At 70.7% G+C, this 52,684-nt stretch carries 51 protein-coding genes and 1 pseudogene; 31 read left to right on the forward strand and 21 right to left on the reverse strand.

Translation table 11 applies throughout. The features are described 5' to 3' along the window. From N2041_RS09100 to N2041_RS09125, 6 genes and pseudogenes are all read right to left on the reverse strand, one after another. Window positions 1-265: pseudogene (locus N2041_RS09100) on the reverse strand (alpha/beta hydrolase); the annotation flags it as partial. Further along, window positions 262-1,188 (reverse strand): alpha/beta hydrolase, encoded by a 927-nt coding sequence (locus tag N2041_RS09105; protein WP_297677997.1) that lies wholly within the window; start codon window positions 1,186-1,188, stop codon window positions 262-264. The pseudogene N2041_RS09100 and the gene N2041_RS09105, both read right to left, overlap by 4 nt. A 131-nt stretch (window positions 1,189-1,319) precedes the next feature. After that, a complete protein-coding gene (locus tag N2041_RS09110; protein WP_297677999.1) occupies window positions 1,320-2,117 on the reverse strand; it encodes an NAD-dependent deacylase in 798 nt (265 codons plus the stop codon). Beyond that, window positions 2,089-3,669, reverse strand: coding sequence for a glycerol-3-phosphate dehydrogenase/oxidase (locus tag N2041_RS09115; protein ID WP_297678001.1), 1,581 nt, complete (start codon window positions 3,667-3,669; stop codon window positions 2,089-2,091). Before N2041_RS09115 ends, N2041_RS09110 begins: the two co-directional genes overlap by 29 nt. Continuing rightward, window positions 3,666-5,162: a glycerol kinase GlpK gene (gene glpK / locus N2041_RS09120; RefSeq protein ID WP_297678003.1), complete on the reverse strand. Its 1,497-nt coding sequence runs from the start codon at window positions 5,160-5,162 to the stop codon at window positions 3,666-3,668. Before glpK ends, N2041_RS09115 begins: the two co-directional genes overlap by 4 nt. A 45-nt stretch (window positions 5,163-5,207) precedes the next feature. After that, window positions 5,208-5,723 (reverse strand): DUF3090 family protein, encoded by a 516-nt coding sequence (locus N2041_RS09125; protein WP_297678005.1) that lies wholly within the window; start codon window positions 5,721-5,723, stop codon window positions 5,208-5,210. A 181-nt stretch (window positions 5,724-5,904) separates the two neighbouring features. Here N2041_RS09125 and N2041_RS09130 point away from each other — a divergent pair, with 181 nt between their 5' ends. The 3 genes from N2041_RS09130 to N2041_RS09140 are packed head-to-tail and all read left to right on the forward strand — an operon-like array spanning window position 5,905 to window position 10,401. Next, window positions 5,905-6,870 (forward strand): YafY family protein, encoded by a 966-nt coding sequence (locus N2041_RS09130; protein ID WP_297678007.1) that lies wholly within the window; start codon window positions 5,905-5,907, stop codon window positions 6,868-6,870. 22 nt (window positions 6,871-6,892) lie between these two features. Then, window positions 6,893-8,278 (forward strand): aminopeptidase P family protein, encoded by a 1,386-nt coding sequence (locus N2041_RS09135; protein WP_297678009.1) that lies wholly within the window; start codon window positions 6,893-6,895, stop codon window positions 8,276-8,278. Further along, window positions 8,275-10,401: a S9 family peptidase gene (locus N2041_RS09140; RefSeq protein ID WP_297678011.1), complete on the forward strand. Its 2,127-nt coding sequence runs from the start codon at window positions 8,275-8,277 to the stop codon at window positions 10,399-10,401. The genes N2041_RS09135 and N2041_RS09140 overlap by 4 nt, the downstream gene beginning before the upstream one ends. Window positions 10,402-10,418: 17 nt before the next feature. Here N2041_RS09140 and N2041_RS09145 read toward each other — a convergent pair whose 3' ends face one another. Beyond that, window positions 10,419-11,333: a methionyl-tRNA formyltransferase gene (locus tag N2041_RS09145; protein WP_297678109.1), complete on the reverse strand. Its 915-nt coding sequence runs from the start codon at window positions 11,331-11,333 to the stop codon at window positions 10,419-10,421. Window positions 11,334-11,560: 227 nt separating this feature from the next. Between N2041_RS09145 and N2041_RS09150 the strand changes: the two genes are divergently transcribed. Together N2041_RS09150 and N2041_RS09155 are read left to right on the forward strand one after the other, a co-directional pair. Beyond that, on the forward strand, window positions 11,561-12,061 hold the full coding sequence (locus N2041_RS09150) for an N-acetyltransferase (protein WP_297678013.1): 501 nt from the start codon (window positions 11,561-11,563) through the stop codon (window positions 12,059-12,061). Beyond that, window positions 12,058-12,651: a hypothetical protein gene (locus tag N2041_RS09155; protein WP_297678015.1), complete on the forward strand. Its 594-nt coding sequence runs from the start codon at window positions 12,058-12,060 to the stop codon at window positions 12,649-12,651. The genes N2041_RS09150 and N2041_RS09155 overlap by 4 nt, the downstream gene beginning before the upstream one ends. Here the strand turns inward: N2041_RS09155 and N2041_RS09160 are convergent. The 9 genes from N2041_RS09160 to rpsB all read right to left on the reverse strand — a co-directional run bounded on the left by N2041_RS09160 (window position 12,648) and on the right by rpsB (window position 19,238). Then, window positions 12,648-13,157: a hypothetical protein gene (locus N2041_RS09160; RefSeq protein WP_297678017.1), complete on the reverse strand. Its 510-nt coding sequence runs from the start codon at window positions 13,155-13,157 to the stop codon at window positions 12,648-12,650. The two genes, N2041_RS09155 and N2041_RS09160, sit on opposite strands and share 4 nt — an antisense overlap. Before the next feature lie 118 nt (window positions 13,158-13,275). Next, a complete protein-coding gene (locus N2041_RS09165) occupies window positions 13,276-14,025 on the reverse strand; it encodes a TVP38/TMEM64 family protein (protein ID WP_297678019.1) in 750 nt (249 codons plus the stop codon). Further along, window positions 14,022-14,879 (reverse strand): alpha/beta hydrolase, encoded by an 858-nt coding sequence (locus N2041_RS09170; RefSeq protein WP_297678021.1) that lies wholly within the window; start codon window positions 14,877-14,879, stop codon window positions 14,022-14,024. Before N2041_RS09170 ends, N2041_RS09165 begins: the two co-directional genes overlap by 4 nt. 43 nt (window positions 14,880-14,922) lie before the next feature. Further along, the gene (locus N2041_RS09175; protein WP_297678023.1) at window positions 14,923-15,729 is read right to left on the reverse strand and encodes a phosphatidate cytidylyltransferase; all 807 of its coding nucleotides are present in this window, start codon (window positions 15,727-15,729) and stop codon (window positions 14,923-14,925) included. Window positions 15,730-15,739: 10 nt separating this feature from the next. Then, the gene (locus N2041_RS09180) at window positions 15,740-16,546 is read right to left on the reverse strand and encodes an isoprenyl transferase (RefSeq protein ID WP_297678025.1); all 807 of its coding nucleotides are present in this window, start codon (window positions 16,544-16,546) and stop codon (window positions 15,740-15,742) included. Continuing rightward, window positions 16,536-17,099 carry a ribosome recycling factor gene (gene frr / locus N2041_RS09185; RefSeq protein ID WP_297678027.1) on the reverse strand — a complete coding sequence of 188 codons (564 nt, stop codon included), beginning with the start codon at window positions 17,097-17,099 and terminating at the stop codon, window positions 16,536-16,538. The genes N2041_RS09180 and frr overlap by 11 nt, the downstream gene beginning before the upstream one ends. A 17-nt stretch (window positions 17,100-17,116) precedes the next feature. Then, window positions 17,117-17,869 (reverse strand): UMP kinase, encoded by a 753-nt coding sequence (gene pyrH / locus N2041_RS09190; protein WP_297678029.1) that lies wholly within the window; start codon window positions 17,867-17,869, stop codon window positions 17,117-17,119. Window positions 17,870-17,875: 6 nt separating this feature from the next. After that, a complete protein-coding gene (locus N2041_RS09195; RefSeq protein WP_367187714.1) occupies window positions 17,876-18,424 on the reverse strand; it encodes an elongation factor Ts in 549 nt (182 codons plus the stop codon). Continuing rightward, a complete protein-coding gene (gene rpsB / locus N2041_RS09200; RefSeq protein WP_297678033.1) occupies window positions 18,393-19,238 on the reverse strand; it encodes a 30S ribosomal protein S2 in 846 nt (281 codons plus the stop codon). Before rpsB ends, N2041_RS09195 begins: the two co-directional genes overlap by 32 nt. 378 nt (window positions 19,239-19,616) lie before the next feature. On the opposite strand from rpsB, the gene N2041_RS09205 reads away from it, so the two are divergent. The 12 genes from N2041_RS09205 to N2041_RS09260 all read left to right on the forward strand — a co-directional run bounded on the left by N2041_RS09205 (window position 19,617) and on the right by N2041_RS09260 (window position 29,953). Next, complete coding sequence (locus tag N2041_RS09205; RefSeq protein WP_297678035.1) at window positions 19,617-20,405, forward strand: biotin--[acetyl-CoA-carboxylase] ligase; 789 nt, start codon at window positions 19,617-19,619, stop codon at window positions 20,403-20,405. A 46-nt stretch (window positions 20,406-20,451) separates the two neighbouring features. Then, window positions 20,452-20,697 (forward strand): phosphoribosyl-ATP diphosphatase, encoded by a 246-nt coding sequence (gene hisE / locus N2041_RS09210; RefSeq protein ID WP_367187715.1) that lies wholly within the window; start codon window positions 20,452-20,454, stop codon window positions 20,695-20,697. After that, window positions 20,694-21,536, forward strand: a complete 843-nt coding sequence (gene hisG / locus N2041_RS09215; RefSeq protein WP_297678039.1) for an ATP phosphoribosyltransferase — start codon at window positions 20,694-20,696, stop codon at window positions 21,534-21,536. Before hisE ends, hisG begins: the two co-directional genes overlap by 4 nt. A gap of 44 nt (window positions 21,537-21,580) precedes the next feature. Continuing rightward, window positions 21,581-22,339: a zinc dependent phospholipase C family protein gene (locus N2041_RS09220; RefSeq protein ID WP_297678041.1), complete on the forward strand. Its 759-nt coding sequence runs from the start codon at window positions 21,581-21,583 to the stop codon at window positions 22,337-22,339. Continuing rightward, window positions 22,330-23,655 (forward strand): histidinol dehydrogenase, encoded by a 1,326-nt coding sequence (hisD, locus tag N2041_RS09225; RefSeq protein WP_297678042.1) that lies wholly within the window; start codon window positions 22,330-22,332, stop codon window positions 23,653-23,655. The genes N2041_RS09220 and hisD overlap by 10 nt, the downstream gene beginning before the upstream one ends. A 1-nt stretch (window position 23,656) precedes the next feature. Continuing rightward, window positions 23,657-24,736 (forward strand): histidinol-phosphate transaminase, encoded by a 1,080-nt coding sequence (gene hisC, locus N2041_RS09230; RefSeq protein ID WP_297678044.1) that lies wholly within the window; start codon window positions 23,657-23,659, stop codon window positions 24,734-24,736. Then, window positions 24,733-25,338: an imidazoleglycerol-phosphate dehydratase HisB gene (gene hisB / locus N2041_RS09235; protein WP_297678046.1), complete on the forward strand. Its 606-nt coding sequence runs from the start codon at window positions 24,733-24,735 to the stop codon at window positions 25,336-25,338. The genes hisC and hisB overlap by 4 nt, the downstream gene beginning before the upstream one ends. A gap of 53 nt (window positions 25,339-25,391) precedes the next feature. Beyond that, window positions 25,392-26,411: a phosphotransferase family protein gene (locus N2041_RS09240; protein ID WP_297678048.1), complete on the forward strand. Its 1,020-nt coding sequence runs from the start codon at window positions 25,392-25,394 to the stop codon at window positions 26,409-26,411. Then, on the forward strand, window positions 26,408-26,851 hold the full coding sequence (locus N2041_RS09245; protein WP_297678050.1) for a hypothetical protein: 444 nt from the start codon (window positions 26,408-26,410) through the stop codon (window positions 26,849-26,851). Before N2041_RS09240 ends, N2041_RS09245 begins: the two co-directional genes overlap by 4 nt. Window positions 26,852-26,856: 5 nt before the next feature. After that, window positions 26,857-27,423 carry a CoA pyrophosphatase gene (locus N2041_RS09250; protein WP_297678052.1) on the forward strand — a complete coding sequence of 189 codons (567 nt, stop codon included), beginning with the start codon at window positions 26,857-26,859 and terminating at the stop codon, window positions 27,421-27,423. A 38-nt stretch (window positions 27,424-27,461) separates the two neighbouring features. Beyond that, complete coding sequence (locus N2041_RS09255) at window positions 27,462-29,009, forward strand: UDP-N-acetylmuramoyl-L-alanyl-D-glutamate--2,6-diaminopimelate ligase (RefSeq protein WP_297678055.1); 1,548 nt, start codon at window positions 27,462-27,464, stop codon at window positions 29,007-29,009. 110 nt (window positions 29,010-29,119) lie between these two features. Continuing rightward, window positions 29,120-29,953: a peptidylprolyl isomerase gene (locus tag N2041_RS09260; protein ID WP_297678057.1), complete on the forward strand. Its 834-nt coding sequence runs from the start codon at window positions 29,120-29,122 to the stop codon at window positions 29,951-29,953. Here the strand turns inward: N2041_RS09260 and N2041_RS09265 are convergent. Both N2041_RS09265 and N2041_RS09270 read right to left on the reverse strand, forming a co-directional pair. Continuing rightward, window positions 29,934-30,578, reverse strand: coding sequence for a hypothetical protein (locus N2041_RS09265; RefSeq protein WP_297678059.1), 645 nt, complete (start codon window positions 30,576-30,578; stop codon window positions 29,934-29,936). The two genes, N2041_RS09260 and N2041_RS09265, sit on opposite strands and share 20 nt — an antisense overlap. Continuing rightward, on the reverse strand, window positions 30,562-30,801 hold the full coding sequence (locus tag N2041_RS09270) for a hypothetical protein (protein ID WP_297678061.1): 240 nt from the start codon (window positions 30,799-30,801) through the stop codon (window positions 30,562-30,564). The genes N2041_RS09265 and N2041_RS09270 overlap by 17 nt, the downstream gene beginning before the upstream one ends. Window positions 30,802-30,902: 101 nt before the next feature. On the opposite strand from N2041_RS09270, the gene N2041_RS09275 reads away from it, so the two are divergent. The 9 genes from N2041_RS09275 to N2041_RS09315 all read left to right on the forward strand — a co-directional run bounded on the left by N2041_RS09275 (window position 30,903) and on the right by N2041_RS09315 (window position 39,819). Continuing rightward, window positions 30,903-32,069 carry a nitronate monooxygenase family protein gene (locus N2041_RS09275; RefSeq protein WP_297678063.1) on the forward strand — a complete coding sequence of 389 codons (1,167 nt, stop codon included), beginning with the start codon at window positions 30,903-30,905 and terminating at the stop codon, window positions 32,067-32,069. Window positions 32,070-32,072: 3 nt separating this feature from the next. Then, complete coding sequence (locus tag N2041_RS09280; RefSeq protein WP_297678065.1) at window positions 32,073-33,305, forward strand: CoA transferase; 1,233 nt, start codon at window positions 32,073-32,075, stop codon at window positions 33,303-33,305. Window positions 33,306-33,315: 10 nt separating this feature from the next. Further along, window positions 33,316-34,572: a CoA transferase gene (locus N2041_RS09285; RefSeq protein ID WP_297678067.1), complete on the forward strand. Its 1,257-nt coding sequence runs from the start codon at window positions 33,316-33,318 to the stop codon at window positions 34,570-34,572. A 95-nt stretch (window positions 34,573-34,667) separates the two neighbouring features. Further along, the gene (locus N2041_RS09290) at window positions 34,668-35,237 is read left to right on the forward strand and encodes a LemA family protein (RefSeq protein ID WP_297678069.1); all 570 of its coding nucleotides are present in this window, start codon (window positions 34,668-34,670) and stop codon (window positions 35,235-35,237) included. Window positions 35,238-35,274: 37 nt separating this feature from the next. After that, on the forward strand, window positions 35,275-36,201 hold the full coding sequence (locus N2041_RS09295) for a M48 family metallopeptidase (RefSeq protein ID WP_297678071.1): 927 nt from the start codon (window positions 35,275-35,277) through the stop codon (window positions 36,199-36,201). 527 nt (window positions 36,202-36,728) lie between these two features. After that, the gene (locus N2041_RS09300) at window positions 36,729-38,168 is read left to right on the forward strand and encodes a 4-hydroxyphenylacetate 3-hydroxylase N-terminal domain-containing protein (protein ID WP_297678073.1); all 1,440 of its coding nucleotides are present in this window, start codon (window positions 36,729-36,731) and stop codon (window positions 38,166-38,168) included. 29 nt (window positions 38,169-38,197) lie between these two features. Next, window positions 38,198-38,671, forward strand: coding sequence for a maleylpyruvate isomerase N-terminal domain-containing protein (locus N2041_RS09305; RefSeq protein ID WP_297678075.1), 474 nt, complete (start codon window positions 38,198-38,200; stop codon window positions 38,669-38,671). Continuing rightward, a complete protein-coding gene (locus N2041_RS09310; RefSeq protein WP_297678077.1) occupies window positions 38,668-39,132 on the forward strand; it encodes a RidA family protein in 465 nt (154 codons plus the stop codon). Before N2041_RS09305 ends, N2041_RS09310 begins: the two co-directional genes overlap by 4 nt. A gap of 33 nt (window positions 39,133-39,165) precedes the next feature. Further along, window positions 39,166-39,819: an LON peptidase substrate-binding domain-containing protein gene (locus tag N2041_RS09315; RefSeq protein WP_297678111.1), complete on the forward strand. Its 654-nt coding sequence runs from the start codon at window positions 39,166-39,168 to the stop codon at window positions 39,817-39,819. A gap of 12 nt (window positions 39,820-39,831) precedes the next feature. Here the strand turns inward: N2041_RS09315 and nadA are convergent, their stop codons facing one another. After that, the gene (gene nadA / locus N2041_RS09320) at window positions 39,832-41,049 is read right to left on the reverse strand and encodes a quinolinate synthase NadA (protein WP_297678079.1); all 1,218 of its coding nucleotides are present in this window, start codon (window positions 41,047-41,049) and stop codon (window positions 39,832-39,834) included. A gap of 217 nt (window positions 41,050-41,266) precedes the next feature. On the opposite strand from nadA, the gene N2041_RS09325 reads away from it, so the two are divergent. Next, entirely contained in the window at window positions 41,267-43,672 is a 2,406-nt protein-coding gene (locus N2041_RS09325; protein WP_297678081.1) for a methyl-accepting chemotaxis protein, read from the forward strand. A 90-nt stretch (window positions 43,673-43,762) separates the two neighbouring features. On the opposite strand, the gene N2041_RS09330 is transcribed toward N2041_RS09325, so the two are convergent. Both N2041_RS09330 and N2041_RS09335 read right to left on the reverse strand, forming a co-directional pair. Then, complete coding sequence (locus N2041_RS09330) at window positions 43,763-44,080, reverse strand: hypothetical protein (RefSeq protein WP_297678083.1); 318 nt, start codon at window positions 44,078-44,080, stop codon at window positions 43,763-43,765. 223 nt (window positions 44,081-44,303) lie between these two features. Further along, complete coding sequence (locus tag N2041_RS09335; protein WP_297678085.1) at window positions 44,304-44,687, reverse strand: hypothetical protein; 384 nt, start codon at window positions 44,685-44,687, stop codon at window positions 44,304-44,306. A 123-nt stretch (window positions 44,688-44,810) separates the two neighbouring features. Here N2041_RS09335 and rnc point away from each other — a divergent pair, with 123 nt between their 5' ends. The 4 genes from rnc to N2041_RS09355 all read left to right on the forward strand — a co-directional run bounded on the left by rnc (window position 44,811) and on the right by N2041_RS09355 (window position 52,676). Further along, window positions 44,811-45,533, forward strand: a complete 723-nt coding sequence (gene rnc / locus N2041_RS09340) for a ribonuclease III (protein WP_297678087.1) — start codon at window positions 44,811-44,813, stop codon at window positions 45,531-45,533. Further along, window positions 45,524-49,168 carry a chromosome segregation protein SMC gene (gene smc, locus N2041_RS09345; protein ID WP_297678089.1) on the forward strand — a complete coding sequence of 1,215 codons (3,645 nt, stop codon included), beginning with the start codon at window positions 45,524-45,526 and terminating at the stop codon, window positions 49,166-49,168. The genes rnc and smc overlap by 10 nt, the downstream gene beginning before the upstream one ends. A 61-nt stretch (window positions 49,169-49,229) precedes the next feature. After that, window positions 49,230-50,240, forward strand: a complete 1,011-nt coding sequence (gene ftsY, locus N2041_RS09350) for a signal recognition particle-docking protein FtsY (protein ID WP_297678091.1) — start codon at window positions 49,230-49,232, stop codon at window positions 50,238-50,240. 6 nt (window positions 50,241-50,246) lie between these two features. Then, window positions 50,247-52,676, forward strand: a complete 2,430-nt coding sequence (locus tag N2041_RS09355) for a DUF2298 domain-containing protein (RefSeq protein WP_297678093.1) — start codon at window positions 50,247-50,249, stop codon at window positions 52,674-52,676. Window positions 52,677-52,684: the final 8 nt, after the last annotated feature.

The following is a 52,684-nucleotide window of genomic DNA, read 5'->3' on the forward strand; positions in this document are numbered from 1 at the left end:
TCGCCGGCCCGATGGCTGCCAGCGCCACGTCCGCGTCGCCCATCAGTACCTCGGCGGTGTACCCGCCCCCCGCCGGCACCGACGACGAGCCGTGCCCGGTGAAATCGAGCGCGTAGACCGCCCCCGGCCACCGCTCGACCTCCCCGCTCAGCCGCTCCGGCGACCGATCGCCGAGTGCGTGGAGCAGGAGGAGCCGCGGCCCCGGCCCTTCCCGGAGCGTGTGGAGCGCCAGCTTCACCCGGTTGTGCTGCAGGAAGACCGTCATCGCAGGAACTCCAGCACCAGCTCCGCCACCCGCTGCGGGTGTTCGATGTGGATGAAGTGCCCCGTGTTCTCGAACGGGATGATCTCCGCCCGCGGCGGCAGGTACGGCAGCAGCGCCCGGTGGTTCGTGCCCCAGCCCATCTCCTCCTCCACCGTCGCCGTCAGCCCGAGCAGCGGCACCTTCAGCTCCTTCAGCCGCTGCAGCGACCACTCCGGGCTCCACGGCCCGAAGCCGCCGAACCGGATCGCCGGGTCCAGCTTCCACCGCCAGCCGTCCGGGTCGCGCCGTGCGCCGATCGTCACGAGGTACCGCAGCCAGTCATCCGAGAGGCGCGGGTTCATCCGCTTCCGCCGCCGCGCCAGCTCTTCCAGCGTCCCCGGCTTCCGCAGGTTGATGTGCGCCGCGCGGCGGTGGTCCAGCCACTCCGCCAGCGTCTTCTGCGTGAATTTCCGGTCCTCGTGGTCCGAAACATCGGGCGCGGGGTCGCGGCTCGGTAGTCCGTCGATGACCACCAGCTTCGAAAGCCGGTACGGCAGCGCCTCCGCCAGCTGCAGCATCATCCCGCCGCCCTTCGAATGCGCTACCACCGGCACCGCGTCCGGCGTCGTCGAATCCAGCACGGAGAGCGCGTCCCGCACATCCGCGTCCCAGCTGTACAGTGCGGCATGGTCCGAATCGCCGTGGCCGCGGTGGTCCCACGAGATGACCCGCCAGCCCGCATCGGCCAACAGCGGCGCGAACACGTCGAACGTGCCGGCGAAATCCGAACCGCCATGCACGAGGAAGAGCGGCGGCCCGTCCGCATCGCCCCATTCGCAGACGTGCAGGCGCACGCCGTACGAATCGACCCAGCGGTGCCGCGCAGGCCGGCGCGCGCCGGGGTAGGTCAGGAAGCGCGGTTCCTCAGCGACCGGCGCCGTCATGCTTCACCTTCCGAAACGTGGGTTCGAACAGCCCGCCCCGGGGTATCGGTGGGGCCGGGGAGCACCTTTCGAGCATCCGGGCCGCCCCGTTGTCGGTCAAGACGCTCGGGCACGCCGGTTCGCAATCGCCGTCAGGGCACGAGCAGCAGGTCCACGAGCGCCGGCAGCGCCACTCCGGCCGGCGCGCGGATCACGACGTCGCTGATTTCGGTGAGCGCCGTCTCCTCCGGGTTGATTTCGATCAGCGGCGCGCCCCGCCGCTTCGCCAGCACCGGAAAGTCCGCCGCGGGGTAGACCACCGCGCTCGTCCCCACCGTGAGGAACAGGTCCGCCGCCAGCGCCTGCCGGTAGCACTCTTCCAGCGCGTCCCGCGGGATCGGCTCGCCGAACATCACGACGTCGTTTTTGTACAGCCCGCCGCAGACCGGGCAGGACGGCGGCAGCCGGTCGAGGTTGACCGTCTCGAGCCGCTCCCGCGCCCCGCATTCGATGCACCGCACCTTGTACCGGTTGCCGTGGATCTCCGTCACCCGCCGCGAACCGGCGACCGCGTGCAGGTTGTCGATATTTTGCGTGATCACGTGCGCCAGCCGCCCCATCTGCTCAAGGTCGGCCATCGCGTAATGCCCCGCGTTCGGCGCGGCGCGCTCGATGGCCTCCGAGAACGGCGAGCCCGACGTCTCGTGGGCGATGGCCTGCCGCCACCACTCCGCCGGGTCGTGGGTGAACAGCTCCCAGCCGTCGATCGTCGGCTCGCCGAACCGTTCGTACACGCCGCCGGCGCCCCGGTAGGTCGGGATGCCGCTCTCCGCGGACAGCCCAGCGCCGACGAGCGCGACTGCGTGCAGGCTGCGCCGCATGAGCGCAGCCGCCTGCCGGAGCGCGTGCTCGACTGCCGGGTCAGCCAGGGCCGGGTGCGTGGCGGTCAATCGTCCCCTCTACCGGTAGATGATACGCCACTTCGGCCGCGTAGGCGGCGGCCTGCCGCTGCCGTTCCGCCGCATTCCAGCCGAGCTCCTCTCCCAACAGCTCCGCCGCCCGCTGGTGGCAGCAGAGCCCGCGGCATTTCGCCCAGCCGATGCCCGTCCGCCGCAGCAGCGCGTCGCCGACCGTTGCCGCCTGCTCGAACCGCGCCGCGAACCGCACCTCGCCCTCGAGCCCCGGCGCGTGGAGACACAGGACGTCGCGCCCCAGATCCGCGGCGCGCGGCGCTTCCGCGCCGTACCGGCGCAGGTGCCGCCGCAGCGGGTGGTCGAACCCCAGTCCGAGCAGCTGCTCCCGCCACCCCGCCGGCGCCGCCGCTTCCCACCGTGCCGCCTTCCGCCCGAGCAGCCGCTCGATGACGTCGTTCGCCAGCGGCCGGAACGTGCTCAGCTTCCCGCCGACCACGCTGTACATGCCGCGCGCGCCGCCCAGCTTCCCGTGGTCGATGACCGCGTGCCGCCGCGTGATCGCCGCCTCCGGCCCACCGGCCACCTTCTGCAGCGGCCGCAGCCCGGCGTACGCGTACCGCACCCGCTCCTTCCGGATGTCGAGCCCCGGCAGCAGGGCCCGCCCTTCTTCCAGCAGGTAGGCGATGTCCTCGGCCGTCGGCTGGACCGCCCCCGGATCGCCGTCGTACCGGTCGTCCGTCGTCCCGATGAGCAGCAGGTCGTCCTGCGGCACCGCGAAGAACACGCGCCCGTCGCTCTTCGCCGTGCTGAAGACGGCGTCGTGGCCCGGCTCGCCGTCCAGCTCGACCACGATGTGCGAGCCGCGGGTCACGCCGAGCAGCTCCGGCGGCGGCAGGTCGCCCAGCCGGTTCACCGCGTCGACCCACGGCCCGGCGGCGTTGACCACCGCCCGCGCCGGCACTCGCACCCGCTGGCCGCTCTGCTCCACGACCACCGCTTCGACGCTGCCGCCCGGCGCCTCGATTGCGACGACCGGGCAATGGTTGAAGCACACAGCGCCGAGCTGCCGCGCCTCGCGCACCAGCTCCCACGTCAGCCGCTCCGGCGCGATGACGCGGGCGTCGAAGAACGAAAACCCGCCGCGCGCCTCGGCCGGCAGGTAGGGCGCGAGCTCCCGCAGCCGCGCGTCGCTCAGCCGGCGATGCCCCGGCACACCCCGGTAGAGCGCGAGGAGGTCGTAGGTCGCCAGCCCCATCCGCAGCTGCCACGCCGGCCTGCGCGTCCACGGCAGCACCGGCAGCAGGAACCGCTGCGGCCGCACGAGGTACGGCCGCGTCGCCAGCAGCCACGCCCGCTCCCGGAGCGATTCGAACACCAGCCCGACGTCGCCGTGCTCGAGGTACCGCAGCCCGCCGTGGATGAGCTTGGTCGACCGCCAGGTCGTCCCGAAGCCGTAGTCCGAGGCCTCGAACAGCGCCGCCCGCAGGCCGTGGGCTGCCGCTGCCCGCGCGATCGCTGCGCCGTTGATCCCTCCGCCGATGACCGCGACGTCGAGCGGCGGCCCGCCCGCCAACTCTGCCGGCGTCAACCCGCCCACCCCAGCGTCCGTTCCACCGCGCGCCGCCAGTCGCGCAGCCACCGGTGCCGCTCCGCGCTCCCGAGCCGCGGTTCGAACACCCGCTCCGGCCGCCACAGCTCCGCCACCTCCTCCGTGCTCGCCCACGCTCCCGCCTCGAGCCCGGCAAGGAACGCCGCGCCGAGCGCTGTCGTCTCGGTCGATTGCGGCCGCAGCACCGGGATGCCGGCGAAATCCGCCTGGAGCTGCATCAGCAGGTCGTTCACCGCCGCACCGCCGTCGACGCGCAGCTCCCGGATCGGCTCCGGCAGCGATGCGTTCATCACCTCGATGAGCTCCGCGCTCGAGAGGGCGATCGCCTCCAGCGCGGCCCGCGCGAGGTGCGCCTTCGTCACCCCCCGCGTGAGCCCGAGGATCGCGCCCCGGGCGTGCGGGTCCCAGTCCGGCGCGCCCAGCCCGGTGAACGCCGGCACGATGGTCACGCCGCCCGCGTCGGGCACGCTCGCGGCCAGTGCCTCGACCTCCGCCGACTCGCGAATCAGTCCCAGTTCGTCCCGCAGCCACTGCACGAGCGCCCCGGCGACGAACACCGAACCCTCGACCACGAACTCCGGCCCCTGCAGCCCCGTCCCGGCGCCGAGGCTGAGCAGCAGCCCTGAATCCGGCACGCTGGCCCGCCGCCCGGCGTTCGAGAGCAGGAAGCAGCCCGTGCCGTAGGTGTTCTTCGCCACGCCGGGCGCGAAGCCGGCCTGTCCGAACAGCGCCGCCTGCTGGTCGCCCGCCACCCCGGTGATCGGCACCCGGCAGCCGAACACCTGCTCGCTCGTGAAGCCGTACTTCGAACGCGACGGCACCGCCACCGGAAGCGCCGCCCGCGGCACCTCGAACAGGTCGAGCAGCCGGTCGTCCCACCGCCCGCGCTTGACGTTGAACAGCAGCGTCCGCGACGCGTTGGTGAAGTCCGTTGCGAAGACCGCGCCGCCGGTCAGCTTCCACGTCAGCCACGTGTCCACCGTGCCGACGCAAATCTCGCCCTGCATCGCGCGGCGGTGGAGCGCCGGGTCGTGCCGGAAGAGCCACGTCAGCTTCGTGGCAGTGAAGTACGGGTCGAGCTTCAGCCCCGTCAGCTGGCGCACCTCGTCCTCGGCGCCGGCCGAACGGAGGTCTTCGCAGATGCCCGCCGTCCGCCGGTCCTGCCAGACGATCGCGCGGTGCACCGGCGCCCCCGTCGCCCGCTCCCACGCGACCGCCGTTTCCCGCTGGTTCGTCAGCCCGATGCAGGCGATATCCCGCAGCGTGAGCCCCGCCTGCGCCAGCGCGACGCCGATTGCGTCGAGCGTCGTCGACCAGATCTCCTCCGGGTCATGCTCGACCCACCCGGGCTGGGGGTAGTGCTGGGTGAGGGGCTGCTGTCCCGTCCCGATGATGGCGCCGCCGGCGTCGACGACGAGCGCGCGCGAGCTGGTCGTTCCCTGGTCGATGGCGAGGATGTACGGGGGCGTCATGTGCGGGAGTATACGAACCCCTGCCGTAGCGGCGCGGTCCCCGGCTTACTCCTCGCGGTGGTGGCCGTTCCGCCGAACGCACATGTGCCCGCCCGGGTCCATCGGCGCGGTGCACAGCGGACAGAGCGGCCGGCCTGCCGCGATCACCGCCGCGATCTGCTGCCGCAGTTCGTAGCCGCGCCGGTAGTCGAACTCCATCGTCAGGCCCGTCGTCTCGTCCGCATCCGCCGGCCCGTCGGCCGCGATGAGCACGATGTGCCGCTCCTCCGCGTTCACGCCCATGCTCAGCTGCGCCAGCCGGATGTCCACGTCGAACGATTCGATGTCCGCGAGCCGTGCGGGCGCATCGTCCGGCGGCAGCGGCACGTACTCATAGCCTTCGTCCGCGAGCACCGTCTCGATGGCGTCGCCGAGCGCGCTCAGCTGCTCCTTCTCGAGCCACATCGAGGCCGCGAAACCGGCCGCGTTCACCGCGCACAGCCGGAAGCGCCGCCGTCCCGGCTCGCCGATCGCCTCCGCCGAAATGTGGAACAGCCGCCCGAGGTCGTGCGTGCGCGCCATCTCCTCCCGATCCTAGGGCAGCAGGTCCCTCCCGTCGCGTGCCGTTCGTCCTTTGCCGCCCCTCCGTCCAGCGCAGAAAATTCACAAATGTCCGCGGAACGAAGGATGTTCGCGACACACGTTGTCGCCTTCGCGACATATCGTGCGGCTTCGCAGCCCAACGACAGGAGGTGAGCGCCCCATGACCGAACAGACGCGCCGCTCGACCCGCCTCATCCGCATCCGCGACATCCTCGTCCGGCGGCCCAACGGCGTCACCACGCTCGAACTCGCCCGCGAGACTGGCTATTCTCAGCGCACCATCCAGCGCGACCTCGTCGCCATCGAGAGCGAGCTCAACGTCCCCCTCGTCTTCGAAAACCGCCGCTGGCGCATCATGGACGGCGCCCAGCCGCTCTTCGGCCCCGTCCGCCTCACGCTGCAGGAAGGTCGCGCCCTCTACTTCGCCATGCGCCTCATGCTCCGGTCCGCCGACGAGCACGACCCAGATGCGCTCACCGCCCTCGAAAAAGTCGCCGAAGCGCTCCCGAAGGGCATGGCCGAGCACATGCAGCGCACCGTCCGCGAATACCGCCAGCTCCCGTTCAACCGCGACGCCACCGAGGTGCTCGCCCGCATCACCGAGGCATGGGCCACCAGCCGCTCGATTATCATCGAATACCGCTCAGCCCATGCCAGCGGCCCCCGCCGCTACGAGGTCGACCCGTACATCCTCGACCACACCGAGAGCGGCACCTACCTGATCGGCTACTCCCACGCCCACGGCGAGGTCCGCGTCTTCAAGGTCGACCGCATCCGCGCCGTCGAGCAAACCGGGCGCGAATTCGAGCCCGTCGACCTCGACCGGCTCGCCGAGACCCTCCGCAACAGCTGGGGCGGCGTCGTCATCGGCGAATCCCGCTACGACGTCGTCATCGATTTCTCCCCCTCCGTCGCCGACCGCATCCGCGAAAGCTACTGGCACGTCTCGCAGGAGCTCGAGATGCTCCCCGAAGGCGGCATCCGCCTGAAGGTCTCGCTCCCCAGCCTGCTCGAAATCACCCCGTGGGTCCTCAGCTGGGGGCCGGAGGCTGTCGTCGTCGCCCCCGATGAACTCCGCGAACGCGTCGCCGGGCTCGTCAAAGCCGCCGCGCAGCGGTACCCCTGAGCCCTCCGCTACACTCCACCGCATGGACTCCTCCGCCGCCGTCGCCGAGCGCCGCAGCCGCATCGCCCGCGGCTGGACGCTCGACCGCGGCGCCGTCCTCGTCGCCAGCGGCCTGCCGCTGCCCATCGCCGGGACCGACCAGTTCCACGAGTTCCACGCCCACCCGGAATTCCGCTACCTCGCCGGCATCGCCGAACCCGCGAGCGTCCTCGCCTTCGACCCCGGCGAAGGCTGGGCGCTCTTCGTCGCGCTCCCGGCGTTCGAAGACCGCATCTGGACCGGCGACGGCCCTGACATCGACCGGCTCGAAGCGGCTGCCGGCCTCCCGGTCCAGCCCATCGAGCGCCTCGCGGGCTGGCTCGAAGCCCGCCGCGGCGAGCCGCTCGCCATCCTCGGCAACCGCGACCTCGCCGACCGCCCCGCCGGCTACCGCCTGCCCCCGCTCGACCGCTTCGAAGCCGTGTTCGATGACGACCTCGCCGCCCGCCTCTCCTGGCACGTCAGCGAAGCCCGCCGCGCTAAGGACCCAGCCGAGCTCGACGCCATGCGCCGCGCCGCCGAAGCGAGCCGGGCCGGCCATCTCCTCGCCCTCCGCACCGCCCGTCCCGGTATGACCGAGCGCGGCCTCCAGGTCGAACTCGAGGCCGAATTCTTCCGGCACGGCGCCGACCGCACCGCCTACGGCTCTATCGTCGGTACCGGCCCCAACGGCGCCATCCTGCATTTCTCCCCGACCCGCCGCGAGCTCCGCGAGGGCGACCTCGTCCTCATCGACGCCGGCGCCGAGGTCGATGGCTACGCCAGCGACGTCACCCGCACCTTCCCGGCCGGCCCCCGCTTCGAAGGCATCCAGCGCGACCTCTACCAGCTCGTCCATGTCGTCCAGCGCGCCGCTATCGAAGAAGCGCGCCCCGGCGTGGAGTACCGCGACCTCCACCTCCGCGCCTGCGAGCGCATCGCGGCCGGCCTCGTCGACCTCGGCATCCTCCGCGGCGCGCCCGCCGACCTCGTCGAGGCCGACGCCCACGCGCTCTTCTTCCCCCACGGCCTCGGCCACCTCCTCGGCCTCGCCACCCACGACGCCGGCGGCTGCCTCCAGGGCCGCACGCCAAGCGACCGCTTTGGGCTCAAGTGGCTCCGCGCCGACCTCCCGCTCCAGCCCGGCTACGTCGTCACCATCGAGCCCGGCATCTACGTGATCCCGGCCATCCTCGACGACCCCGCCCGCCGCGAACGGTACCATGACGCCGTCGACTGGGAGCGGGTCGACGCTCTCCGCGGCTTCGGCGGCATCCGCATCGAAGACGACATCCTCGTGACCGAAGGAGCCCCCGAGGTGCTGACCGCTGCCCTGCCCTCCGACATCGCCTCCATCGAAGCCCTCCGCAGCGAGGCCATCGCCCGGTGACCTCGCCCCGCCGCCTCACCATCGCCGACCTCGCCCGCTTCCCCCGCCCCGGCCTGAACGTCCCCGGCGGCCTGGGCTTCACCCCCGACGGCCGCGCGGTCACCTACCTCCACTCGGCCGAGGGCAACCTCGTCCGCAGCCTCTGGCAGCTCGACCTCGAAACGGGCGAACGCCGCGTCATCGCCGGGCCGCCGCCCGCCACGACCTCCGAGCAGCAGCTCTCGCGGGAAGAGGAACTCCGCCGCGAGCGCGCCCGCCTCCGCGAACTCGGCGTCACCAGCTACGAGTTCGCCGTGCGCGCCCCCGTCCCGACGCTGCTCGTCCCGGGCGGCGGCCGGCTCTGGCTCCGCGTCGGCGACGGCGGCCTCGAACCGGTGCCCGGGTCGGAGGGTGCCATCGACCCGCACCTCTCGCCGGCCGGCGACCGTATCGCCTTCGTCCGCGACGGCGACCTCTACGTCCTGCCGGCCGCCGGCGGCGAACCGCGCCGCCTGACCCACGACGCCGAGGACGGGCTCACGAACGGCCTCGCCGAGTTCATCGCCCAGGAGGAGCTCGAGCGCGACCGCGGCTTCTGGTGGAGCCCCGATGGCGACCGCATCGCCTTCATCCGCGCCGACTCGCGCCACATCCCCGAATACCCCATCGTCCACCAGGGCAAGGCGGACATCGATATCGAGCGCCACCGCTACCCGTTCGCCGGCCAGCCGAACGCCATCCTCGACCTCGGCATCGTCCGCCTCGACGACGGCCGCGTCGAATGGCTCGACCTCGGCCCCGACCGCGACCTCTACATCGCGCACGTCGGCTGGCGGCCGGATGGCGCGCTCGCCGTCCAGGTCCTCTCCCGCGACCAGCGCACCCTCCGGATCGTCGTGTTCGAGCCTGGCCGCCCCGGCCGCGTCCTCCTCGAGGAGCACCAGGAGCCCTGGATCAACCTCGCCGGCGAAACCATCTTCCTCGCCGACGGCCGCATCCTCTGGTCCAGCGAACGCTCCGGCTTCCGCCACCTCTACCTCCTCAGCCCGGACGGCGCCCTCGAGCGGCAGCTCACCTCCGGCGAGTGGATGGTCACCTCGGTGCTCGGCGTCGACGAGGCCCGCGGGCTGGCGTATTTCGCGGCCACCCGCGAGTCACCGCTCGAGCGCCACCTCTACCGTGTCCCGCTCGCCGGCGGCGAACCCGAGCGCCTCACCCCCGAGCACGGCTGGCACGCGGGCGTCCTCGCGCCCGGCGGCGCCTGGCTGCTCGATAGCTGGAGCTCGCGCGAGCATCCACCCTGCGTCGTCGCCCGGGACCTCCTCGATGGCCGCGTCGTCCCGGTCCACGAACCCGAGCCCGTGGACGCCCCGTCGCTCGGCCTCGCCATCCCCGAGTTCCACGAAGTCGCCGCACCCGACGGCACCCTGCTCTACGGCGCGCTCTATCGCCCCGCCCCCTCGGACCGCCCGGCGCCGGTCGTCGTCTCCGTCTACGGCGGCCCCCACGTCCAGCGCGTCGTCGACGACTGGACCCTCACGGTCGATCTCCGCGCCCAGTACCTCGCGCAGCAGGGCATCGCCGTCTTCAAGCTCGACAACCGCGGCAGCAGCGGCCGGGGCCTCGCCTTCGAAGCCCACATCGCCCGCCGCATGGGCACCGTCGAGGTCGAAGACCAGGTCGGGGGCGTCCGCTACCTCGCCGGCCTGCCGGGCCTCGATACCTCCCGCGTCGGCATCTACGGCTGGAGCTACGGCGGCTACATGACCCTCATGTGCCTGCTCAAGGCCCAAGAGGTCTTCCGCGTGGGCGTGGCCGGCGCCCCCGTCACCGACTGGGACGGCTACGACACCGGCTACACCGAGCGGTACATGGGCACGCCCGCCGAAAACCCCGACGGCTACCGCGAAGCCTCCGCCCTGGTCCATGCGCACCGGCTCGAGGGCCGCCTGCTCCTCGTCCACGGGATGACCGACGAAAACGTGCACTTCCGCCACACCGCCCGCTTCATCGTCGCGCTCACGGAAGCCGGCAAGCCGTACGACCTCCTCATCTTCCCCGAGGAGCGCCACATGCCGCGCGACCAGCGCGGCCTCGAATACCAGGAGGAGCGCGTCATCCGCTTCCTGCTCGATAACCTCTGAACTGCTGAACCGCGAGCTCAGCGGAAGCGGTAGCCGGCCGCCAGTCCTGCCTCCCGCGCCCACTCGCCGGCGCCGACCTTCTTCCCGCCCTCCGGCTGCACCCGGAGGACGCGCAGCACGCCGCCGTTCAGCCGCACGTCGAAGCTCCCCTCCTCGACCCGGAGTACCCGGCCGGGCATGCCGGGCTCCTCGTCGCCTGTCAGCCGGCAGTCGAAGATGCGCAGCCGCTGGCCCTCGAACGTCGTCCAGGCCCCCGGCTGCGGGTTGCACCCGCGGATGAGCGCGTACAGCCGGTCCGCCGGCTCGTGCCAGCGGATCCCCGCGTGCTCATCCCGGCAGGGCGGCTCGTAGGTCGCTTTCGCGTGGTCCTGCGGGATGCGGGGCGTCTTCCCGTCGCGCACCAGCGCCGCCGCCTCGGCCATCGCATCGACCCCCATTGGGAACAGCCGCTCGAAGTATACCGACCCGACCGTGTCGTCCGGCCCGATCGGGCAGCTCCGCTGCAGGAGGATCGGCCCCGTATCGATGCCGCGGTCCGGCCAGAAAATCGTCAGCCCCGTCTCCGTCCGGCCGAAGATGATCGCCCAGTTGATCGCCGAGGAGCCCCGGTGCAGCGGCAGCAGGCTCGGGTGGTACTGGATGCTTCCCAGCCGCGGCAGCTCGAGCACCTCGTGCGGGATGATCTCCGTCACGAACGCCATCACGCAGAGGTCCGGCCGCAGCGCCGCCCACGCCTCCTGCCCCTCCGCCTCCTTCAGCCGCCGCGTCTCGATGACCGGCACGCCCGCAGCCGATGCCGCCGCCCAGAGGGGATCCTCCCGTCCGCCGGCCGGCGCTGGCGCGCTGACGCCCGCCACGTCGAACCCGTCCTCTCGCAGCCGCCGGAAGACGGCCTCGCCGAACGCAGCCTGTCCCATCACGACGACACGCATCGCAGTCACCCCGCCGGATACCCCGGCCGCCTCAGCCTACCGCGCGCCCGCGCCGCGCTCTACCGCCCCTCGCCCCTGCGGCTCCCGCTCGCGTACACTGCTCCCATGCCACCGCTCCAGCTGTTCGAGGTGACCCCGGGCGACGCCACGCACGTCGCCCCCGTTCGCCGGCGCCTCTGACCGTGCCGAACCTATCATCACCCGGACCGCAGGAGCTCGCCCCACCCATGACCGTCGTCGAACCAGCCCGGCTGGCCGATGCCGCCGCTATCCACGCCCTCGTCACCTACTGGGCCGACCGCGGCGATATGCTCCATCGCCCCATCGGCGAAATCTACGAAGCCATCCGCGATTTCAAGGTCGCCCGCATCGGCGGCGAAATCGTCGGCTGCGGCTCGCTCCACATCATGGGCCCCGACCTCGCCGAAGTGCGCTCGCTCGCCGTCGCCGAATCCGCGCAGGGCCGCGGCGTCGGCGCCGCCATCGTCGCCGCCTGCCTCGAAGACGCCCGCGCCTTCGGCCTCGAACGCGTCTTCGCGCTCACCTACCGGCCCGGCTTTTTCCAGAAGCAGGGCTTCCGGCTCGCGAACGTGATGGAGTTCCCGCAAAAGGTCTGGAACGAGTGCGTCCGCTGCCCGTTCTTCACCAACTGCAAGGAGGTCGCCGTCGTGCTCGACCTCCGCAGGCCGGACCTCTCCGTTCCGCTCGCCCCGGGCGCAGCGCCATGAGCGCCAGCCCGCCCGTCTACCGCGTTGCCCGCGTCCGGTTCGAACGTCCCCGGCCCGCCGAGAGCCTCCGCGGACCCGCAGAGGACTGGGCCGCCGCCTGCCGCGATGCCGGGCTGGTCCCGTGGGGTGCCTTCGCGGGCCTCCTCGGCCTCCGCACCGACGAAGCCTTCCTCGTCGCCGCCGGCGAAGGTGCGGGATGGCAGCTCCCGCCCTTCGACCGCGCCGCGGTCACCGAGCAGGCCGACTTCGCGCCCACCGTCCGCCCGGTCGAGCCCGTGCCGCAGCACACGCCCGGCGTCTACGTCTTCCGCACGTTCGAAATCGCGCCCGCCGACCTCGAGCCGTTCGTCCGGCTTTCCGCCGAGGCGTGGGAGTCCTTCGAACACGGACCCGGCTACCGCGCCGAGCCCCGCGCCCTCCTCCGCCGCGATGCCGATCCCGGCGCGGTCGCGATGCTGCTCATCACCTGGTACGACAGCCTCGAATCCTGGGAGCGGTCGCGTACGCCTCCCCCGGCGGCGCGCGAAAACTTCCAGCGCCGGGCGGCGCTCACCCGCTGGGCGCTCCCCATCGCCACCCGGTTGCTCTAGCCGCCGCAGCACTCCGCTTCGAACGTCTCCAGCGCCGCCCACGCGAGCCGTCGCCCGTGCATGCCGGTCCCCGTCGCCGCGCCGACCAGCACGCTGCAGCACGGCGGCAGGAACGCCAGCCGGTTCAGGTGATGGGTCAGCCGCGCCGCGGTCGCCGCCGCGGCCGTTGCCCCCGCCCCCTGCAGGATGACCCCAAAACTCGCCGGGCCGAGTTCGCCCGCGATATCCGTGCCCCGGCAGAGCCCGTTCAGCGCCTCGCCCACGCCTCGCACCACGAACCGCACGCCGACGTCGCCGCGGTCGCGTTCGACCTCTTCGAGCCCGGTGACCCTGACGGCGAGGAACGAGAGCGGCGCGCTGCCGGCCAGCCCAGCCACCGCATCGAGGTGGTGCAGCAGGTCGACGCGCGAGAGCAGGCGCCGCGCCCGCCGCCGTCCGCCGTCCGCCGGCGCCGCGTCATCACGCGCGATGGGCTGGAGATAGGCAGGGAACCGTGCGGCTTCCATCGGGGACACCTCCTCTCGTGCAGGGGCATTCTCCCGCGCTCCGTGCCGCACCGAGATAGGCGAATCCCCGAGCCATCTGCGGCGTTCCCCGCAATCCCCTGCCCGGTTCCCCCGCGATTCAGGCCGGCCGCGACCCGTTCCGTCGCCGCCGCCAGTACACCACCGCGCTGATGACGATGACCGCCACCCACGCCCCGCCCGCCGCCAGCGTGATCCGGAAGTCCCGCCCCAGCCCGTCGCCCGCGACCACCGAAATCGCCGTCGGGAACAGCATCCCCAGCGCCGAATAGATGATGAACACCCGGAACGGGATCGCCGTCATCCCGGCCACGAAGCTGATCCAGTCGAAGTTGACCGCCGGGATCATCCGCGACCAGAAGACCACGCGCCCGCCCATTTCGAGCACCAGCGAGTCGACCCGCGCCGCATTTTTCGCCCCGATCAGCCGCGGCAGGTGCCGCCGCCCGAACCGCCGCGCCACCCAGAACGCCATCGCCGAACCGAGGATGAGGCCCGCCATGCAGTAGGCCGTTCCCAGCACCGGCCCCCAGGCGAGCCCGGCGGCCATGAAAATCGGCGCATTCGGCACCGGTGCGAACAGCACCGAGAGCGCCATGATCACGATGAATACCAGCGGCCCGAGCAGCCCGAACCCGTCCACCCACTCCCGGAACGGCTCCTCGTCGATGGTGTAGGAGATGCCGAAGTACTCGCTCGTTGCCCAGTAGGCGATGACGGCCAGCACGAAGGCCGCCACGAGGCCGCCCACGACCTTGCGCCGGAGCAGCAGCGGCGGCTCGCCCCCCGCGATGAGCTGCTCCTCGATCTCCGCGAGCGACGGAGCCCGCCGTTCGGGCGCCTTCGTCACTGGCCAGCCGCCGCCAGGTGGTCGAGCAGCAGCCGGTTCACCTCGTCCGGCGCCTCCTGCTGTACCCAGTGGCTCACCCCCGGGAGGTGCTCCACCCGCAGGTTCGCAACGTACTCCTCCGTCCCCTCCGTCAGCTCCCGGCCGAGGTAGCGGTCCTCGTCGCCCCAGATGAGCAGCGTCGGCACGGTTACCAGCGGCACCGGGTCCGGGATGCGCGGCGGGTGCCGGAACACCGCCCGGTACCAGTTGATGCCGCCGCTGAGACCCTGCCGGCGCCAGCCTGCGAGGAACTCCCGGATGTCGTCCTTCGTGAACGTGCCCGGCCGGCACTCGCGAATCATCATCCGGGCGAGCCGGTGGTAGCCCTGCGCCGCCAGCAGCCGCTCCGGCAGCCACGGTACCTGGAAGAACAGCACGTACCACGAGCGCAGCGCCTGCCGCGGCCGCCGCACCCCTTTCCGGAACACCGCCGGGTGCGGCAGGTTGCAAACCGTCAGGCTCCGCAGCCGGTCCCCGTGCTGCATCGCCAGCAGCCAGGCGATCGCCCCGCCCCAGTCGTGCCCCACCACGTGGGCGCGTTCGATGCCAAGGTGGTCCATCAGGCAGAGGATGTCCGCCTGCAGCGTCTCGGTGTCGTACGGGCCGTTCGCTTCGGTCAGGTTGTAGCCCCGCTGGTCCGGCGCGATCGCCCGGTAGCCGGCGCCCGCCAGCGCCCGCAGCTGGTGCCGCCACGAATACCACGACTCCGGGAACCCGTGCAGCAGCACCACCGGCTCGCCTTCGCCGGCCTCCACGTAGTGCATCCGGATGCCGTTGACCGTCGCCTCGCGGTGCTGGAACGCATCGCTGCTCATCGGCGTGCTCCCCCGGGGCAATCCGCCCCCGCGATTCAGGCTATCAGAGGACGCGCACCCGCAGGAACAGGTACACGAGCGGGAACACGAACAGCACCGAATCCAGCCGGTCCATGAAGCCCCCGTGGCCGGGCAGCAGCCCGCTCGCATCCTTCACGCCCATCCGCCGCTTCATCCAGCTTTCGAACAGGTCGCCGAGCATCGCCGCCACCGGCAGCGCGACCGCGAGGTGGAGCGCCGTCGCCGCCGGCACGCCGGTATCGAACAGCCAGTTCAGCCCCAGCACGGCGCCGAGGCCCGCGGCGTAGCCGCCCGCCGCGCCTTCCCACGTCTTCTTCGGGCTGATCCTCGGCGCCATCCGGTGCCGCCCAATCGCCCGGCCGACGGCGTACGCCCCCGTGTCCGTCGCGAAGGTCGCCAGCAGGCCGATGAAGAACCAGTCGCGCCCGCCCTCGGCATCCCGCACCAGCACGAGCGTCGAAGCCAGCACCCCGAGGTAGAGCGTGCACCACGCGAACACCCGGAACGGCTTCCGCGGGCCGAAGGCATTCGTCGGCGCGTACCCCAGCGCCGCGAACACCGCCGCGAACCCGAGCCCGACGAGGATGTACCGCGGGTCGAGGTGCGCGCCCGCCACCGTCACCGGCGCGATGGCGATGGTCGGCAGGTGGCGCACGCCTTCGACCACCGGCCTGCTCGGGATGAGCCAGCCGTGGACGAACTCGATCGACGCGAGGAGCGAAATCGCCGCAAGGGCCAGCGCGAACGGCCACCCCCCGAGCCACGCGAGGCCGATCACCACCGGCAGGCCGATGGCTGCCGTCAGCAGGCGCAGCTGGAGGTTCGACACCGCAGCCCGCTCAGTCGCCGCGGTCGCGGAAGGCTTCGAGGTCCTCCTCGAGCAGCCCGCCGAACTTCCGCTTCCGCCGCCCGTACTCTGCCAGCGCGATGTCCGTGTCTTCCCGCCCGAAGTCCGGCCAGTACGTGTCGGTGAAGTACAGCTCCGCGTACGCCGACTGCCACAGGAGGAAATTCGAAATCCGCTGTTCGCCTGCAGTCCGGATGACGAGGTCCGGGTCCGGCATCCCGGCCGTCATGACATACCGCCCGACGAGCTCCTCCGTGACGTCGTCGGCCGCTACCCCGTCCGCGATCATGCCGCGGATCGCCATGACGATGTCGTCGCGGCCGCCGTAGCTGAAGCAGATGTTCAGCACCATCCGGTCGTTCTCCCGGGTCAGCGCGATGGCGTCCCGCACCTGCTCCTGCAGCCACTCAGGCAGCGTCTCGATGTGGCCCAGCATCTGCAGCCGGATCCCGTTCCGGTGGAGGTTGTTCAGCTCCCGCCGGATGAAGTAGCGAAGCAGCCGGATGAGCGCCCGGACCTCCCGCTGCGGGCGGTTCCAGTTCTCCGTGCTGAAGGCGTACAGCGTCAGGTACTGGACCCCGTGGTCCGCGAACCGCTCGATGACCCGGCGGATGTTCTCCGTCCCGGCCCGGTGGCCGGCGGCGCGCGGGAGCCCCCGCTGCGTCGCCCACCGCCCGTTGCCGTCCATGATGATCGCGACGTGCCGCGGGATGCGCCCGCCCGTAATCGGCGAAATCAGGTCGCCGAGGTACTCGGCTGGCCGCGATGGGGCCCCGGGCTTCGCCGCCTCAGACTTCAAGGAGCTCCGCCTCTTTTTTCTTGCTCTCGGCGTCGATGGTGGCGATGTGCCGGTCCGTGAGCTTCTGCAGCTCGTCCTCCGCCCGCTTCAGCTCGTCCTGCGACATGCCGCCTTCTTTCTCCAGCTTCCGCAGCTCGTCGTGCGCGTGCCGCCGCACGTTCCGGACGGCCACCCGCGCATCTTCCGCCTTGTGGTGGACCAGCTTCACGAGCTCCTTCCGGCGCTGCTCGGTCAGCGGCGGGATCGGCAGCCGCAGGACCTGCCCGTCGATCGCCGGGTTGAGGCCGAGGTCGCTCGACTGGATCGCCTTCTGGATCGCGGAGACGGCACTCCGGTCCCAAACCGTCACCGTCAGCAGCCGCGGCTCCGGCGCGTTGATCGTCCCCAGCTGCTTCAGCGGCGTCAGCGCCCCGTAGTAGTCCACCATCAGCGATTCGATGAGGCTCGGGTGCGCCCGCCCGGTGCGCACGCCGTTCAGCTCCCGGCGGAGCGCCTCCACCGAGTGGTCCATCTTTTCGTCGGCTTCGAGGAGGATCTCCTCTGCGTCCGCCATCGCGCCCCTCCGTTCGGTCAGGAATGGGCCGCCGGTTCCGGCGATGCCGAAACCAGCGTGCCAATGGTATCGCCCCGGAGCGCCCGGTACACCGCGTCCGGCGCCGCCACATCGAACACCACGATCGGCATGTGGTGCTCCATGCACATGCTCAGCGCGGTGATGTCCATCACCTGCAGCCGCCGCTGGATCGCCTCGATGTGGGTCACGTGCTCGAACTTCCGCGCCGTCGGCACCTTCGCCGGGTCCGCGTCGTAGACGCCGTCGACACCGTTCTTCGCCATCAGCAGCACTTCGCAGTCGGTCTCGATGGCCCGCAGCGCCCCCGCGGTGTCCGTCGTCATGAACGGGTTCCCCGTCCCGGCAGCGAAGATCACGACCCGGCCCTTCTCGAGGTGCCGGATCGCCCGCCGCCGGATGTACGGCTCCGCCACCTGCGCGATCGGCAGCGCCGTCTGCGTCCGGACCACGGCGCCGCGCTTTTCGAGCGCGTCCTGCAGCGCAAGCGCGTTCATGATCGTCCCGAGCATGCCCGCGTAGTCTGCCGTCGCCCGGTCCATCCCGGTCTCTGCCACCGTCGCGCCGCGCCAGAAGTTGCCGCCGCCGACGGACACGGCGACCTGCACACCCTCATCCACGGCCTGCTTGATCTGCCGCGCGAGGTCGTTCAGCGTCACCGGGTCGATGCCGAACGGCCGCGAGCCCATCAGCGCCTCGCCCGAGAGCTTGACGAGCGCGCGCCGGTAGCGCCCGCGGCCGTCCGTCCTCATCGACGTTTACCGCCCGAGTTCGTACCGGACGAACCGCCGGATGCGGATGTTCTCGCCCGTCCGCGCAATCGCGTCCTGCACGAGGTCCTTGATCGTCTTGCCGGCGTCGCGGATGAACGGCTGCGCCAGGAGCACGACCTCCTCATCCGGCCCTTCGAACTTCGCCCGCTCCGGGTCGTCGGCCGAGACCACCTGCGGGTTCATCGCCGCGACCTGCATCGCGATGTTCCGCGCCAGCTGGCGGAACTCCTCCGTGTTCGCCACGAAGTCGGTCTCGCAGTTCACCTCGACGAGCACGCCGATGCGGCCGCCGGCGTGGATGTACGCGTCGACCACGCCGTTGCTCGTCTCCCGGTCCTGGCGCTTCGCCGCCGCGGCGATGCCGCGCTCGCGGAGGATCTGCTTCGCCTTCGCCTTGTCGCCGCCCGCTTCTTCGAGCGCGCGCTTGGCGTCCATCACGCCCGCCCCGGTTTCCTCCCGGAGCTCCTTGATCATCTCGGTCGTCACTGCAGCCACGTGCGTCCTACTCCTGCGCTGGTGCGGCCTGCGCCGCATTCATGCTGATGACGGTCACCCGCGTGCCGGCATCATCGCCGGCCGGCTGGTCGTCCGGCGTCGCCGTGTAGCTCCCGGAGGCCACGCCGGCATCCGCCGCTTTCGCCAGCTCCTCGACCTGCGTGCCCGGCGCCACGCCCGATTCCCGCATCGCCCGGCCTTCGATGGCCGCGTCAGCGATCTTGCCGAGGATGAGCTTGATCGCCCGGATCGCGTCGTCGTTGCTCGGGATCGGGTACGCGATCGGGTCCGGGTCGCAGTTCGTATCCACCAGCGACACGATCGGGATGCCCAGACGTACGCACTCGGAGACGGCAATCGCCTCCTTCACCGTGTCGATGATGAACACCGCGCCGGGAAGTCGGTCCATGTTCTTGATGCCGCCGAAGTAGCGGTTCATCCGCTCGATTTCGTTCTGGATCTCCAGCTGCTCGCGCTTCGGCAGCCGGGCGAAATCGCCCCGCTCCATCGCCGCCTCCAGCTCCCGCAGGTGCCGGATCCGCTGCTGGATCGTCCGGAAGTTCGTCAGCGTGCCGCCGAGCCAGCGGTTATTGACGTACGGCAGGCCGGCCCGCTTCGCTTCCATCTCCACCGTCTCGCGCGCCTGCTTCTTCGTCCCGATGATGAGAACCTCGCCGCCCGAGGCGACCACGTCCCGGACGAACCCGATCGCGGCTTCGAGCCGCGTCACCGTCTGTTGCAGGTCGATGATGTGGATGCCGTTCCGCTCGGTGAAGATGAACTGCCGCATCTTCGGGTTCCAGCGGCGCGTCTGGTGCCCGAAGTGGACGCCCGCTTCGAGCAGCTGCTTCATGCTGACAGGGGTAACCAGGGGATGCCTCCATCCTGCGGCGCCATAGATTTGACCGGCCAGCCGGCCACAGCGCCGCCGTTCGACACAACGCATCCCAGAATAGCAGGCAGGCCCTTCCGCGGAAGCACCCCCGCGCCGGACCGGGCGCTCCCTACTTGACAGGCCCCGGCGCGGAGCGCATGCTGCGCGGCAGGAAAGGAGGTGATGCGCATGGATCATCACAGTCGTAGCGACGACCGTACCTTTGCGCTGGAGGTGACCTCCTCCTAGACCCCCGGTCTGAGGGTCACCAATCCTCCTGAGACTTCGGTCTTAGCTACGCCAGGGCCCCGGCAGCGCCGGGGCCCTTTTCACGCCTAACCGCCCGAGCGAACCGCCATGCCCGACCTCCCCGCTCTCGACCTCGCCCGGTTCCAGTCCCTCCTCCACACCCGCGCCGTCGGCCGCTCCCTCGTCTACCGCCCCGTCGTCGGCTCCACCATGGACCTCGCCCGCCGCGAAGCCGCCGAAGGTGCCATCCACGGCACCGCCGTCTTCGCCGAAGAGCAAACCGCCGGCCGCGGCCGCCGCGGGCGCTCCTTCTTCAGCCCTGCCGGCGCCAACGTCTACGTCACCTTCGTCCTCCGCTGCAGCCTCGATATCCACCGCACCCTCCCGGTCCGCGTGCCGGTCGCCGTGGCTGCCGCCATCCGCTCCGTCGTTCCGTCCGCGGCCATCAAGTGGCCCAACGATGTCTGGGTCGGCGACCTCAAGGCGTGCGGCATGCTCATCGACGCCGAACTCGGCGAGGGCGGTCCGGTCGCCTTCCCCGGCATCGGCATCAACGTCAATTTCGACCCGGCCTCGGCCCAGCCCGAACTCCGCGGCATCGCCACCTCGCTCGCCGCCGCGGCCGGCCGCCCCATCGACCGCGAAGCGCTCTTCGCCCGCCTCTGTAACGAACTCGAGCTCGCCCTCGATGCCCCGCTCGCCGACGTCATGGCCCGCTACCGCGAGTGGAACATGATTCTCGGGCGCGAGGTGACCGTGAGCCCCGTCGGCGGCGAACGGTTCAGCGCCCGCGCCGTCGACCTCGATGAAGCCGGTGGGCTCGTCGTCGAACGCCCCGGCGGCGCCCGCGAAACCGTCACTGCCGCCGATGTGACCGTCCGCCCGGCCGCGACATGATCCGTTCGCGTCCTTGGGATATCGTGAGCCCGTGACCTTCGAAGACATGGTCCAGCTCGCCGCGCAGCGCAAGCGCGACATGCCCGAGGGCTCCGGCACCGCCGCTCTCCTCGCTGCCGGCCCCCACGCCATCGGTAAGAAGCTCGTCGAAGAGGCCGCCGAGGCGTGGATGGCCGCCCGCTACGAATCGCGCGAAGCCCTCGCCGAAGAGCTCTCCCAGGTGCTCTACTACGTCGCCTGCATGATGGCCTCCGCCGACCTCACGCTCGATGAGGTGTACCGCACGCTGTGATCAAGGTTGCCCTCCCCAACAAAGGCGTCCTCTTCCAGCCGACCCTCGACCTCCTCGCGTCCTGCGGCTATCGGGTCGGTAAGAGCGGCAGCCAGCTCTCCTCGCTCGACCCCGAAAACGACGTCGAGTTCTACTTCCTTCGCCCCGGCGATATCCCCGTCTACGTCGCCAACGGCATCCTCGATGCCGGCATCACCGGCAAAGACTTCGCCGCCGAGCGCGGCCACCACCCTGAACTCCTGCTCGACCTCAACTTCGGCGACTCCCGCCTCTGCGCCGCGGTCCCGGCCGCCTCGCCGATCCGCTCGCTCGATGAGGTCGCCGCCCTCCGAATCGCCACCTCCTTCCCGAACATCGTCCGCCAGTACTTCGCCGGCCGCGACCTCCGCCTCATCGAGCTCGAGGGTGCCGTCGAAATTTCCGTGGCGCTCGGCATCGCCGAGGCCGTCGTGGATGTCGTCGACACCGGCAATACCCTCCGCCAGGCCGGCCTCCGCATCGTCGGGCAGCCCCTCTTCGTCTCCAACGCTGCGCTCTATGCCCACCCCGAGCGCGCCGACCAGCCGCCCGTCCGCGTGCTCCGCAGCCGTATCGAAGGCCGGCTCGTCGCGCTCGATTACATGATGGTCGAATACGACTGCCCCGGCACCATCCTCCAGCGCGCCTGCGAAATCACCCCCGGTCTCGAATCGCCCACCATCACCCAGCTCCAGCGCGAAGGCTGGTACTCCGTCAAAGCCATGGTCCGCCGCAAAGAAGCCCACCGCATCATGGACGAACTCTCCAGCATCGGCTGCCGCGGCATCCTCCTCACCAACATCGAAAGCGCCCGCATCTAGCCGGCCGCGGGCCAACCCTCGCGCCGGTTCGCTACCATGGGGCCATGCCCCCCATCACCCTCCACATGGTGATTGCGCGGCAGGTCGCGCTCGACCTCGGCCACGCCGACGTGCCGCCGGATTCCGGCCCCTACCTCCTCGGCGCGACCTCCCCCGATATCCGCGTCCTCACCCGCCAGGACCGCTACAGCACGCACTTCTTCGACCTGAACGAACATAATCACCAGGACTCGGTGGCCGCGTTCCTCGCGGCCTACGGCCACCTCGCCGCCCCGGAGCGCCTGAATGCCGCGACCCGCGCCTGGGCCGCCGGCTACATCTCCCACCTCGTCCTCGATGAACAGTACATCACGGGCGTCTACCGCCCCTACTTCCTCCGCCACGACCACCTCGGCGGCGCCATCCGCGCGAACGTGATGGATCGCCTCCTCCAGTTCGACCTCGACCGCCGCTATGGCTCCGACCCGGAGCTGAAAGCAGCCATCTGCGGCGCCCTCAGCTGCACCGTCGCCGATATCGAGTGCGGCTTCATCGATACCGACACGCTCGAGCGCTGGCGCCAGGTCTCGCGCGACGTCGCCGCCCGCAACCTCGATTGGGACCGGGCGCGCGCCATGATCGCCAACCACCTCCGCTTCGCCGGGCTCGAAGAGGGCGAAACCCTCGACGGCTTCCTCGATTCGCTCCCCGAACTGCTCGATGAGACAATCGCCCACATCACCGACGCCGAAGTCGATGCCTTCGTGCAGCGCGGCACCGAAACCGCCCGCGCCGCCGTCGAGAGGTACCTGGGATGCGCATAATCCGCAACGCTGAAGAAGGCCGGCGAACGCTCCTCGCCCGCCGGCCCCTCGACATCGAAGAGCTCCCGATGGAGGTCCGCGAAACGACCTTCCGCACCTTCGGGCAGGAGCTCGCCCCGGAAGAAGTCGTCCGCCGCATCATCCGCGACGTCCGCGAGGATGGCGACAACGCCGTCCGCTACTACAACTCCGCCATCGACGGCGCCCACACGCCCGACCTCCGCGTCACCCCCGATGAGGTCCGCGCCGCCTACGAAGCCCTCCCTGCCGACCTCATCGAGGCCCTCCGCTTCGCTGCCGAGCGGGTCCGCCGCTACCACGAGACCCAGCTCCGCGGCGCCACCATCGACTTTCAGCAGCACGGCCTCGGCCAGCTCACCCGCCCCATCCAGCGCGCCGGCATCTACGTCCCCGGCACCCGCGCGCCTCTCCCCAGCACCGTCCTGATGTGCGCCATCCCGGCCCGCGTCGCCGGCGTCGATGAGGTCTACCTGACGAGCCCCGTCCTGCCCGACGGCTCCGTGCCCCCCGTGAAGCTCGTCGCCGCCGACATCGCCGGCGTCGATGCCGTGTTCAAAGCCGGGGGCGCGCAGGGCATCGCCGCCTTCGCCTACGGCACCGAAACCATCCCCCGCGTCGACAAGATCGCCGGCCCTGGCGGCCTCTTCGTCACCATCGCCAAGCGGCAGGTCTTCGGCGACGTCGGGATCGACAGCATCTACGGGCCGACCGAGACGATGATCATCGCCGACGAGAGCGCGAACCCGGAGCTCGTCGCCGCCGACCTCATCGCCCAGGCCGAGCACGACCCGCTCGCCAGCCCGATCCTCCTCACCCCCTCCCACTACCTCGCCGACGAAGTCGCGGCCGCCATCGAGCGCCAGCTCCGCACGATCGAGCGCGCGAAAATCGCCCGCGCCGCCCTCGACAACCGCGGCGGCTGCATCCTCGTCAACGACATCGACCACGCCATCGACCTCGCGAACGAGTACGCCCCGGAGCACCTCTGCCTCTGCGTCGAAAATCCGACCGCCTACGTGATGAAGGTCCGCAACTGCGGCGGTCTCTTCCTCGGCGAAGCCTCCCCCGAGGCGGTCGGCGACTACACCGCCGGCCCGAGCCACACGATGCCCACCGGCGGCGCGGCCCGCTGGAGCGGCCCGCTCGGCGTCCACGACTTCCTCAAGAAGATGGCCATCGTCAACCTCCCCGACGACGAGTCTGAAGAGCTCAACCGGATGGCCGCCGTCATCGCCCGGGCCGAGGGCCTCACCGGCCACGCACACGCCGTCGAACGCCGCCTGCAGGGCCGCTGACGTGTCCCTCCGCGCCATCCTCCGTCCCGACCTCGACGACCTCGAGGAGTACGTCCCCGTCAAGCCGCTCGATGTCCTCGCGGCCGAGATCGGCGTCCCCGTCGACCGCCTCGTCAAGCTCGACGCCAACGAAAACCTCTACGGCCCCCGCCCGGCTGTCCGCGAAGCCGCTGCCCGCGCCGACTTTCACATCTACCCCGACCCGGGTCAGACCAGACTCCGCAACGCCATCGCCCGCTACGCCGGCGTCGACCCGGCGCAGGTCGTCGCCGGCTCCGGTGCCGACGACCTCATCGATGTCATCATCCGGCTCGTCGCGCCGCCCGCGGTCGTGGTCCCGACGCCGGCCTTCGGCATGTACCGGTTCCTCGCGAAGATCATGCGCGCGCGCCCGGTCGAGGTGCCCCGCCGGCCGAACTTCGACCTCGACGTCGTCGCCATCCGCCACGCCGTCGCGCAGCACGAGGCCCGGATCGTTTTCCTCACCCACCCGAACAACCCGACCGGCAACCCGCTCAACCGGGCCGAACTCGAAGCCCTGCTCGACCTCCCCGCGCTCATCGTCGTCGACGAAGCCTACATCGAGTTCGGCGGCGAAACGGTCGTCCCCCTCATCGACCGGCACGAGAACCTCGTCGTTCTCCGCACCTTCAGCAAATGGGCCGGCCTCGCCGGGCTCCGCGTCGGCTACAGCATCTCCAGCGCCGAGCTGGCGGAGCGCATGATGGCGCTGAAGCAGCCCTACAACGTCAACGTCGCCGCCGAGGCCGCCGCCATCGCCGCTATCGAGCACCGCGCCGAGGTCGCCGAGGATATCGCCGCCCTCGTCGCCGAGCGCGACCGGATGACCCGGCTCGTCGCTGCCCTCGGCTGGCTCGAACCGTACCCTTCGGTCGCCAACTTCGTGCTCTTCGCCGTCCGCGGCCGCCCTGCCAGCGAAGTCGCCGACGCCCTCCGCCGCCGCGGCATCCTCGTCCGGCATTACGACCGGCCCGACCTCCAGAACTGCATCCGCATCAGCGCCGGCCGCCCGGCCGACACCGATACCCTCGTCGCCGCCCTCCAGGAGCTCGAAGCATGACGCAGCCGCCCGCACCCCGCATCGCCACGGTCCAACGCCGCACCGCCGAGACGAGCATCGACATCACGTTCAATCTCGATGGCTCGGGGCGGTTCTCCTGCGCCACCGGCGTCGGGTTCCTCGACCATATGCTCTCGCACATCGCCAAGCACGGCGTCTTCGACCTCAACGTCCGCTGCGAAGGCGACCTCTGGATCGACCAGCACCACACCGTCGAAGACATCGGCATCGCCCTCGGCGAGGCGCTCGCGAAGGCGCTCGGCGACAAGGCTGGCCTGGTCCGCGCCGGTTCCGCCTACATGCCCCTCGATGAGGCGCTCGCCCACGCCGTGGTCGACCTCAGCGGCCGTCCCTACGCCGTCCTCGACCTCAAGCTGCTCGGCCGCGAACTCGGCGGCATGCCGCCCGACCTCTTCAACCACTTCCTCGAGTCCTTCGCCTTCGCCGCGAAGATCAATCTCCACCTCCGCGTCCTCTACGGCGTCAACGACCACCACAAGTGCGAGGCCGCCTTCAAGGCGATGGCCCGCGCGCTCGACGCCGCGACCCGCCGCGACCCGCGCCGCGGCGGCGACATCCCCAGCACGAAGGGCACGCTCTAGGCCGCCCGCGGCCTTGACACTGCCCCGCGACCCCGTAACCTTCCCTCCGCCCCGTGGAAGAAGCACTCGCACGCTACCTCGCCCCCCGGCTCGAAGCGGCCGACGTCCGGGTCACCAACCTCCTCCGCATCCCCGGCGGCGCATCGCGCGAAACGTGGATGTTCGATGCCGAGTGGACGGACCCCGTCGGCGGGCGCCAGACCGCCCCCTTCGTCCTCCGGAAAGACCCGCCCGCCTCGCTCCTCGAAACCGACCGCGAAGCGGAGTACGCCTTCTATTCCGCCTTTTGGGGCACCGATGTCCCCGTGCCCCGCATGCGCTGGCTCGAAAACGACCCTTCTGTCCTCGGCGGCCCCTTCTTCATCATGGACCGCATCCTCGGCTGCGAAAGCGCGACCGCCCGGATCATCGCGCCGCCCTACACCGCCGTGCAGCCGAAAATCGCCGAGAACATGTACCGCATCCTCGCCGCCATCGCGACCTTCGACTGGCGCGGCACCGGCATCGAGCGCGTCGCCCACGTCCCGACGCCCGAAACCGCGTGGCAGCACGAACTCGACCACTGGGAGCGCATCCTCGACACCGAGGCGATGGAGCCCCAGCCCATCATGAAGGCCGCCATCCGCTGGCTCCGCGCGAACCCGCCGCCGCCCGCCCAGCGCATCAGCGTCGTCCACGGCGACTACCGCGTCGGCAACTTCCTCTACCGCGAAGACGGCGGCATCTACGGCATCGTCGACTGGGAGATGGCCCACCTCGGCGACCCGCTCGAAGACCTCGCGTGGTCGTTCAACCAGTCCTGGCACTGGGCCAAAGACGGCCGCCCCGGCGGCATCGTCGACCGTGAGACGGCCATCGCCCACTGGGAGCGGTACTCGGGCCTCCGCGCCGACCCCGCCGCCCTCTACTGGTGGGAGGTCTTCAGCCACGTAAAGTGCCAGGGCATCTGGGTCACCGGCGCCCGCTCCTTCGCCGAGGGCCGCACCAACGAGCTCATCCTCCCGCTCGTCGCCTACTCGCTCATCAACGCCCAGGACCAGTACCTCCTGCGCACCATGGGGAGGCTGCCGTGAACCCCTCGCCGCCCCGCGTCCTCCAGGGCGTCGCCGCCAACCTCCTCTCCGAGGTCCTGCCTCGCATTCCCACGCCGTTCGGGCAGCAGCTCGTCGGCATCGCTGCCATGCTCGACATGATGGTCGCCGAGGAGTTCGACCGCGCCGCCGACCGCCTCGTAACCGAAAACCGCATCGTCCGCGAGCTCCTCGCCGCCGGCCGCGACCTCCTCGGCGGGTCGGTTCCCCCGTCGGTGCCCCAGGCACTCGCCGCCCCGGCAGCCGCCTCGCTGCGCGTCTCCGACCTCCAGCGCGAAAACGACCTCCTCCGCGCCGCCCTCATCGACCTCCACGCGGCCGTCGAGCAGACGCCCGGCGCCGCAGCCCGCGACCTCGATGAACGGATCTGGGCGGAGCTCGTCGAATCCACCCGCCGCCGCCACCTCTCCGCAAGGCCGTAGGCCCGATGCGCGACGACGTCCGGCGCCTCCTCGCCAGCTACGAACCGGCCCGCCAGCAGCCCGACCCGCCCCTTCCGCCCGCCGGCGTCCTCCTGCTCCTCCACGACCGGCCCGGCGGTCCCCACGTCATCTTCCAGAAGCGCACCGACCGCGTCCGCGACCACAAAGGCCAAATCAGCTTCCCCGGCGGCGTCATGGACCCCGGCGACCCCGACGTCCGCTACACCGCCCTCCGCGAGACCCACGAGGAGATCGGCGTCCGCCCCGACGACGTCGACGTCCTCGGCGAACTCGACCAGATGGTCACCGTCTCCAACTTCCTCGTCACCCCGTTCGTCGGCTGGCTCGACCGCTACCCCTACGAATGGCGCTTCAGCAGCGAAGAGGTCGCCTACCTGCTCGAAGTGCCGCTCAGCCACCTCCGCGACCCCCGCAACCTCGTGCCCGACCGCCGCATCATCAACGGCCGCGAATACGTCTTCCAGGCCTACCGCTTCGGCGACGACCTCATCTGGGGCGCGACCGCGCGGATGCTCGGGAACTTCCTCGACCTCCTGCGCGCCCTCGAGTAGGCCGCGACACCGGCCGCCCGCCGCACTACCATCGACCCGTGACGACCGATTCCCACACTGCACCCCGCACCCTCGCCGGTCTCCTCGCCGAGCTGCCCGGCGCCCGCCTCCTGCGCGGCGACCCCGGCGCGGCCATCTCTGCCGTCCACCACGACTCGCGCCTCGCCGGCCCCGGCAGCCTGTTCGTCGCCATCAAAGGCTTTACCGTCGATGGGCACCGCTTCCTCCCGGACGTCGCCGCGGCCGGGGCGGCAGCCGCGCTCGTCGAAGCCGGCCATGAGCTGCCGCCGCTCCCGCCCGGCCTCGCCCTCGTCGAAGTCCCCGCCACCCGCCCGGCGCTCTCCGCTGCCGCCGCGTGGTTCTACGGCCACCCCGGCCGGGAACTCGTCGTCATCGGCATCACCGGGACCGATGGCAAGACCACCACCTCCCACCTCCTCACGAGCGCCCTCGAAGCCGCGGGCGCCCGCGTCGGCCGCCTCGGCACGGTCGATACCTACCTCCCCGGCGAAACCGGCCACGTCACCGCCCGCATGACGACCCCCGAGGCGCCCGAAGTCCAGCGCCTCCTCCGCCGCATGGCTGACGCCCGCTGCGACTACGCCATCGTCGAATCCACCAGCCACGGACTCGCCCTCCACCGCCTCGACCACGTCGAATACGACGTCGCCATCTTCACGAACATCACCAGCGACCACCTCGACTTCCACCAGACCTTCGAGGCCTACCGCGACGCCAAGGCCCGGCTCTTCGCCGCCCTCGAGGTCGCCGCCGACAAAGGCGTCGGCAAACACGCCGTCGTGAACGCCGACGACCCGAGCGCCGAGTACATGCTCAGCCATGCGCCCCGCGCCGAGGCCATCCGCTTCGGCCTCGAGGCCCGCAACGCCGACATCGTCGCCCGCAACATCATCCTCCGGCCGGATGGCACCAGCTTCCGCATCGTCACCCCCGGCGGCATGGCCGAGTGCTCCATCCGCCTCCCCGCGCTCTTCAACGTGATGAACGTCCTCGCTGCGGCCTCCGGCGCCCTCGCCGTCGGCGCCGACCTCCAGGCCGTCGCCCGCGGCCTCGGCGAATGTCCCGGCGTCCCCGGCCGGATGGAGCGCATCGACGCCGGCCAGCCCTTCGACGTCATCGTCGACTACGCCCACACCGGCGATGCCGTCCGCAAAGTCCTCGAAGTCCTCCGAGATGTCTGCCAGGGCCGGCTCATCATCGTCGTCGGCGCCGCCGGCGAGCGCGACCCCGGCCGCCGGTTCGGCGTCGGCCGGGCTGCTGCCGAGGGTGCGGATTTCGCCATCTTCACGAACGAAGACCCCCGCTCCGAAGACCCGGCTGCCATCGTCCGCGAAATCGGCCGCCACGCCGAGAGCGCCGGCCGCCAGCGCGGCGCCGACTTCCTCGAAATCGAAGACCGCCGCGAAGCCATCGCCGCCGCCCTCGCCATGGCCCGCTACGGCGACATCGTCGTCATCGCCGGCAAAGGCCACGAGAAGTCCATCGTCTACGGCGACCAGGTCATCCCCTGGGATGACCGCGAGGTTGCCCGCGAAGAGCTCGCAAAGCTCGGCTACCGGCGCTAGACCGGCCCTTTCCCGCCAGCCGGCTGCCAAATTGGTCGCAATTCCCGGCCTCCGTATACTGGCCACGAGCCGGCTATCAACCCCAGCAGCCGTCCACCCGGAGTACCACCGTGCCCAAGCGCAAACGACGCGAGCTGCAACACCTGCGGCAGGAGCCATCGCGACGCCGCACCTACCAGCTCAGCCACGCCTCACCGTCCGAGATCTACAAGCCCGGCTTCCCGATGAACGTCCTCGGCGATGTCCGCTGGTTCGCTGTCATCGGTGTCGTCGTGGCCGTTGCGATGGTCGTCACCGCCGTTCTTACGACGGGCGGTCTCGACCAGGGCAATCCCGACGCGCTTCCCACCGTGACGCCGGCCGCGACGTCCACCGCTGACGCCTCGCCCACCGGCAGCCCGACGCCCGCGCCGAAGCAGTTCGAAAAAGCCGAGCAGGTCATCGACGCGACGAAGAACACCTACACCGCCACCTTCAAGACCAGCAAGGGCGACTTCACCGTCCGCCTCTTCGCCGACGTCGCCCCCAACACGGTCAACAGCTTCGTCTTCCTCGCGAAGCAGGGCTACTTCGACAACACCACCTTCCACCGCGTCGTCTCGAACTTCGTCATCCAGGGCGGCGATCCCACCGCGACCGGCACCGGCGGCCCCGGCTACCAGACCCAGGACGAACCGAATGAGCTCCGCAACAAGAAGGGCACCATCGCGATGGCCAAGGTCTCCGGCCAGACCCAGTTCGGGAGCCAGTTCTTCATCAACCTGAAGGACAACCCGTCGCTCGACTACGACAACCCGAGCGCGAACAAGTTCTACCCGTTCGGCGAGGTCATCTCCGGCATGGACGTCGTCGAGGCGATCGGCAAGGTCCAGGTCGGCCAGGGCGACCGGCCCATCGAGCCCGTCACCATCCAGACCATCCAGATCACCGAGACCCCGAAGTAGCGCTCTCCCCCAGCCGCGCATCCCGCGAGGCCGCGATGGCGAGCGCCGTCGCGGCCTCCGTCCGTCCATCCCGGTCGCCGACGAACACGCTGAGCACGACGTTTCCCCGCGCCTCGTGCAGGGCGTAGAGCGTCACCCGCGCGTCGCCTTCCGCCGCCTCGAGCCGGAACAGCCGCCCGGCCGGGCTCGGCAGCTCCTCCGCCCGCGAACCATCGAGCGGCGCCCACAGGAGCCCCGAATCGCGGATGGCCGCGGGCTCGGCCGTGATCCCTGCCACCCACGCTTCGGCCTGCGCCGCCGATTCGAACGAAAGTGCCTGGCAAACCACGTTCACCGGCGCCTCGAACGGCGGCCGCGGCAGGCTCTGCTTCCAGAAGACGAACCGCCCGCCCTCCATCCCCGCCGCCCGGTACTCCGCCTTCCGCGCCTCCGGCTCGCGCGAGAGCCCGCCGAGGTCCGCGGCGGTGAAGTCCCCCCGCGTCTGCTCCATGAAGTCGAACGGCAGGTCGGCTGCCTCGCACAGGTAGCGGTCGAGCGGCGTGCCGTCGAACCGCGCCGAGGCCTGGCAGCCGGCCAGCACCGCCGCCGCCAGCAGGGGCGCCGCGAGGCTAGTCCGAATCCCCATCGTCCGGCACGGCGGGCTCCGGCCCGATGAGGCCGTGCTTCGACTGGTACCGCTCCACCAGCACGATGAGCAGGAAGAACGGTGCGAACGCCAGCGCCGACCCGAGCGCCCACCACCAGAGCGGCACGACGAGGAACAGGATGGCGCAGGCGGCGGTGAACGCCATCCCGATGATGGCGAAAATCCTCCCCGCCAGCACCCACGGGGTGACCGGTGTATGCATGGCTCCAGTTTCGCGTGAGCGCGCGGCCGGGTCCAACCGCGCCTGCGGCTTCCCGGGCCGTCCCGTATACTCGCCGCCAACTCCCCCCAACGGAGGCTCTCATGGGACGTCCCGTGCTCCGCACGGAGCTCTGTGACCTGCTGGGCATCGAATACCCGGTCATCCTCGCCGGCATGGGTCCCGTCGCCGGCGGTCTCACCGGTCCTGTTGCGACCGCTCCCCTCGTCGCCGCGGTCTCGAACGCGGGCGGCCTCGGCGTCATCGGCGGCGCCGGCTTCAGCGCCGAGCGCCTGCGCGAAGAGATCCGCAAGGTCCGCTCTCTGACCGATAAGCCCTTTGGTGTCGATCTCCTGCTTCCGTCCAACTACATGGGCGGCGCCGCCGGTGGTGAAATGCCACGCGACCCCCGCGAGCTCATCCCGGCAGCAGCCCGCGAAGGCCTGAAAAGAATCGTCGAAGAACTCGGTGTCCCCTGGCAGGAGATGCCCCGCGAGCCTGCCGCTGAGCCCCGCCGCCCGCGCACCGGCGGCATGTCCGACGAGCAGATGGAAGTCGTCATCGAAGAGAAGGTGCCCGTCTTCGCCAGCGGCCTCGGCAGTCCCGCGCCCTGGCTCGACCGCCTCAAGGCGAACGGCACGAAAGTCCTCGCCCTCGTCGGAAACGTGAAGAACGCGAAGCGCGTCGCCGCCGCCGGCGTCGACATCGTCGTGGCGCAGGGCACCGAAGCCGGCGGCCACACCGGCCGCGTCGCCACCATGGCGCTCGTCCCCCAGGTCGTCGACGCCGTCGCCCCGACGCCGGTCGTCGCCGCCGGCGGCATCGCCGATGGCCGCGGCATCGTCGCCGCCCTTGCGCTCGGCGCCATCGGCGTCTGGTGCGGCACCGCCTTCCTCGTCTCCGAAGAAGCGAATCAGCCCGCTCTCCAGAAGCAGCGCATCCTCGCCGCCACCGACGAGGACACCCGCGTCACCCGCCTCTACTCCGGCAAGACGATGCGCAACATCACCAACCCGCTCATCGAGGCCTGGGAGGCCGCCGGCATCCAGGCCCTGCCGATGGGCCTCCAGGGCCTGCTCATCCAGGACCTCGTCTACTCCTGCCGCCAGGCCGGCCGCGAAGACCTCCTCATGAACGCCGCCGGTCAAATCTCCGGCATGCTCAACCGCATCCGCCCCGCCGCCGACATCCTCCACGACATGGTGGCCCAGGCCGCCCAGATCCTCGCGCGCGACCTCCCCGCCCGCGTCACCGCCGTCCCGGAGTCCTGACCGATGCCCGACCGCGCCCTCGACGGTATCCGCGTCGTCGAATTCGCCGATGAAACCGCGGCCTACTGCGGCCGCCTCCTCGCCGACCTCGGCGCCGAGGTCATCAAGGTCGAGCCGCCCGGCGGCGGCCGCCTCCGCCATGCCCGCCCCTTCGTGAAAGGCCACGAGGGCGACCCGAACGCCTCCCTCGCCTTCTGGGTCCACAACACTTCGAAGAAGTCCGTCGTGCTCGACCTCGAGACGGATGAAGGGCGCGCGCTCGCCCGGCGGCTCGCCCTCACCGCCGACATCGTCCTCGAGGACAACCCCGTCGGCTTCCTGGCCGAACGCGGCCTCGGCTACGAGACCCTCCGCGCGGAAAAGCCCACGATCGTCTATACCTCCGTCACCGGCTTCGGCCAGGACGGCCCCCACGCCGGCTGGGCGTACAGCGACATCGTCGGCCAGGCGATGGGCGGCATCATGACCCTCGCCGGCGAACCGGCCGACCCGCCGAACATGATCTACGGCCGCCAGGCCGACATCTCCGCGAGCATCCAGGCCGCCCAGGGCACGCTCATGGCCCTCCTCCATGCCGAGGCGACCGGCGAAGGCCAGCTCGTCGACGTCTCCGCCCAGGAAGCCCTCTCCATGGCCCAGGAAACCGCCATGCAGACGTGGGACTTCCAAAAGCGCAACCGCGTCCGCACCGGCGAGCTCGGCATGCTCCCCATCCCGCTCCCGGCGACGGGCGTCGCGAAGTGCACCGACGGCTACGTCTCGCTCTACATCCTCGCCCCCGCCGGCAAAGACCTCCCCGCCCTCGTCGACTGGATGCGCGAAAAAGGCCTCCAGGGCCCGCTCGACGACGAGCCCTACCGCACGATCGTCAACCAGCTCAACATGGCCTGGCTCACCCAGCTCATGTCCAACCCCGCGGCGGCGGCCGACGTCCTGCCCCACATCCCGGTCATCACGAAGACGATTCTCGACTTCTTCGCGACGATGAGCGCCCGCGAAGCCTACGAAGAAGGCCAGCAGCGCCAGCTCCTCATCGGGATCGTCTCGACCCCGAAAGACATCGCTGAGAACACCCAGCTCCGCGCCCGGGACTGGTTCGTCCGCATCGAATCCCCGCTCGGCGGCACCGTCGAATTCCCCGGCCCGCCCTACCGTCTCTCCGAAACCCCCGCCGTCATCGCCCGGCCGCCGCGGCTCGGCGAACACACCGACGCCATCCTCGCGCAGCTGCGCTAAGGAGCTCCCGATGCCGAAAAAACCCCTCGAAGGCCTCCGCGTCGCCGATTTCTCGTGGTACGGCGCCGGCCCCATCGCCGGCAACACCCTCTCCCAGTTCGGCGCCGAAGTCGTCCGCGTCGAGTCCGAAACCCGGCCCGACGGCCTCCGCCGGGTCCACCCGTTTGCCATGAACCCGGACGGCACCTTCAAGTCCGGTTACAACGTCTCGGGCTACTTCAACAACTTCAACACCGGCAAGCTCTCGCTCCAGCTCAACCTCAACGTCCCGAAAGGGCAGGAAGTCGCCTACCGGCTCATCGAGAAGTGCGACATCTTCCTGACCAACTTCACCCCGCGCGTCATCGACAAGTGGAACCTCCGCTATGAGCAGATCAGCGCGCGCAACCCCCGCATCATCGCCGCCTACGCGCCGATGCAGGGTCTCACCGGCCCCCACCGCGACTTCCTCGGCTTCGGCGCCGTCCTCACGCCCGTCACCGGCATCAGCCACATGAGCGGCTTCCCCAACCGCCCGCCGATTGGCGTCGGCACCAACTACCCCGACTACGTCATCAACCCCGGCCACACGGTCACCGCCATTCTCGCCGCCCTGCGCTACCGCAACCGCACCGGCAAGGGCCAGCTCATCGAACTCCCGCAGCTCGAATCGGTCGTCAACACCCTCGGCACCGCTGTGCTCGAATATCTCGTCAACGGCGAGAACCCCTCCCGCATGGGGAACCGCAGCCTCAACTACAGCCCCCACGGCGCCTTCCGCTGCGCCGATGACCCCGAATCCGTCGGCTCCGTCGACCGCTGGGTCGTCATCGCCTGCCGCGACGACCGCGAATGGGCGGCCGCTGCCGCAGCCCTCGGTCACCCCGAAGCCGCGACCGACCCGAAGTTCGCCACCTTCGACGCCCGCAAAGCCAACGAAGACGAACTCGAGGCGCTCATCGGCAGCTGGGTCCGCGACCGCAAAGCCGAAGACGTGGCCGCCGCGCTCCAGGCTGCGGGCGTCCCCGCCGGCGTCGTCCAGAACGCGCAGGACCTGCTCGAGCGCGACCCCCACATGCGCGCCCGCGGTTACTACCAGTACGTCGAGCACCCCGAAGCGGGCCGCGAAGCCCACGATGGCCCCGCCTTCCGCCTTAGCGCCACCCCCGGCTCCGTCCCCGGCCCCGCGCCGCTGCTCGGCGAGCACACCATGGACGTCTGCGAGCGCATCATCGGCCTCTCCATGGACGAGGTCGCCGACCTCCTCGCCGAGGGCGTCCTCGTCTAGGTTCGTTACCGCCGGTTGACATCGGAAAGGGCGCCCGTCGCGGCGCCCTTTACCGTCTGTGGTAGCATGCCCGCAGCACTCCACGGAGCGTCCTCGTGACCGGTCTCATCGTCCTCATCGTCGTCATCGTCGCGGTCCTCCTCCTCGTCCTCTGGGTCATCGGGCTGTACAACTCCCTCGCCCGCGCCCGCATCCGCGTCAAGGAGGCCTGGTCCGGCATCGACGTCCAGCTGAAGCGCCGCTCCAGCCTCATCCCCAACCTCGTCGAGACCGTCAAAGGCTACGCCGCCCACGAAAAAGAGACGCTGGAGAACGTCACCCGCGCCCGCGCGATGCTCGACCGTGCGCAGACGCCCGGCCAGGCGGCCCAGGCCGACAACATCCTCACCGGCGCCCTCCGCTCCCTCTTCGCCGTCGCTGAGGCCTACCCCGACCTCAAAGCCAACCAGAACTTCCTCGAACTCCAGCGCGAACTCACCGACACCGAAGACAAGATCGCCTACGCCCGCCAGTTCTATAACTCCAACGTCCGCGTCTACAACGAAAAGATCGCGACCGTCCCCAGCTCCATCATCGCCGGCATGTTCAACTTCGAGCCCGCCGAGTTCTACGAGGCCGAAGACGCCGCCCGCGAGGACGTCCGCGTCTCGTTCGTGAGCAACTGACGCAGCGCGTCCGCTTTCGCGGCTCGAACCTCCGCGCATGACCTCCGCCCCCGTCCCGGGCTCCGTCCTCATCTACGACCGCATCGCGGCCAACCGCCGCACGACGTGGATCCTGATGGTGGCTTTCGTCGCCATCACCACCGCGCTCGCCGGGCTCATCATCTACGCGCTCGGCCTGCCGTTCGGCGCGCTCGGCATCGCCGGCATCGCCATCATCATCTACGCGGTCTTCAGCTATTTCGCCGCCTCCAGCGTCGTCCTCTCGATATCCGGCGCCCACGAGGTGACCAAAGAGCAGGAGTGGGAGTACGTCCGCCGGGTCGAAAACCTGGCCATCGGGGCCGGCCTGCCGATGCCCCGCACCTGGGTGCTCGAGGACAGCGCACCGAACGCCTTCGCGACCGGCCGCGACCCGCAGCACGCCCACATCGTCGTCACCCGCGGCCTCCTCCAGAAGCTCGAACCCATCGAGCTCGAAGCCGTCCTCGCCCACGAAATGTCCCACATCGGCAACTACGACATCCGGGTGATGACCATCGCCACCGTCCTCGTCGGCGTCGTCGTCCTGCTCAGCGACTTCTTCCTGCGCTGGACCTACTGGGGCGCCGGGGCCCGCCGCGGCAGCCGAAACAAAGGCGGCGGTGGGGCGGTGATCCTCGTCGTCCTCGCCATCATCGCGGCCATCCTCGCGCCGATCGTCGCCCAGGCGCTGAAATTCGCCATCAGCCGCCAGCGCGAATACCTCGCCGATGCCTCCGGCGCGCTCCTCTGCCGCCACCCGGAGGCGCTCGCCCGCGCCCTCGAGAAGATAGCGGCCGACCCCGAACCGCTCGAAGCCGCGAACAAGGCGACCGCCCACCTCTACATCTACAACCCGCTCCGCGAGCACCAGAGCTTCCTCAACAACCTCTTCAACACCCACCCGCCCATCGAAGAGCGCATCCGCCTCCTGCGGAGCATGTAGCCGTCGAAACCGGTCCGCTCTGCCCAGCGCGGCTGCACCCAATGGCCCGCGACGCGCCTCCCGGCCTGCTCGATACTCACTTTGGAGCCTCGGCCGAACCCCGGCCGAACGCCCGGGAAGGAGGGATGAGCGATGAAGCGCAACACCCACCGCCTCCACGCCCTCTACGGAGTCTGGGTCGTGCAGAGATAGTCCCGGCCCCAGCCCATCGAAGGAGGTGACCCGGTGAAACATCGCATCCACGCCTGGCTTCGGAGGTGGCACCGTCCGATGTGAGGCCCGCTGCGGCGGGCCGGGCGCAGGCTCCCTTCCCCGGCCGGTTCGAACCCGGCGCTGACGCGCTCGTAGCCTCCGGTCGAGGCGCGCCCGAGCGGGGCCGGGTCGACAGGGAGCAGCACGATCGAAGCGAGGGCCCCGCTTCTGAGGGGCCCTCTTCGCGCCCGCAGAACCAACCGCCTGCCGGGGCGTACAATCCTCCACGGCGGCCCGGCCGCCCCACTCACCGCCCCGGAGGACAGCTCCCCCACATGGGACTCCGCACCCCCCAGCAGTACATCGACTCCCTCAAAGACGGCCGCACCGTCTACTACCGCGGCGAACGCGTCGCCGACGTCACGACCCACCCGGTCATCAAGAAGGCCGTTCACCATGCCTGCCTCGACTTCGAGATGGCCGAAAATCCCGAGTACCGCGACCTGGCCGTCGTCACCGGCGAAGACGGCCAGCCCTACTCCCGCTACTACAAAATCCCGGCCTCCACCGACGACCTCCTCCAGCGCTCCCGCCTCATCGAGACTGCGACCGCCCTCGGCAAGACGCTCGTCGTCCTCGTCAAAGAAATCGGCACCGACGCGCTCTTCGCGCTCCACCGCGTCGCCCGCCAGGTCGACCAGAAGTACGAGACCGAATATTACCGCCGCGTCGAGGCGTTCTACCGCCACTGCCGCGACAACGACCTCGCCGTCTCCGTCGCCCAGACCGACGTGAAGGGCGACCGCGGCCTCGGCCCGCGCGACCAGCCGCATCCCGACTATTACACCCGCATCGTCGAACGCCGGCCGGACGGCATCGTGGTGCGCGGCGCCAAGATCCACACCAGCTGCACGACGAACGTCAACGAGCTCATCGTCCTCCCGACGCGCGCCATGGCCGAGGCCGACGCTGACTATGCCGTCGCGTTCGCCATTCCCGTCGATACCCCCGGCCTCAAGCTCGTCGCCAGCCCCTACGGCGGCAGCCCGAAGAACGAGTTCGACGCCCCGCTCTCGGCCGAGCGGAAGATGATGGAGACCATCACCATCTTCGACGACGTCTTCGTCCCCTGGGAGCGTGTCTTCCTCGCGGGCGAATACGACTTCGCCGGCCCGCTCGCGCTCGGCTTCGTCGAATACCACCGCTTCACCGCGGTCTCCTACAAGCTCCCGCTCGTCGATGCCCTCGTCGGCTCGGCCCTTCTCATGGCCGACCTCAACGGCATCGCCCGGGCCGCCCACGTTCGCGACAAGCTCATCCGCCTCATCAGCTACGCCGAAACCCTCCGCGCCCTCACCGAAATGGCGGCCCTCCGCGGCCGGGGCGACGAGCACGGCATCTTCGCGCCCGACCCGCTCACGACCAACATGGCGAAGTACCATTTCGCCCACGGCTACCACGAGGCGCTCCAGCACGTCCAGGACATCGCCGGCGGCATGCTCGTCACCGGCCCCGGCGCCGAGGACTTCGCCAACCCCGAAACCGGCGACCTGCTCCGCAAGTACCTCGGCGGCCGCGCCGGCGTCGACGGCGAAGTCCGCACCCGCGCCATGAACATGGTCAGCGACCTCACCACCGGCGACTTCGGCGGCTACCACGCTGTCCTCGCCATCCACGCTGAGGGCTCCCTCGAAGCCGAAAAGCTCATGATCAGCCGCGCCTACGACGGCCGCCGCGCCCTCGAGTACGCGAAGAAGCTCGCCGGCATCGCCTGACCGCCGGCCGGCAGTGAAGGAGGTTCCGCGTGTCCAGCAAGTCCGAAGCCCTCGCCGCCCTCGATGACGGCTACCGCCGGTTCCGCGCCGGCATCGCCGACCTCGACGACGCCGCGTACGCCGAGACCTGGCTCGGCACGTGGAACCTCTCCCAGCTCCTCGCCCACATGGCCGGCTGGTACCGCGAGATGACCGGCGCCCTCGAACGCGTTGCGCGCGGCGAACGCCCAACGCCGCCCGGCGTCGACTATTCCGACCCCGAGCCGTGGAACCAGCGCTTCGCGGCCGCCGCGCTCCCCGGCCGCGCCGCGCTCGACGACTGGGACGCGGCCTACTCGGCCTACCGCGCCGCTGCCGAGGCCCTCCCGGAGGACCGCTTCGGCGTCGACCCCGAGTCCGGCCGCCCGCGCATCGGCAACCGGCTCCTGCAGGGTGCCGGCATCGGCCACTTCGAAGAGCACCAGCCCGAGCTCGACGCCTGGCTCGCCGCGCGCCGCCGGTGAGCCCCGAGGACCGGCTCGCCGCGCTCGGCCTCGATCTGCCGCCGCCGTTCGCGCCGCCCGCCAGCTTCGTCCCCGCCGTGCGCACTGGCAGCCTCGTCTTCCTCTCCGGCCACGGCCCGACGGGCAGCGACGGCCAGCCGCTGGTCCGCGGCCGACTGGGCGAGGACCTCACCGTGGAAGATGGCTACCGCGCCGCGCGGCTCACCGCCCTCGCCCTGCTCGGCTCCCTCAAGGGCGAAATCGGCAGTCTCGACCGCGTCGCCCGCGTCGTGAAACTCCTCGGCATGGTCCGCTGCACCCCGGATTTCGGCCAGCAGCCCGCCGTCATCAACGGCGCTTCCGACCTCCTCATCGAGCTCTTCGGCGAACGCGGCCGCCACGCGCGCTCCGCCGTCGGCATGCACGACCTTCCCTTCGGCATCCCCGTCGAAATCGAAATGGTCGTCGAACTGCGCGACTGACATAATCGCACCAGCCACCGGAGGTCGGCGCCGCTGGAACTCCCGCTTTTCCCGCTTCGCACCGTGCTGTTCCCCGGGATGCGCCTCCCCCTGCGCATCTTCGAGGAGCGCTACCGCGTCATGATCCGCGAGCTGCTGGAGAACGGCGGAGAGTTCGGCGTCGTCCTCATCCGCGAAGGCCCGGAGGTCGGCCCCGGCGCCATCCCCTACGACGTCGGCACCGCCGCCCGCCTCGAATCCTGCGAAGAGACCGACGGCGGCCGCTACCTCATCACCGCCCGCGGGACGTGGCGCTTCCGCATCGACCGCCTCCTCCCGCCGCGTCCCTACCCGTACGGCGAAGTCACCCCGCTCGACGACGCCGACGGCCCGACGACCCCGCGCCTCAAGGCCGCGCTCGAAACCGTCCGCGCCACCTTTCCGCTTTACTTCCGCCTCGTCCTCTCGCTCACCGACCAGTGGGCGCGCGGCCTCGACCTCCCCCAGCGCCCGCACCGCCTCGTCGACTTCCTCGGCGAATGGCTGCAGGTCGGCGAGGACGTCAAACAGCGGCTGCTCGAAATCGAACCCGCGGAAGACCGCGTCGCCTATCTCGCCGAGGTCCTCGACGACCTCATCCTCCGCACGAAGGATGCCGTCATCGAGCACCGGCGGAAGAAGTACGGCGCGCTCGGCATCGCCAACTGACGGCCCGCTCGCTCAGGCCAGCTCGAGCATCCGCTCCAGCGCCACCAGCGACCACTTCCGGGTCTCGGGGTCCACCCGCACTTCGTTCACCACCTGCCCCTGCACGAGCGCTTCGAGTGTCCACGCCACATACGCCGGGTGAATCCGGTACATCGTGCTGCAGGGGCACACCACCGGGTCGAGGCAGAATACGGTCTTGTCCGGGTTCTGCTTCGCCAGCCGGTTCACGAGGTTGATTTCCGTCCCGACCGCCCACGTCGTGCCGGCCGACGCCTCCCGGATGACCTTCGCGATCTTCTCCGTCGAACCGTACTGGTCGGCGGCCTGCACCACCTCCCACCGGCACTCCGGGTGCACGATGACGTTGACGCCCGGGTACTCTTTCCGCGCCTTCTCGATCTGCTCGACCGTGAACCGCTGGTGCGTGCTGCAGTGCCCCTGCCAGAGGATGATCTTCGCCTTCCGCAGCTGCTCCGGCGTCGTCCCGCCCATCGGGAGCCGCCAGTTCCAGAGCACCATCTCGTCCAGCGGGATGCCGATCGCGTACCCGGTGTTCCGCCCCAGGTGCTGGTCCGGGAAGAAGAGCACCTTGTCGCCCCGCTCGAACGCCCAGCGCAGCGCCCGGTCCGCGTTGCTCGAGGTGCAGACGAGCCCGCCCCGCTCCCCGGTGAACGCCTTCAGGCTCGCCGCGCTGTTCATGTAGGTCACCGGGATGACCCGTGCGTCGTCGCCGAGCACCTCGTGAATCTCGTCCCACGCCGCGTACACATCGTCCGGGTCCGCCATGTCCGCCATTGAACAGCCGGCGGCCATGTTCGGCAGGATGACCCGCACCTGCTCCGGCGTCAGGATATCCGCCGACTCGGCCATGAAGTGCACCCCGCAGAAGAGCACGTATTCGATGCCCTCCTGCTCCGCCGCATGCCGCGCCAGCTTGAAGCTGTCGCCCGTGAAGTCGGCATACTTGATGACCTCGTCACGCTGGTAGTGGTGCCCGAGAATCACCAGCTTCGAGCCGAGCTTCGCCCGCGCCGCGGCGATCCGGTGGTCGAGCTCTTCCGGCCCCATCTGCAGGTAAGCCCGGGGGATGTCCTGCTGCCAGCTCACGAAGGCCGGCTCCTGCGCCAGCGGCACCGGCGTCAGCGCGTCGGCCGGGCAGGTGTCAGGGTCCGAATACATCACCAGCAGTTCGGCGTAGCTCTTGCCCGCCGGGGCCAGCGTGGCAGCCATCGCATCCCTCCTTACTTAGTGTCATTTCTACACTAAGCCTTGCTTCCACTGTGCCCAATCACCGGCTTCGTGTCAACCTGACACGAAGCCCCCTTACCTGCCGCCCGCCGCCCGTTCCCGGGAGCTCTCGCGCCTTCCCCCGGGAGTTCCCCGATCCCTTTCGCACGCCCGCGCGGCGAATCTGAAATCGGAGCGAGGAATCTCTCGAGGGAACGAAGTGTCGTTGTGGAGGAACCGTTCGATCGTCCTCAAACTCGTCGTGACCGCCGTGCTGGCGCTCGCCCTCATGTCGGTCGCCATCATCGTAGGCGTCGGCCGCGTGATCTCGAACGAGACCGGCGAAACGACCCGCACCATTCTCACCGGCCAGGCGGAACTCGCCATCCGCGAAGCGCTCGCCGAAATCGAGCGCGAAACCTCCCGGGCATCCGCCCTCGGCTTTGCCGGCCAGTTCACATCGCTCGCTGCCGATTCCAACCGGGCCGCTGCCTCCGAAGCCGACATCAAGGCGCTCGATGACCAGTGGGTCGCCTGGCAAAAGGGCGGCTCCGGCGGCCGCGCCGAGCAGATCTACCAGTCGCTCACGCAGAACGCGGCTGCCCGCGCCATTAAAGAGTTCCAGGCGCGCTTCCCCCAGCACATCGAAATGTTCGCTACCGACCGCTACGGGCGAAACATCGCACAAGTCACGCCGACCTCGGACTATTACCAGGCCGATGAAGGCTGGTGGAAGGCCGCCTACGCCGATGGCAAGGGCGCCGTCGTCGTCCAGCCGGCGTCGTACGACGAGAGCACCGGCAAGTGGGGTATGAACGTGGCTGCCCCGATCATCGATGGCAGCCAGGTCGTCGGCGTGCTGCGGAGCACGATCGACGTCACGGCAGTGTTCGAGAAGCTCGCCGCCTTCACATTCGGCGACACCGGCAACGTGGTCCTGCTCGACGCCGAGGGCAAGGTGCTCTATCACCCTGATGGCGAGCGATTCGGCGAACCGCTCGCGGACTCGCTGACCGCGGCCGCATCAGCGCGACAGCCGCTCGAGGGCACCTACACCGACCCGGATGGCTCCGAATGGCGCTTCCACGCCCGGCCGGCCCCAGGCGCGCTCGGCGAGCAGCTCGGCTGGACCATCGTTGCGCGCGAGACGCCTTCCGAGGCAAATGCTGCGACCGCGGCGGCTATCCGGAGTGCGGTGGTGATCATCGTCGTTGCGGCCATCGTCGCCGCAGCCCTCACGGGGCTCGTCGCCTGGACCATCGGCCGCCGTGCCCGGCGGATCGCGAACGCGGCCCGCGTGGCTGCCACCGGCAACCTCGCCGCAGCTGCCGTCAGCGATGAGAGCCGGGATGAAATCGGCACCGTCGCTGCCGCCTTCCGCGACATGCAGGGCTACTTCGCCGAGATGGCCGCTGCTGCAGAGCGGTTCGCCGCTGGCGACCTCACCGCCGACGTCCGGCCGCGGAGTGCGGACGACCAGCTCGGCAATGCGCTCGCACGCATGTTCGGCGAAATCCGCCGCGTCGTTGCCTCGGTGAAGGCCCAGGGCCGCACCATCCTCGAGGCGGCGGACTCGCTCCAGGAGGCCTCGGGTCAGCTCGCTGCCGCGACCGGCCAGATTTCGACCGCCATGGAAGACGTCACCCGCTCAGCCGTCGCCCTCTCCGGCCTCAGCCAGGATTCCGCCGGCGAAGTTCAGCGCCTGGCCGATGTCTCCGGGGACGTCGCCGCCGTGGCCACCGAATCGCTCCGCGCCGTCGAACTCTCCCGCGACGAAGCCTCGCGAATCGGCCAGCGCATCGAACAGGTCGCAGCAGTCTCCCGGGAAGTGGCCGCCGCCGCCGAAGCCTCGCGCGGCGCCGCCGACCAGGGCAAGCAGGCCGTGAGCCAGGCCGTCGCCTCCATGGAGGCCATCGCGGCGGCCGTCGAGCGGGCGTCCCGGACCGTCGACCAGCTCGGCGAGTACGGCCAGCAGATCGGCGATATCGTCCGCACTATCGATGAAATCGCCGCCCAGACCAACCTCCTCGCCCTCAACGCGGCGATCGAAGCCGCCCGTGCCGGCGAGCAAGGCCGCGGATTCGCCGTCGTCGCCGAAAACGTCCGCTCCCTCGCCGAACGCTCCAGCGCCTCCACGAAGGAGATCGCCGACCTCATCGCTCGCGTCCAGGCCGGCACCGAGGAGGCAGTCCGCGCTATGGCGGCCGGCGTCGAGGACGTCGAGCGAGGCCGGGCCATCACCGCCGAGGCGGGCCGCTCGCTCGAAGCGATCATCGCCAGCGTGCAGGACGCAGCGACCAGCATGCAGGCCATCGCCCGCGACGTGCAGGACCTCGCCTCCGGTGCCCGCCGCATCGTCGAGGCATCCGAGGCGATCGCGGAGCGCACCTCCCGCACCGTGGAGGGCGCGGAAAGCCTCGGAAGCGGCGCCGCCCGCGTGAGCGACGCCATCATGCAGGTCTCGGCGACGAGCGAACAGACCTCAGCTTCCGCCGAGGAGGTGTCCGCCTCTACCCAGCAGCTCGCTGCCCAGAGCGGCGACCTCGCCGACACCGCCGCGCGGATGCGCCGCCTCGCGGACGAACTCACGGCCTCGGTAGCGCACTTCCGCGAAGCGCGCGCCTGAACTGCCTGAAGGCCGCGCCCCTCCCAACACGACGGGCCCTGCTCGCATGAGCAGGGCCCGTCCCGTTCGTGGCTTCGGTCCGCCCTCCGCTCAGCCCTTCCGCCGCTGCTGAGCCCGCGTCCACCGCCGGCTCAGGATCCACCGCGTGCTCAGCCGCGAAAACCCGGCCCCGAGCAGCACCGCCCAAACGACGCTCGCGAACAGGAACGCCCCGCTGTTCACCGACGCCAGCAGGCCCATGTACAGCCCGAGGAATCCCCCGAGCGCGAACGCGAAGTACACCGGGAACGTCCGCCACTTCCATTCCGGCAACGGGATCGGCTTCGGCGCGGCCGCTGCCGGCGCCGCGCTGCCTCCCGTCGTCCCCGACCCCGCCGGCCGCCGCCGCCGGCGCGATGCCGCGCTCATGAGGGCACCCCGTAGCGCAGCCGAAACGCCATATCGCAACGCCGGCACAGGGGCACCACGTCCCGGCCGAGCAGCTCCCGCATGCCAATCACGTGCACACCGCACTCCTTCCCGGTTTCGCCCTTCCGGGCATCGGGGAAATGAAACAGCTGGCCGCAATCCGCGCATACCAGCGCGCTCGCCGGCCCGATGGGCAGTTTACACTCGCAGCAGACCTGCGCCCTCATCCACGCCGCGCGACGCCCCCGGGCAGGTCGCCCCGCCGGAAGAGCAGGACCCCGCCGGCCGTCCGCCGGTGGCGAACCTGGCCAGCCTCCGCGAGCGCCTCGAGCGCCGCCGGCGTCATCTGCGCCGCCGCCGCCGCCTCCAGCAGGTCGAGCACGTCATCGAGCGTGCCCGGCTCAGCCGGCGGCGCGAGGCACACGTTGCACGCGAACTCCAGCGCGAGGTGCTCTTCGTTGATCCATACCTGCCCGCAATCCGTCCCGGGCAGGTCCGCCCGCGAATTCAGGTGGTACAGGTTCCCGCACCAGTTGCACCAGGCCTCCATGTGCGCCTCCACGGTCCCGGCGCACACATGGCACACCTTGACGTCCACGTCCTGCATACCATCCCCGAGCATACGGCACGGCTTGACTCCCCGTGAACCCGCTCCCTATGATCATAGCGCTTTAGCATTTCCTGCCCGCCGGGCAGGCTGCCCGGCGCTGCGGCCCGGGCCGGAGGGTACGTGGGAGAACCCGCACGAGGAGACCGCGCCGAGCTGCTCGCCCGCCTCCGGGTTCGTGCGCTTCGCCCCGACCTCCTCGAACAGGCCCTCACGCACTCCTCCTACCTCAACGAAAACCCCGCGGCCGGCGCCTCCAACGAGCGCCTCGAGTTCCTCGGCGACGCCATCCTCGGCCTCGTCGTCGCCCGTCTCCTTTACGAGAGCTGCCCCGGGGCCGGCGAAGGCGACCTCACCCGCATTCGCGCCGAAATCGTCCGCGGGAGCACCCTTGCGCGCGCGGCCGCGCGCATCGAACTCGGCCGCTTCCTCATCCTCGGGCGCGGCGAAGAGGCAGCCGGCGGCCGCACCCGCGACCGCAACCTCGCCGGCGCCCTCGAAGCCCTCATCGGCGCCGTCTACCTCGATGCCGGCTTTCGCGCCGCCGCCGCGCTCATCCGCCGCCTCCTCCGCGATGAGATCGACCGCGCCATCCGCGAAGGCGCCCGCCCCGATGCGAAGAGCTCCCTCCAGCACCTCGCCCAGGCCCGCTGGCACGAAGCGCCCGAATATGTGACGGTTGAGGATACGGCGGATGCGCCCCACCGCCGCTTCGTCGTCGAAGTCAAAATAGCGGGCCAGCCCCGCGGCCGCGGCGAAGGCCGCAGCAAGCGCGAAGCCCAGCAGCGCGCCGCCGAAGTCGCGCTCGAAGGGCTCCGCCGGGAGGAGGGCGCAGCGTGTATTTGAAGCGGCTCGCCATCCACGGCTTCAAGAGCTTCGCGAACACCACCACGTTCGAGTTCGGCCCCGGCATCACCGCCATCGTCGGCCCCAACGGCTCCGGCAAGAGCAACGTCGCCGATGCCATCCGCTGGGTCCTCGGCGAGCAGAGCGCGCGCCTCCTGCGCACGAAGAAGCAGGAAGACGTCATCTTCGCCGGCACCGGCAACCGCGCCGCCGTTGGCATGGCCGAAGTCGCCCTCACGCTCGACAACGCGGAACGCTGGCTCCCCCTCGATTTCGCCGAGGTCGAAATCGCCCGCCGGCTCTACCGCAACGGCGAAAGCGAATACCTCCTCAACGGCTCCCGCGTCCGCCTGCGCGACATCATCGACCTCCTCATGAAGGGCGACGTCGGCCAGAACTCCTACTCCATCATGGGCCAGGGCCTCGTCGATGAAGTCCTCTCCATGTCGCCCGACGAGCGCCGCGCCTTCCTCGACGAAGCTGCCGACGTCAAGCGCTTCCGCCTCCGCATCAAAGAAGCGCAGGACCGCCTCGCAGCCACGAGCGACAACATCGAGCGCGTGGCGCTCATCATCCAGGAGCTCGAACCCCGCCTCAGCCAGCTCAGCCGGCAGGCCGAGCGCGCCGCCGAATACCGCCGGCTCACCGCCGAACTGGCGTCCCTCCTCCGCCTCTACTACGGCCACCTCTGGGCAGAGGCCCAGAACCAGGTCGTCCGTGTCCGCGCCGCGCTCGACCAGCGCATCGCCGAGAACGATGCCGCCGCCCGCCGCGTCCAGCAGCTCCGGGAGCAGCTCCGCACGCTCTCGGAGGAGATCCGGAAGCGCCGCGACGCCATCGCCCGGCGCGATACCCGCAGCACCGAAATCGAACAGCGCATCGCTGCGACCGAGCAGGCCATCGCCCTCGACCGCGAGCGCCGCTCGATGGTCGCCGTCCGCCGCGAAGAACTCCAGCGCGAGCTCGAGGCGCTCGAAGCCGAACGGCTCTCCCTCGCCGCCACCGACGTCGACGAAGGCCGCCGCAACCTCGAAATCACCGGCCAGGCCGAGGCCATCCGCGCCGAGATGGACCGCTGCCGCGCGGAACTCGATGCCGCCGAGCGCGAATACTCCCGCGTCCGTAGCCGCGTCCAGGAGCTCCGCGACGGCGCCGACGGCGACGACCGCCGCGCTGCCTCCTTCAGGGCCGACATCGAAAGCGCCGAGCGTCGCGTCGCCGACCTCGACCGCGAGATGGAGCAGGTCATCGCACGGCGCAAAGCGATCATCGTCGAGCTGCTCGGCAGCCGGCGCCGCATCGCCGAGGCCCGCCTCGCCGTCGAAGAGGGCGAGGACCGGCTCGTCGAAGCCCGCCGCGAAGCGGACGCCGCCCGGGAACAGCTTCAGCGCATCCAGGACGAAGTCCGCGAGTACGAAGCCGCCGGCAACCAGGAGCTCCGGGAGCTCGACCACCTCGAGGGGCGGCTCGATGCCCTCCGCCGCGTCCAGGCCGAGCACGACGGTGTCGCCGCCGGCACGCGGCAGGTGCTCATCATGGGCCAGGCCCTCATCGAAGAGTTCGAGCCCGGCTCCCTCGGCGAGCCGCCCGAACTGCCCGGCGTGGTCGGGCTCCTCTCCCGCCAGCTGCGCGTGCCGCCCGGCCTCGAAACCGCCATCAACGCCGCCCTCGAGCACCGCCTCCATGCCGTCATCGTCGAGAACGAGCAGGTCGCCCTCGAGGCCATCGCCATCCTCCAGCGCCGGCGGCAGGGCCGCGCGCAGTTCCTCCCCCTCGACGCCGTCCGCCACGTCTACCCGCTCAACCTCCAGAAGGAGCGCGGCGTCGTCGGCGTCGCCGCCAGGCTCGTCCGCTGCGAACAGCGGGTTCGCCCGCTCGTCGATACGCTCCTCGGCCGCGTCATCGTCGTCGAAGACGTGCAAACCGCGCTGCGCATGATTCGCCGCTCCCTCGGCTCCGTCGTCACCCTCGACGGCGTCTACATCGAGCCCACCGGCGTCATCGCCGGCGGCTCGACCGGCGCCGACGAAGGCGAATTCATCCGCCAGCGCGAACTCGAAGAACTCCCCGCCCGCATCGAGGAGCTGCGCAAGCGGACGGAAGTCGCCGCCGAGCGCATCGCCCAGGCGCGCCTTGCCATCGAACAGGTCGCCAAGCGCTCCCACGAAGCCGAGGCGAACTACGAAATGCTCCGCCGCGCCCTCGAAGCCGCCCGGCAGGACCTCGAGCGCGAACGCGAACGCCGCCACCGCATCCGGCGCGACGCCGACGCCCTCCGCTCCAAGCGCGCCGACATCCAGCGGGAGCGCGCCGGCCGCCTCCAGCAGGCCGAACAGGCGCGTCTCGCCCTCGAGGCGCTCCAGCAGCGCGCCGCCGAACGGCGGCAGGAGCTCGCCGCCCTCGAGGAGGAGCTTGCCCTCGCCACTGCCCGGCGCGAGGCCGCCCTCGCCTCCGTGTCCGAGGTCTCAGGCCGGCTTGCCGCCGCCGAGGGCGAGCGCCGCACCCTCATCGCGATGCGCGAACAGCACGAGAAAGCCCTCGAGCGGCTCGACAGCCAGATCCAGGCCCGGAAGCTCCAGGCCCGCAACCTCGAGCTCGAAGCCGGCGTCATCGACGAGCGGCTCGAGCGCCTCGCCCGTGAGCTCGAGGCAATCCGCGCCGAACAGGCCCGCTTCGCCGAGGATGCCGCGCCCGACCGCGACGAACTGCACCGCCTCGAAAACCACGAGCGCGCCATCCAGGAGGAATTCGCCGCCGCACAGGACCAGCTCCTCGCCATCGATCGCAAGCGGCTCGACCTCGAAACCGAGCTCGCCCGCGCCAACGAGCGCCTCGAAAGCCTCCGCCACGAGATGGAGCGCGAAGGTCTCGCGCCCACCGACGCCGGCGAGATCGTCAGCCTCGACGAGCTGGACCGCATGGACGTCCTGCCCGAACCGGAGGCCCCGCGCATCCAGGGCGGCGCCGCCATCGACGTCGAGGCCACCCGCCAGCGCATCGAGGAGATTCGCCGGCAGATTCGCCGCCTCGGCGCCATCAACGAAGAGGCGCCGGAGGACTACCACGAGCTGAAGGAGCGCCACGAGTTCCTCACGACGCAGCTGGCGGACCTCACCGAGGCCGCCGACCAGCTCCGCACCGCCATCGCCGAGCTCAACGAAGAGATTCGCACCCGGTTCACCGTCACCTTCGACACGGTGAACCGGGCCTTCGGCGAGTACTTCCAGGCTTTCTTCGGCGGCGGCCAGGCGAGTCTCGCCCTCACCGACCCGAACCGGCCCGCCGAGGCCGGCATCGAAATCGAAGCCCAGCCCCCGGGCAAGCGCATCAAGAGCCTCTCGCTCCTCTCCGGCGGTGAACGGTCCCTCACGGCCGTTGCCCTCCTCTTCGCCCTCCTCACGGCAAACCCCGCGCCGTTCTGCGTGCTCGACGAAGTGGACGCCGCCCTCGACGAAGCCAACGTCGGCCGCTTCACCTCCGCCCTCCGGAAGCTCAGCGAGCGGACCCAGTTCATCGTCGTCACCCACAACCGGCGCACCATCGAGGTCGCCGACGCCATCTACGGCGTGTCGATGGGCCGCGACGGCGTCTCCAAAGTCCTCAGCCTCCGCCTCGCCGACCTGCCCCAGTCGTGACCCTGTCCCCTAACCGCCGCCCGGCTACCATCGCTCCCAGCCCCTCGCGAGGAGTGCCCCATTGAGGTTCTGGCGCCGCAAGCCCGCTGAACCCCAGCTCCCCGGCGAAGCCGCCGCCCCGCCGCCGGAAGAGCCGACGCCCGAAGAACGCGCTGAGCTTCACGAGCAGACTGGCCGTGCCGTCGAACGCACTCGCCGCGGCTTCTTCGGCCGCCTCGGCGCCCTCTTCGAACGCGCCGATTTCGACGACACCCTCTGGGACGAGCTCGAAGAAATCCTCATCGGCGCCGACACCGGCCTCGAAACGGCCTCCACCGTCCTCGACCGCGTGCGCCAGCGGGTGAAGAAGGAGGGCGTGAAACAGTCCGCCCGCGTCCGCGAACTCCTCCGCGAAGAACTCATCGCCATCCTGCGCGAACCCGGCGAAACGCCCCCCGCATGGGTCCGCGGCGACATCGCGCCGCCCCTCGTCATCCTCGTCGTCGGCGTCAACGGTGCCGGCAAGACGACGACCATCGCGAAGATGGCCCACGCCTTCAAGCGCGACGGGGCGACCGTCATCCTAGGCGCGGCCGATACCTTCCGCGCAGCCGCCACCGACCAGCTCAAGGTCTGGGGCGAGCGCGTCGGCGTCCGCGTCGTCGCCCACCAGCCGGGTGCCGACCCGGGGGCCGTCGCGTTCGATACTCTCGCCGCCGCCGAATCGTCGAAAGCGGATATCGTCATCATCGACACCGCCGGCCGCCTCCACACCAAGTCCAACCTCATGGAGGAGCTGAAGAAGGTCGACCGCGTCATCAAACGCAAAGACCCGTCTGCGCCGCATGAGACGCTCCTCGTCCTCGACGCCACGACCGGCCAGAACGGGCTCCTCCAGGCCCGCACCTTCACGGACGCGGTCGGCGTGACCGGCATCGTCCTCGCGAAGCTCGACGGCACCGCGAAGGGCGGCATCGCCTTCGCCATCGCGCACGAACTCGGCCTGCCGGTCCGCTTCATCGGCACGGGCGAACGGATGGACGACCTCGCCCCCTTCGACCCGGTCGAGTTCGTCGACTCGCTCCTCGCCTGAGCCGCCATGGAGGCCGTGCTCGCCGCCTGGCTCGCCGCGATGCTGCTGGGCGCGATCGGCCTCCCGTTCGCCGTCGCCATCTTCCGGCGCTTCCCGGATGCCGGTGCCGGGTTCGCCGTGCCGCTCGGCCTCCTGGCCGTCTCCCTCCCGTACTTCCTCCTCCGCACCGCCGCGGTCCTGCCGCCCGGCCGCGGCAGCTACCTCCTTGCCGCCGCCCTCGCTGCCGTCGCGGCCGCACGGGTCGCCGGCCGGCTCCGCCTGCAGCGGCGCGAACTCGCCCGCATCGCCGCCGGCGCAGCCATCGCGGCCAGCATCTTCACCGGCGCCTTCCTCGCGTCCACCGCCTTCCGCTCCTACAACGCCGAGATCGTCGGCACCGAGCAGCCCATGGACCTGCTCTTTCTCAATGCCACGATGGTCTCGCCCGACTACCCGCCCCGCGACCCGTGGCTCGCCGGCGAACCCGTCAGCTACTACTACTTCGGCTACCTCCAGGTCGGCGTCCTCGCCTCGATCGCCGGCATCCCCGCCTCGAGCGGGTACAACCTCGGTCTCGCCGCGACCTTCGCCGCGACCGCGTGCGGGCTCGTTTCGCTCACGTGGGCGCTCGCCCGCTGGGCCCTCCTCCGCAGGTCGCGCCGGTTCGCCGCCGCAGCACCCGCCGTCGCCCTCGCGCTCGTCCTCTTCGTCGGCTCGCTCTCCGCCGTCTTCGAATGGGCTGCCGCGCACGAACGCTACAGCGAGCCGCTCTACCGCGCCTTCGGCGTCGAGAATCTGCTCCCGTGCGAACCCGGCCAGTCCGCTGACTGCTACGCCGGCCCGCCCGGCCAGCGCACCACCGCGTGGTATCCCACCGAGTACTGGTTCTGGTGGCGCGGCTCCCGCGTCATCCCCGGCACGATCACCGAGTTCCCGTTCTTCAGCTTCCTCCTCGGCGACCTCCACCCGCACGTCATGGCCCTGCCCCTCACGACGCTGGCAGCGGCCTTCGCCGCCGCGCTCTGGCGCGCCCGGGGTAGCCTCGATTGGCGCGCCGCAGCCCGGTGGCCCTGGCGCCCCGCGGCCGCCGCGGTCATCTTCGGCGGCCTCGCGTTCCAGAACGCGTGGGACGTCGTGACCTTCTCCGCACTCCTCGGCCTGGCCGTTATTGCCCGCAACGCGCGGGAGCAGCCGCTCGCCCGGGCCATGGCGGCGGCGGCCGGCTGGCTCGCCCCCGCTGGGCTCCTCGCGCTCGCGCTCTATGCCCCGTGGTGGCTGACCTTCAGCTCCCAGGCGAGCGGTCTCTACGCCTACACCGGCGAAGGCACGCGGCCGGCCCACGCCTTCCTCCAGTTCGGCGTGCCGCTGGCCTTCGCGGGCCTCGGCCTGCTCGCCTTCGCGCCCGGCTTCCGGCGCCTGGGGCCGCCCGCCACCGTGGCCGGCTGGGCTGCGGTGCTCCCCTTCATCGGCTGGGTTGGTCTCGCCGCTCTCCGCGGCGACCTCGCCGCTGCCGCGGAGAACCGGGGCGCCGCCGGCTGGGTCATGCTCGCCGCGTACGGCGGCCTCACCTGGGCGCTCGCCGCGCTGGTGCTCGCCCTGGCCGCCCGGCGGAGCGGCGCAGCTCCGGCCGCTGCGTTCGGGGCCGCCGGTGTGCTCCTGCTCTACGGCGCCGAACTCTTCCTCGTCCGCGACGTCTTCTTCGGGTCCGTCCCCCGCCTGAATACGGTCTTCAAGCTCAGTTACCAGGCGTGGCTGCTCCTCGGCATCTCCGGGTCGGTCGCTGCCGCCGGCCTTCTCGCGACGTCGTTGCGCGGCGCCGCGGGCGCCGGCGCGCCCCGCCGCATCGCCGCCCGCGCGGCGGTCCCCGCGGCGGCCATCCTCCTCGCCGGGGGCCTCGTTTACCCGCTCCTCGCTGCCTTCAACCGCACCGAAGGCTTCAGCCGCCCGACCGCCATCGACGGCCTCGCCTGGCTGCAATCGGCCGACCCGGGTGAATACTCCCTCGTCCGGTGGGTCGAGGACAACGTCCCGCCCGGCGCAGTCCTCATCGAAGCCACCGGCCGCCGCTGGGTCGTCGAGGCCGACGGCAGCCGCCGCATGGTCGATGCCGGCGTCGACTACACCGATGCCGGTCGCGTCGCCTCCCGCACCGGCCGCCAGGTCCCCATCGGCTGGTACTTCCACGAAATCCAGTGGCGTGGCGATTCGCCGGCGAACCGCGAGCGCTTCCTCGCCCGCCAGGACGCCGTCGACCAGGCGTACCTCGCCTCGAATCCGGACGCCGTCCTCGCCGCGATGCGGGAGTACGGCGCCGACTACCTCGTCGTCGGCAGCGTCGAACTCTCCCGCTACCCCGGCCCGCTCCCCGACTACGATGCCTTCCTCGACCGGGTCTTCGAATCCGGCCGTTACCGTATCTACCGCCTGCCGCACTATGAACCGGTCAGCCCGCCATGACGACGAGC

Source organism: Tepidiforma sp., from assembly GCF_026419595.1.
Taxonomy (GTDB): Bacteria; Chloroflexota; Dehalococcoidia; order Tepidiformales; family Tepidiformaceae; genus Tepidiforma.

What these genes read in the sequence shown, in the direction of transcription:
- N2041_RS09105 (WP_297677997.1), bottom strand. Translation starts at nt 1,188, where the DNA reads ATGACGGCGCCGGTCGCTGAGGAACCGCGCTTCCTGACCTACCCCGGC.
- glpK (WP_297678003.1), bottom strand. Translation starts at nt 5,162, where the DNA reads ATGACGCCCCCGTACATCCTCGCCATCGACCAGGGAACGACCAGCTCG.
- N2041_RS09125 (WP_297678005.1), bottom strand. Translation starts at nt 5,723, where the DNA reads ATGGCGCGCACGCACGACCTCGGGCGGCTGTTCCACATTTCGGCGGAG.
- N2041_RS09130 (WP_297678007.1), top strand. Translation starts at nt 5,905, where the DNA reads ATGACCGAACAGACGCGCCGCTCGACCCGCCTCATCCGCATCCGCGAC.
- N2041_RS09135 (WP_297678009.1), top strand. Translation starts at nt 6,893, where the DNA reads ATGGACTCCTCCGCCGCCGTCGCCGAGCGCCGCAGCCGCATCGCCCGC.
- N2041_RS09145 (WP_297678109.1), bottom strand. Translation starts at nt 11,333, where the DNA reads ATGCGTGTCGTCGTGATGGGACAGGCTGCGTTCGGCGAGGCCGTCTTC.
- N2041_RS09150 (WP_297678013.1), top strand. Translation starts at nt 11,561, where the DNA reads ATGACCGTCGTCGAACCAGCCCGGCTGGCCGATGCCGCCGCTATCCAC.
- N2041_RS09155 (WP_297678015.1), top strand. Translation starts at nt 12,058, where the DNA reads ATGAGCGCCAGCCCGCCCGTCTACCGCGTTGCCCGCGTCCGGTTCGAA.
- N2041_RS09160 (WP_297678017.1), bottom strand. Translation starts at nt 13,157, where the DNA reads ATGGAAGCCGCACGGTTCCCTGCCTATCTCCAGCCCATCGCGCGTGAT.
- N2041_RS09170 (WP_297678021.1), bottom strand. Translation starts at nt 14,879, where the DNA reads ATGAGCAGCGATGCGTTCCAGCACCGCGAGGCGACGGTCAACGGCATC.
- frr (WP_297678027.1), bottom strand. Translation starts at nt 17,099, where the DNA reads ATGGCGGACGCAGAGGAGATCCTCCTCGAAGCCGACGAAAAGATGGAC.
- pyrH (WP_297678029.1), bottom strand. Translation starts at nt 17,869, where the DNA reads ATGAGGACGGACGGCCGCGGGCGCTACCGGCGCGCGCTCGTCAAGCTC.
- N2041_RS09195 (WP_367187714.1), bottom strand. Translation starts at nt 18,424, where the DNA reads ATGCGGCGCAGGCCGCACCAGCGCAGGAGTAGGACGCACGTGGCTGCA.
- rpsB (WP_297678033.1), bottom strand. Translation starts at nt 19,238, where the DNA reads ATGAAGCAGCTGCTCGAAGCGGGCGTCCACTTCGGGCACCAGACGCGC.
- N2041_RS09205 (WP_297678035.1), top strand. Translation starts at nt 19,617, where the DNA reads ATGCCCGACCTCCCCGCTCTCGACCTCGCCCGGTTCCAGTCCCTCCTC.
- hisE (WP_367187715.1), top strand. Translation starts at nt 20,452, where the DNA reads ATGGTCCAGCTCGCCGCGCAGCGCAAGCGCGACATGCCCGAGGGCTCC.
- N2041_RS09220 (WP_297678041.1), top strand. Translation starts at nt 21,581, where the DNA reads ATGCCCCCCATCACCCTCCACATGGTGATTGCGCGGCAGGTCGCGCTC.
- hisD (WP_297678042.1), top strand. Translation starts at nt 22,330, where the DNA reads ATGCGCATAATCCGCAACGCTGAAGAAGGCCGGCGAACGCTCCTCGCC.
- hisB (WP_297678046.1), top strand. Translation starts at nt 24,733, where the DNA reads ATGACGCAGCCGCCCGCACCCCGCATCGCCACGGTCCAACGCCGCACC.
- N2041_RS09250 (WP_297678052.1), top strand. Translation starts at nt 26,857, where the DNA reads ATGCGCGACGACGTCCGGCGCCTCCTCGCCAGCTACGAACCGGCCCGC.
- N2041_RS09265 (WP_297678059.1), bottom strand. Translation starts at nt 30,578, where the DNA reads ATGGGGATTCGGACTAGCCTCGCGGCGCCCCTGCTGGCGGCGGCGGTG.
- N2041_RS09270 (WP_297678061.1), bottom strand. Translation starts at nt 30,801, where the DNA reads ATGCATACACCGGTCACCCCGTGGGTGCTGGCGGGGAGGATTTTCGCC.
- N2041_RS09275 (WP_297678063.1), top strand. Translation starts at nt 30,903, where the DNA reads ATGGGACGTCCCGTGCTCCGCACGGAGCTCTGTGACCTGCTGGGCATC.
- N2041_RS09280 (WP_297678065.1), top strand. Translation starts at nt 32,073, where the DNA reads ATGCCCGACCGCGCCCTCGACGGTATCCGCGTCGTCGAATTCGCCGAT.
- N2041_RS09285 (WP_297678067.1), top strand. Translation starts at nt 33,316, where the DNA reads ATGCCGAAAAAACCCCTCGAAGGCCTCCGCGTCGCCGATTTCTCGTGG.
- N2041_RS09295 (WP_297678071.1), top strand. Translation starts at nt 35,275, where the DNA reads ATGACCTCCGCCCCCGTCCCGGGCTCCGTCCTCATCTACGACCGCATC.
- N2041_RS09300 (WP_297678073.1), top strand. Translation starts at nt 36,729, where the DNA reads ATGGGACTCCGCACCCCCCAGCAGTACATCGACTCCCTCAAAGACGGC.
- nadA (WP_297678079.1), bottom strand. Translation starts at nt 41,049, where the DNA reads ATGGCTGCCACGCTGGCCCCGGCGGGCAAGAGCTACGCCGAACTGCTG.
- N2041_RS09330 (WP_297678083.1), bottom strand. Translation starts at nt 44,080, where the DNA reads ATGAGCGCGGCATCGCGCCGGCGGCGGCGGCCGGCGGGGTCGGGGACG.
- N2041_RS09335 (WP_297678085.1), bottom strand. Translation starts at nt 44,687, where the DNA reads ATGCAGGACGTGGACGTCAAGGTGTGCCATGTGTGCGCCGGGACCGTG.
- N2041_RS09355 (WP_297678093.1), top strand. Translation starts at nt 50,247, where the DNA reads ATGGAGGCCGTGCTCGCCGCCTGGCTCGCCGCGATGCTGCTGGGCGCG.